Source organism: Mesorhizobium sp. WSM4983 (genome assembly GCF_029625765.1).
In the GTDB taxonomy this organism is placed as follows: domain Bacteria; phylum Pseudomonadota; class Alphaproteobacteria; order Rhizobiales; family Rhizobiaceae; genus Mesorhizobium.
In genome coordinates this window covers 168,896-224,363 of record NZ_JARTVM010000010.1, presented here as the reverse complement: position 1 = coordinate 224,363, position 55,468 = coordinate 168,896, and the positions used below count along the sequence as shown (strand labels likewise).

At 64.6% G+C, this 55,468-nt stretch carries 53 protein-coding genes and 5 pseudogenes (2 of these 58 cut by a window edge); 28 read left to right on the top strand and 30 right to left on the bottom strand.

Annotated elements, in window-relative coordinates:
* The 5 genes in view from tssE to tssA are tightly spaced (at most 59 nt apart) and all read right to left on the bottom strand, a layout consistent with a single transcriptional unit that may run on beyond the window.
* Window positions 1–411, bottom strand: the 5' portion of a protein-coding gene (tssE, locus tag P9254_RS23815) for a type VI secretion system baseplate subunit TssE (protein ID WP_095776299.1). It extends 342 nt beyond the left edge of the window; the window shows 411 of its 753 coding nt (coding positions 1–411); the start codon lies at window positions 409–411; its stop codon lies beyond the left edge, outside the window.
* Window positions 398–847: an Hcp family type VI secretion system effector gene (locus P9254_RS23810; protein ID WP_170950255.1), complete on the bottom strand. Its 450-nt coding sequence runs from the start codon at window positions 845–847 to the stop codon at window positions 398–400. Before P9254_RS23810 ends, tssE begins: the two co-directional genes overlap by 14 nt.
* Window positions 848–906: 59 nt before the next feature.
* A complete protein-coding gene (gene tssC / locus P9254_RS23805) occupies window positions 907–2,412 on the bottom strand; it encodes a type VI secretion system contractile sheath large subunit (RefSeq protein ID WP_066989059.1) in 1,506 nt (501 codons plus the stop codon).
* Window positions 2,413–2,415: 3 nt separating this feature from the next.
* Complete coding sequence (gene tssB / locus P9254_RS23800; protein WP_066989057.1) at window positions 2,416–2,952, bottom strand: type VI secretion system contractile sheath small subunit; 537 nt, start codon at window positions 2,950–2,952, stop codon at window positions 2,416–2,418.
* Between the two features lie 5 nt (window positions 2,953–2,957).
* The gene (gene tssA / locus P9254_RS23795; RefSeq protein ID WP_067327623.1) at window positions 2,958–4,157 is read right to left on the bottom strand and encodes a type VI secretion system protein TssA; all 1,200 of its coding nucleotides are present in this window, start codon (window positions 4,155–4,157) and stop codon (window positions 2,958–2,960) included.
* 331 nt (window positions 4,158–4,488) lie between these two features.
* Between tssA and tssH the strand changes: the two genes are divergently transcribed.
* The 9 genes from tssH (at window position 4,489) to P9254_RS23750 (ending at window position 14,195) form a co-directional block, all read left to right on the top strand.
* A complete protein-coding gene (gene tssH / locus P9254_RS23790) occupies window positions 4,489–7,284 on the top strand; it encodes a type VI secretion system ATPase TssH (RefSeq protein ID WP_278057214.1) in 2,796 nt (931 codons plus the stop codon).
* 96 nt (window positions 7,285–7,380) lie between these two features.
* Window positions 7,381–7,689: a hypothetical protein gene (locus P9254_RS23785; protein WP_278057023.1), complete on the top strand. Its 309-nt coding sequence runs from the start codon at window positions 7,381–7,383 to the stop codon at window positions 7,687–7,689.
* 282 nt (window positions 7,690–7,971) lie between these two features.
* Window positions 7,972–9,174, top strand: coding sequence for an ABC transporter substrate-binding protein (locus P9254_RS23780; RefSeq protein ID WP_066989051.1), 1,203 nt, complete (start codon window positions 7,972–7,974; stop codon window positions 9,172–9,174).
* 80 nt (window positions 9,175–9,254) lie between these two features.
* Window positions 9,255–10,121, top strand: coding sequence for a branched-chain amino acid ABC transporter permease (locus tag P9254_RS23775; protein ID WP_095800998.1), 867 nt, complete (start codon window positions 9,255–9,257; stop codon window positions 10,119–10,121).
* A gap of 7 nt (window positions 10,122–10,128) precedes the next feature.
* A complete protein-coding gene (locus P9254_RS23770; protein ID WP_095776296.1) occupies window positions 10,129–11,109 on the top strand; it encodes a branched-chain amino acid ABC transporter permease in 981 nt (326 codons plus the stop codon).
* Window positions 11,110–11,112: 3 nt separating this feature from the next.
* Window positions 11,113–11,892, top strand: coding sequence for an ABC transporter ATP-binding protein (locus P9254_RS23765; protein ID WP_095800997.1), 780 nt, complete (start codon window positions 11,113–11,115; stop codon window positions 11,890–11,892).
* Window positions 11,889–12,611 (top strand): ABC transporter ATP-binding protein, encoded by a 723-nt coding sequence (locus P9254_RS23760; RefSeq protein WP_066989044.1) that lies wholly within the window; start codon window positions 11,889–11,891, stop codon window positions 12,609–12,611. The genes P9254_RS23765 and P9254_RS23760 overlap by 4 nt, the downstream gene beginning before the upstream one ends.
* A gap of 11 nt (window positions 12,612–12,622) precedes the next feature.
* Window positions 12,623–13,369, top strand: a complete 747-nt coding sequence (locus tag P9254_RS23755) for an aspartate/glutamate racemase family protein (RefSeq protein ID WP_278057213.1) — start codon at window positions 12,623–12,625, stop codon at window positions 13,367–13,369.
* 118 nt (window positions 13,370–13,487) lie between these two features.
* Window positions 13,488–14,195, top strand: coding sequence for a GntR family transcriptional regulator (locus P9254_RS23750; RefSeq protein ID WP_066989406.1), 708 nt, complete (start codon window positions 13,488–13,490; stop codon window positions 14,193–14,195).
* Window positions 14,196–14,384: 189 nt separating this feature from the next.
* On the opposite strand, the gene P9254_RS23745 is transcribed toward P9254_RS23750, so the two are convergent.
* Window positions 14,385–15,341 (bottom strand): LysR family transcriptional regulator, encoded by a 957-nt coding sequence (locus P9254_RS23745; protein WP_278057212.1) that lies wholly within the window; start codon window positions 15,339–15,341, stop codon window positions 14,385–14,387.
* Window positions 15,342–15,562: 221 nt separating this feature from the next.
* Between P9254_RS23745 and P9254_RS23740 the strand changes: the two genes are divergently transcribed.
* A complete protein-coding gene (locus P9254_RS23740) occupies window positions 15,563–16,120 on the top strand; it encodes a hypothetical protein (RefSeq protein ID WP_245307625.1) in 558 nt (185 codons plus the stop codon).
* Here P9254_RS23740 and P9254_RS23735 read toward each other — a convergent pair.
* The 12 genes from P9254_RS23735 to P9254_RS23680 all read right to left on the bottom strand — a co-directional run bounded on the left by P9254_RS23735 (window position 16,086) and on the right by P9254_RS23680 (window position 27,690).
* Window positions 16,086–17,144, bottom strand: a complete 1,059-nt coding sequence (locus P9254_RS23735) for an ROK family protein (protein ID WP_067327648.1) — start codon at window positions 17,142–17,144, stop codon at window positions 16,086–16,088. The two genes, P9254_RS23740 and P9254_RS23735, sit on opposite strands and share 35 nt — an antisense overlap.
* Window positions 17,144–17,866, bottom strand: a complete 723-nt coding sequence (locus P9254_RS23730) for a ribulose-phosphate 3-epimerase (protein ID WP_067327651.1) — start codon at window positions 17,864–17,866, stop codon at window positions 17,144–17,146. The genes P9254_RS23735 and P9254_RS23730 overlap by 1 nt, the downstream gene beginning before the upstream one ends.
* Window positions 17,863–18,681, bottom strand: a complete 819-nt coding sequence (locus P9254_RS23725; RefSeq protein WP_278057211.1) for an alpha/beta fold hydrolase — start codon at window positions 18,679–18,681, stop codon at window positions 17,863–17,865. Before P9254_RS23725 ends, P9254_RS23730 begins: the two co-directional genes overlap by 4 nt.
* Window positions 18,681–19,499, bottom strand: coding sequence for a sugar phosphate isomerase/epimerase family protein (locus P9254_RS23720; protein WP_278057210.1), 819 nt, complete (start codon window positions 19,497–19,499; stop codon window positions 18,681–18,683). Before P9254_RS23720 ends, P9254_RS23725 begins: the two co-directional genes overlap by 1 nt.
* Window positions 19,499–20,575: a Gfo/Idh/MocA family protein gene (locus tag P9254_RS23715; RefSeq protein ID WP_278057209.1), complete on the bottom strand. Its 1,077-nt coding sequence runs from the start codon at window positions 20,573–20,575 to the stop codon at window positions 19,499–19,501. The genes P9254_RS23720 and P9254_RS23715 overlap by 1 nt, the downstream gene beginning before the upstream one ends.
* Before the next feature lie 4 nt (window positions 20,576–20,579).
* Complete coding sequence (locus P9254_RS23710) at window positions 20,580–21,401, bottom strand: sugar phosphate isomerase/epimerase family protein (RefSeq protein ID WP_278057230.1); 822 nt, start codon at window positions 21,399–21,401, stop codon at window positions 20,580–20,582.
* A gap of 63 nt (window positions 21,402–21,464) precedes the next feature.
* Window positions 21,465–22,307: a carbohydrate ABC transporter permease gene (locus P9254_RS23705; protein ID WP_278057208.1), complete on the bottom strand. Its 843-nt coding sequence runs from the start codon at window positions 22,305–22,307 to the stop codon at window positions 21,465–21,467.
* Between the two features lie 5 nt (window positions 22,308–22,312).
* Entirely contained in the window at window positions 22,313–23,209 is an 897-nt protein-coding gene (locus P9254_RS23700) for a carbohydrate ABC transporter permease (protein ID WP_278057207.1), read from the bottom strand.
* Between the two features lie 128 nt (window positions 23,210–23,337).
* Window positions 23,338–24,585 (bottom strand): ABC transporter substrate-binding protein, encoded by a 1,248-nt coding sequence (locus P9254_RS23695; RefSeq protein ID WP_278057206.1) that lies wholly within the window; start codon window positions 24,583–24,585, stop codon window positions 23,338–23,340.
* A gap of 120 nt (window positions 24,586–24,705) precedes the next feature.
* Window positions 24,706–25,851, bottom strand: a complete 1,146-nt coding sequence (locus P9254_RS23690; RefSeq protein ID WP_278057205.1) for an ABC transporter ATP-binding protein — start codon at window positions 25,849–25,851, stop codon at window positions 24,706–24,708.
* Between the two features lie 87 nt (window positions 25,852–25,938).
* Entirely contained in the window at window positions 25,939–26,886 is a 948-nt protein-coding gene (locus P9254_RS23685) for a PfkB family carbohydrate kinase (protein WP_278057204.1), read from the bottom strand.
* A gap of 3 nt (window positions 26,887–26,889) precedes the next feature.
* The gene (locus tag P9254_RS23680; protein ID WP_278057203.1) at window positions 26,890–27,690 is read right to left on the bottom strand and encodes a class I fructose-bisphosphate aldolase; all 801 of its coding nucleotides are present in this window, start codon (window positions 27,688–27,690) and stop codon (window positions 26,890–26,892) included.
* Window positions 27,691–27,874: 184 nt separating this feature from the next.
* Here P9254_RS23680 and P9254_RS23675 point away from each other — a divergent pair, with 184 nt between their 5' ends.
* The gene (locus P9254_RS23675; RefSeq protein ID WP_278057202.1) at window positions 27,875–29,023 is read left to right on the top strand and encodes a Gfo/Idh/MocA family protein; all 1,149 of its coding nucleotides are present in this window, start codon (window positions 27,875–27,877) and stop codon (window positions 29,021–29,023) included.
* Window positions 29,024–29,056: 33 nt separating this feature from the next.
* Here P9254_RS23675 and P9254_RS23670 read toward each other — a convergent pair whose 3' ends face one another.
* Window positions 29,057–30,079, bottom strand: coding sequence for a LacI family DNA-binding transcriptional regulator (locus tag P9254_RS23670; protein WP_278057201.1), 1,023 nt, complete (start codon window positions 30,077–30,079; stop codon window positions 29,057–29,059).
* A 218-nt stretch (window positions 30,080–30,297) separates the two neighbouring features.
* Here P9254_RS23670 and P9254_RS23665 point away from each other — a divergent pair, with 218 nt between their 5' ends.
* Entirely contained in the window at window positions 30,298–31,245 is a 948-nt protein-coding gene (locus P9254_RS23665) for a sugar kinase (protein ID WP_095776665.1), read from the top strand.
* Window positions 31,242–32,528, top strand: coding sequence for a D-tagatose-bisphosphate aldolase, class II, non-catalytic subunit (locus P9254_RS23660; RefSeq protein WP_278057200.1), 1,287 nt, complete (start codon window positions 31,242–31,244; stop codon window positions 32,526–32,528). The genes P9254_RS23665 and P9254_RS23660 overlap by 4 nt, the downstream gene beginning before the upstream one ends.
* 9 nt (window positions 32,529–32,537) lie before the next feature.
* Here P9254_RS23660 and P9254_RS23655 read toward each other — a convergent pair whose 3' ends face one another.
* Window positions 32,538–33,077 carry an Lrp/AsnC family transcriptional regulator gene (locus tag P9254_RS23655; RefSeq protein WP_095776664.1) on the bottom strand — a complete coding sequence of 180 codons (540 nt, stop codon included), beginning with the start codon at window positions 33,075–33,077 and terminating at the stop codon, window positions 32,538–32,540.
* A gap of 48 nt (window positions 33,078–33,125) precedes the next feature.
* Between P9254_RS23655 and P9254_RS23650 the strand changes: the two genes are divergently transcribed.
* Both P9254_RS23650 and P9254_RS23645 read left to right on the top strand, forming a co-directional pair.
* Window positions 33,126–34,307, top strand: coding sequence for an MFS transporter (locus P9254_RS23650; protein WP_278057199.1), 1,182 nt, complete (start codon window positions 33,126–33,128; stop codon window positions 34,305–34,307).
* Window positions 34,308–34,366: 59 nt separating this feature from the next.
* Window positions 34,367–34,789 carry a GNAT family N-acetyltransferase gene (locus P9254_RS23645; RefSeq protein WP_127246493.1) on the top strand — a complete coding sequence of 141 codons (423 nt, stop codon included), beginning with the start codon at window positions 34,367–34,369 and terminating at the stop codon, window positions 34,787–34,789.
* Here P9254_RS23645 and P9254_RS23640 read toward each other — a convergent pair.
* The gene (locus tag P9254_RS23640) at window positions 34,786–35,901 is read right to left on the bottom strand and encodes an anhydro-N-acetylmuramic acid kinase (RefSeq protein ID WP_278057198.1); all 1,116 of its coding nucleotides are present in this window, start codon (window positions 35,899–35,901) and stop codon (window positions 34,786–34,788) included. The two genes, P9254_RS23645 and P9254_RS23640, sit on opposite strands and share 4 nt — an antisense overlap.
* A 211-nt stretch (window positions 35,902–36,112) precedes the next feature.
* Between P9254_RS23640 and P9254_RS23635 the strand changes: the two genes are divergently transcribed.
* A complete protein-coding gene (locus P9254_RS23635; protein WP_095800977.1) occupies window positions 36,113–36,802 on the top strand; it encodes an SDR family NAD(P)-dependent oxidoreductase in 690 nt (229 codons plus the stop codon).
* Between the two features lie 33 nt (window positions 36,803–36,835).
* Window positions 36,836–36,943 (top strand): annotated as a pseudogene (locus P9254_RS23630) (ABC transporter permease); the annotation flags it as partial.
* Here P9254_RS23630 and P9254_RS23625 read toward each other — a convergent pair.
* Window positions 36,931–37,068: a hypothetical protein gene (locus P9254_RS23625; RefSeq protein ID WP_156751110.1), complete on the bottom strand. Its 138-nt coding sequence runs from the start codon at window positions 37,066–37,068 to the stop codon at window positions 36,931–36,933. The pseudogene P9254_RS23630 and the gene P9254_RS23625 sit on opposite strands and share 13 nt — an antisense overlap.
* Before the next feature lie 104 nt (window positions 37,069–37,172).
* Here P9254_RS23625 and P9254_RS23620 point away from each other — a divergent pair, with 104 nt between their 5' ends.
* Window positions 37,173–38,192, top strand: coding sequence for an isopenicillin N synthase family dioxygenase (locus P9254_RS23620; protein ID WP_278057197.1), 1,020 nt, complete (start codon window positions 37,173–37,175; stop codon window positions 38,190–38,192).
* Window positions 38,193–38,426: 234 nt separating this feature from the next.
* Here P9254_RS23620 and P9254_RS23615 read toward each other — a convergent pair.
* Both P9254_RS23615 and P9254_RS23610 read right to left on the bottom strand, forming a co-directional pair.
* Window positions 38,427–38,693, bottom strand: a pseudogene (locus P9254_RS23615) (2-oxo-hepta-3-ene-1,7-dioic acid hydratase); the annotation flags it as partial.
* A gap of 111 nt (window positions 38,694–38,804) precedes the next feature.
* Window positions 38,805–39,056, bottom strand: a pseudogene (locus P9254_RS23610) (5-carboxymethyl-2-hydroxymuconate isomerase); the annotation flags it as partial.
* A gap of 190 nt (window positions 39,057–39,246) precedes the next feature.
* Here P9254_RS23610 and hpaR point away from each other — a divergent pair.
* Window positions 39,247–39,651, top strand: a complete 405-nt coding sequence (hpaR, locus tag P9254_RS23605; RefSeq protein ID WP_095800975.1) for a homoprotocatechuate degradation operon regulator HpaR — start codon at window positions 39,247–39,249, stop codon at window positions 39,649–39,651.
* Here hpaR and P9254_RS23600 read toward each other — a convergent pair.
* Window positions 39,637–39,792, bottom strand: coding sequence for a hypothetical protein (locus tag P9254_RS23600; RefSeq protein WP_156751111.1), 156 nt, complete (start codon window positions 39,790–39,792; stop codon window positions 39,637–39,639). The genes hpaR and P9254_RS23600 overlap by 15 nt on opposite strands.
* Here P9254_RS23600 and P9254_RS23595 point away from each other — a divergent pair.
* The 7 genes and pseudogenes from P9254_RS23595 to P9254_RS23565 all read left to right on the top strand — a co-directional run.
* Window positions 39,776–40,045 (top strand): annotated as a pseudogene (locus P9254_RS23595) (aldehyde dehydrogenase family protein); the annotation flags it as partial. The gene P9254_RS23600 and the pseudogene P9254_RS23595 sit on opposite strands and share 17 nt — an antisense overlap.
* Window positions 40,046–40,097: 52 nt before the next feature.
* Window positions 40,098–40,592 (top strand): SMU1112c/YaeR family gloxylase I-like metalloprotein, encoded by a 495-nt coding sequence (gene gloA2, locus P9254_RS23590; RefSeq protein ID WP_245475301.1) that lies wholly within the window; start codon window positions 40,098–40,100, stop codon window positions 40,590–40,592.
* A gap of 493 nt (window positions 40,593–41,085) precedes the next feature.
* Window positions 41,086–42,474: an SWIM zinc finger family protein gene (locus P9254_RS23585; protein WP_278057196.1), complete on the top strand. Its 1,389-nt coding sequence runs from the start codon at window positions 41,086–41,088 to the stop codon at window positions 42,472–42,474.
* Complete coding sequence (locus tag P9254_RS23580; protein WP_278057195.1) at window positions 42,471–43,916, top strand: DUF5691 domain-containing protein; 1,446 nt, start codon at window positions 42,471–42,473, stop codon at window positions 43,914–43,916. Before P9254_RS23585 ends, P9254_RS23580 begins: the two co-directional genes overlap by 4 nt.
* Window positions 43,917–43,935: 19 nt before the next feature.
* Window positions 43,936–45,015 (top strand): ATP-binding protein, encoded by a 1,080-nt coding sequence (locus P9254_RS23575; RefSeq protein ID WP_278057194.1) that lies wholly within the window; start codon window positions 43,936–43,938, stop codon window positions 45,013–45,015.
* Between the two features lie 3 nt (window positions 45,016–45,018).
* A complete protein-coding gene (locus P9254_RS23570) occupies window positions 45,019–47,277 on the top strand; it encodes a DUF5682 family protein (protein ID WP_278057193.1) in 2,259 nt (752 codons plus the stop codon).
* Window positions 47,270–48,502 (top strand): VWA domain-containing protein, encoded by a 1,233-nt coding sequence (locus P9254_RS23565; RefSeq protein WP_278057192.1) that lies wholly within the window; start codon window positions 47,270–47,272, stop codon window positions 48,500–48,502. Before P9254_RS23570 ends, P9254_RS23565 begins: the two co-directional genes overlap by 8 nt.
* 23 nt (window positions 48,503–48,525) lie before the next feature.
* On the opposite strand, the gene P9254_RS23560 is transcribed toward P9254_RS23565, so the two are convergent.
* From P9254_RS23560 to mtnK, 5 genes and pseudogenes are all read right to left on the bottom strand, one after another.
* Window positions 48,526–49,251 carry an MgtC/SapB family protein gene (locus P9254_RS23560; RefSeq protein ID WP_127214204.1) on the bottom strand — a complete coding sequence of 242 codons (726 nt, stop codon included), beginning with the start codon at window positions 49,249–49,251 and terminating at the stop codon, window positions 48,526–48,528.
* 177 nt (window positions 49,252–49,428) lie between these two features.
* Entirely contained in the window at window positions 49,429–50,493 is a 1,065-nt protein-coding gene (gene fba, locus P9254_RS23555; protein WP_066988983.1) for a class II fructose-bisphosphate aldolase, read from the bottom strand.
* 159 nt (window positions 50,494–50,652) lie between these two features.
* A pseudogene (locus tag P9254_RS23550) lies at window positions 50,653–50,802 on the bottom strand (6,7-dimethyl-8-ribityllumazine synthase); the annotation flags it as partial.
* Window positions 50,803–50,809: 7 nt separating this feature from the next.
* Window positions 50,810–51,904 (bottom strand): S-methyl-5-thioribose-1-phosphate isomerase, encoded by a 1,095-nt coding sequence (mtnA, locus tag P9254_RS23545; protein ID WP_127214206.1) that lies wholly within the window; start codon window positions 51,902–51,904, stop codon window positions 50,810–50,812.
* Window positions 51,901–53,169, bottom strand: a complete 1,269-nt coding sequence (gene mtnK / locus P9254_RS23540) for an S-methyl-5-thioribose kinase (protein WP_095823874.1) — start codon at window positions 53,167–53,169, stop codon at window positions 51,901–51,903. Before mtnK ends, mtnA begins: the two co-directional genes overlap by 4 nt.
* A 137-nt stretch (window positions 53,170–53,306) precedes the next feature.
* Here mtnK and P9254_RS23535 point away from each other — a divergent pair, with 137 nt between their 5' ends.
* Entirely contained in the window at window positions 53,307–54,818 is a 1,512-nt protein-coding gene (locus tag P9254_RS23535) for a sugar ABC transporter ATP-binding protein (RefSeq protein ID WP_278057191.1), read from the top strand.
* A gap of 78 nt (window positions 54,819–54,896) precedes the next feature.
* Window positions 54,897–55,468: the 5' portion of an ABC transporter permease gene (locus P9254_RS23530; RefSeq protein WP_067327737.1), read on the top strand. Its footprint extends 424 nt past the window's final position; 572 of the gene's 996 nt are visible here — the first part of the coding sequence; it begins with the start codon at window positions 54,897–54,899; its stop codon lies off the right edge, out of view.

Below are 55,468 nucleotides of genomic sequence, written 5' to 3'. Positions count from 1 at the left end.
GGCATCGGAAAGCATCGGAACGGACTCGAAGCGCTCGGTGTTGAACAAGGCTTCGATGTCGCGCCGGACGGCTTCCCTGAGCACCCGCGCCGACACCACCACGCCGCGGCTTTCGATCTCGGCCCGATGTTCGGCCTGGAACACCAGACGGTGCAGGCGCCGCTTTTGGTCGGGGGTGAGTTCCACATCGGCATCGATGGTGCGTGCGCTGCCGGCAAGAAGAGCCTCGACGCGCTCGGCGCCGAGTTCTTCTTCCAGCAGGCGACGCAGCCCCTCGATCTCCGACGTCAGCCCGGGCAGGTCGTTGATGAGGCGGTCCCAGAGGGAGGGCTGGACCGCCTCGCGCTTTGCTCGCGAACTGCCGGCGAGCTGCGCCCTTGCGCCGGGCCTTTTGGCCTCACTTGCCGACATAGACATCCATTTCGATCTCGTCGTCCTTGTCGTAGACGAATTTGATCTTCTTGTAGGCGAAGCTCACTTCTTCCTCGATCAGGTCGGCCTCGTCATCGGCCTGCTTCATGTCGTATTCCATGATCGAAGCGTCGGTGAGCGTCACCACCAGATAATCGCTGGTCTCGCCGTCGATGGTGCGGCGCGCCGAAAAAACCACTTCGTCGAGCGCCTTGTTGTCGAACAGCGCCTTCTTCAGGTAAGGCGACGCCTTGTCGTAATGCTTGGTGAACTTGATCATCCCCAAGGATACGCGCCCGCGGCGCGAGAGCGAATTGGGATCGTAAGGCGCGATCATCTTGTAGTCGACGCCATGGACTTCGATCTCATCTTCGTGGCCGTCGCGCACGCTGGGACCCTTGATGTCCGGAACTTTCAGAAAACCATCGATCTTCATTGAAGGCATTGTCTTTCTCCACCGCTCTCAAACCAAACAAGATGACTATGCTTGCGATTTCACCCCTTCACTGACGGCAGTTCGGACACCAGCCGGAGCGAGGCATTGATGCCTTCCAGCTGGTAGTGCGGACGCAGATAGAAACGGGCGTTGTAGTAACCGGGCCGGCCTTCGACACTGTCGACCTGGACCTCGGCCGCGGCGAGCGGGCGCTTGGCGCGCGCCTTGTCGTCGGCAAAGGCTGGATTGGCCAGCACGTACCGGTTGATCCATTCGGTCAACCAGATCTGCATGTCGGTGCGTTCCTTGAACGAGCCGATCTTGTCGCGCGCGATCGCCTTGAGGTAGTGGGCGAAGCGCGAGACCGGGAACAGGTAGGGCAGGTTGGCGCTGAGCCGCTCGTTGGCCTGCGCGTCGGGATCGACCAGACGCCCGGCTCGGGTCTCGTCGTCCTGCAGCGAATGGGCGCCGATGAAGGCCGCAAGGTCAGTGTTCTTCCGGTGCAGGATCGGCATCAGGCCGAGTTTGGCGAGCTCCGCTTCGCGCCGGTCGTCGATAGCGACTTCCGTCGGGCATTTCATCGCGATCGATCCGTCGTCGGTCGGAAACGCGTGCACCGGCAGGTTGAGCACCGTGCCGCCGTTTTCGACGCCGCGGATCTGTGTGCCCCAGCCAAAAAGCTTGTGGCTGCGGTTGATGTTGACGCCCATCGGGAAGGCGGCGTTCATCCAGACATATTTGTTGTGGTCGCCTCCCACCTCTTCCTCGAAGGTGAAACCCTTCACCGGAACGGTTTCCGAGCCGTAAGGCAGGCGCGCCAGCACCCGCGGCATGGTGAGGCCGATATAGCGGGCGTCCTCGCTCTCGCGCAGCGACTGCCACGAGGCATAGGCCGGGTTGTTGACGATCATCTGCAGGTCCTGCGGGTTGGGCAGTTCCTGCCAGCTGTCCATGCGGAACAGGCGCGGCGAGGCGGCGGCGATGAAGGGCGTGTGCGCCGAGGCGCAGACGCCGGAGATGTTGCGCAGCAGGCCGACGTCGCGCGGATGGTTCGAGAATTCGTAGGCGCCGAGAATGCAGCCGATCGGCTCGCCGCCCAGCATCGAATACTCGTCCGTATAGACCTTCTTGAAGATCGGGCTCTGGTCCCACATCTGGCCTTCATAGTCTTCCAGCGTGTCGGCCAACTGTTCCTTGGAGATGTTCATCACCCGGATCTTGAGCTTTGTATCCGTCTCGGTGTTGTTGACGAGATACCAGAGGCCGCGCCAGGTGCCTTCCATCTCGCGCACTTCCGGCGCGTGCAGGATCTCGTTGACCTGCGTCGTCAGCATCTTGTCGATGCCGGCGATCAGCGACTTGATCGACTTGATCGCATTGGACGAGATGGTGGTGGTTTCGGAGCGCGACTGCGCCGCCAGCGCCAGGTTGCGCACCAGCTGCTGGAGCTTCTCGCTGTCGTCCTTCTTGACCTTGAAATCCTTTTCCAGGAGGCCGCTGAATTCGCCGAGGTCAATCGCTTCCGCCTCGGCGGTGGCGGCTGCGGTTTTTTGCTGTTCAGCCATGACTTACTCCTCGCCCTTGCCCTCAGAAATCGCCTGGCCGGCGATCTTGCTCAGCAGCGGTTCGTTGTTCAGAAGCTGCGCGATGCGCTTTTCGGCGTCGACGCGGCCGTCCATGAAGCCGAGCAGCTCTTCGAGCTGCCGGCGCATCTTGAGGATCTCGGCCAGTTGCGGGACCTGCTCAGCGATCTTGTCCGGCGCGAAATCGCCCATCTTGGAGAAGGTGAGATCGATCGCGAGCTCTTCGTCCCGCTCGGCGCCTTCGGCTTGCGGGAGTGTGTTCTTTACTCGTGCCTTCACCCGCGGCCCCATGGCCTCCATGAACTTCGGGAACCGATTGGCGTCGGTCTCGACGAAGTTGCGGTCGAGCACTGACTTCACCGCTTCCTTGGTCTGTGAAGCGCCGGAAAGATCGGCCATCACGGCCATGACGAACGGCAGTTCGATCGTTGTCGGGCTGCCGTAGGTCTCGACGTCATAGGCGATCTGCACGCGCGGGGCGCGGTTTCTTTCGATGACCTTCGCTTTGCTCTCTGCTGGCATGCTTGTTACCTTTCATCCTTCTGGGCCGGCTTCTTCGGATCGGGGACACCGGCAAGCAGCCGGAACTCCTTCAGCCCCGATGGGGCGAGATCTTCCATCAATTCCACGAAATCCATGTGCACCATGCGGCGCACGCGGCGGGCGAGATGCGGGATCGGGCTCGACGGCTCGGTGCGGTCATAAAAGGCGACGACGAGATCCAGGCATTTGACGACGTCGTCGCGCGAGGTGATCCGGTCGGGCAGCCCGGCGCCCGGTTCCGCATAGCTTGCGACACTTGCCATCGATTCGGCTCCCCTCGCTTCGGCGCCCATCCTTTCGGCGCCATGGCCGTTTGGGCCGGGCGCTGCCGGTTCCGCCGGCTGCGGGATTGGCTTTGCGGCCCCGTTCGCCCCGGCACCGGCGGCGGAATTCCGCTCCAGCGTCGTCAGCAATCGCTGCAGGAAACGTCTCAATTCCGGAATGGCGGGGCCATTGCCGTCGATGCGCTTGTTGAGGGCGGCGTCGACCTCGTCGAGAGCGGCGATCACCGCGCGGGCGTCGGCGAGCAGCGAGGTCATCGCCTCGCCGGCCTGATCGACTTGCGCCTTGCACCCGGTGCGCACCCGGTTCACCAGCTGGTTGTGGCCGCTCACCAGCGCCGCCTTTTCCGCCGCGCCCAGTCCCGAAGCAGCCTCCTGCAGCATGACGTGTTCGTCGAGGCTGCCCTTCTCCAGGTCCTCTCCCTTGATCGGGCCGACCGTGCGCGGCGCAAAGAAGACCATGCCGCGCAGATCCTTGAGCAGCCCGTCCTGGCTGTTTTGCAGGTCGATCAGCGCATTGATGCGCCGCAAGGCAGCCTCGCGCGGCGTGGCGCCAGAGCGCAGTGCCGGATGCATCGTTTCCCAATGCCTGTCGAAGGTTTGGGCGATCAGCGTCAGGCCTTCGGCGAGCCCGCCCAGCTGTTCTTCGTTGGCAAGGGCACGCACAACCAGGACGAGGAGGCGCAGGTCCCGCCCGTGCGACCGCAACTCCTCCGCCTTGGTGAGTACGACGGACCAGTCGACCGGAACATCGACTTCCGATTTGTTGTTTCCTTCGTATTCGACCTTTTTCTGCTGTTCGGTCAGGCGCTCCAGCTCATGAAAGGCCGGGTCGTTACGCAAGTCCTCTCCCGACGGATTTTCACCGTTCAGAGGATTCAGCCAGAGTGCGAGATCAATCACACTAACCCCCAGCCAGCGGCCCTGAGACCCTATGTGACGCAACGTTACCACCGGCCTCGCGTCACGACAATTGAGCAGCTGCTCAAAAACTAACGGATGCTAAACGCGACCGTTTCTTTCAGCAAAACCCATTGCGCGATTGCCGGGCCGGGTATGTGAAATGGCTCGCATAGCCCGGACCGCAATCCGGTATTTTTGCACGACATTGCAGAGCTTGTGTAACCGGGCAGTGCCGCCCGGATGGATCCAAACGCCTTATCCGTCACACGGCTTTGTCAAGCCGCCGCTTATATGGCAGGGTACGGTTGGCAGATTGCGGGAGCAGGTTCGAATGGAACAGCGCCGGTCATCGCAGAGCTTCAAGCGTAAGGAACTGGTCGCCAAGCTCAACGCCACGGGGGTGCGCGCCTTCAAGGCCGCGGCCGACACGGCCAAGCTGCGCGGCAATCCTTATGTGGAGCTCGTCCACTTCATCCAGCAACTGGTGCTGTCCGAGCGCTCGGACGTGCAGATGATCATCGCCGATGCCGGGTTGGACGTCAGCCGGCTGACGGCTGACATGACCCGGGCCATCGACAAGCTGCCTTACGGCGCGACCTCCGTCGAGGAATTCTCCGATCACATCTTCCACGCCATCCAGGAAGGCTGGAACCTGGCGACGCTGGAGTTCGGCGTCGAGGAGGTGCGCAGCGCCCATATCCTCCTGGCCTGCCTGAGGACGCCGGTACTGGAAGGCCTGGTGTCGAAAATCAGCGCCGAATTCGACAAAATCGATGCCGACGGCGTCGTTTCCCGTTTCGCCGATGTCACCGAAGGCTCGCTCGAAGCCGGCACACCTCCCGCCTCTGCCGCCGCCGAACAGCCGATGAAGCGCGGTCCGGGCGGAGATTCGGCGCTGGCCAAATACGCGACCGACCTCACGCTGCGCGCCCGCGACGGCAAGATCGACCCGGTCGTCGGCCGCGACCCGGAAATCCGGCAGATCGTCGACATCCTCATGCGTCGCCGCCAAAACAACCCGATCCTGACCGGCGAGGCCGGCGTCGGCAAGACGGCGGTGGTCGAAGGATTTGCCCTCCGCATCGCCCAGGGCGACGTGCCGCCGACGCTTGAGAATGTCAGCGTGCGCATGCTCGATGTCGGGCTGATGCAGGCGGGCGCCAGCGTCAAGGGCGAGTTCGAGAAGCGGCTGAAGGCGGTCATCGACGAGGTTCAGGCCTCCGAGGTGCCGGTCATCCTGTTCATCGACGAGGCGCATACGCTGATCGGCGCCGGCGGTGCCGCGGGCACCGGCGACGCCGCCAATCTTTTGAAGCCGGCGCTGGCGCGCGGCGAGCTGCGCACCATAGCCGCCACGACCTGGGCCGAATACAAGCAGCATATCGAGAAGGACCCGGCGCTGACGCGCCGCTTCCAGGTGGTCAAGATCGAGGAGCCGTCGGAAGCTGTGGCCGTGCTGATGCTGCGCGGCGTCGCCGGCGTCCTGGAGCAGCACCACAAGGTCCAGATACTGGACGAGGCGATCGAGGCGGCGGTCGCGCTCTCGCACCGCTACATTCCGGCCAGGCAACTGCCGGACAAGGCCGTCAGCCTGCTCGACACGGCTTGCGCGCGCGTTGCGGTCTCGCAGCATGCGACGCCGGCCGAGGTCGAGGACATTCTGCGCCGCCGCCAGGCGCTGGAGGTCGAGAGTGGCATCATCGGCCGCGAGGCGGCGATCGGCATCGAGGTCGCCGACCGTCAGGCTCGCGTCGATGCCGGGCTGGCGGAAACCGAGACCACCTTAGCCGCCGCCCAGGCGCGCTGGGATCGCGAGAAAGCACTGGTCGCCGAGATTCTTGACCTGCGCGCTAAACTGCGCGGTGAAGGTGTGCCGCTCGATGCGGCGGCGGGGGAGGCCGAAGCAAAGGCGCCCGAGAGCAAGGCGGCTGAAACCAAGCCCGCGAAATCCAAGGGCTCGAAAGCCAAGGCGGCGAAGGGCGAGGCGGTCGAACCCGAGGCGGTCGTCGGAGAGACGATCGCCGAGGGATCGGCCGGTTCGTCTGCCGATCTCGCGCGGCTGCGCGAGCTGATGGCGGAGCTTGCCGCGGCGCAGGGCGAGACGCCGCTGATCCTGCCTTCGGTCGATCGCAATGCGGTCGCCGCCGTGGTGCAGGACTGGACCGGCATCCCGACCGGTCGGATGCTGTCCAGCCAGACCGAGAAAGCGCTCAGGCTGGCCGCGACCCTTTCGGAACGCGTGGTCGGCCAGGATCACGCGATGGAGATGATCGCCAAACGTGTCCAGACCAGCCGCGCCGGCCTTGGCGCGCCGGAAAAGCCGGTCGGCGTATTCCTGCTCTGCGGCCCCTCCGGCGTCGGCAAGACCGAGACCGCGCTGGCGCTTGCCGAGACGCTTTATGGCGGCGAGCAGAACCTGATCTCGATCAACATGTCCGAGTTCCAGGAAGCGCATACCGTCTCGACGCTCAAGGGCGCGCCGCCCGGCTATGTCGGTTACGGCAAGGGCGGCATCCTGACCGAGGCGGTGCGGCGCAAACCCTATTCGGTGATCCTGCTCGACGAGGTCGAGAAGGCGCATCCGGACGTCCACGAGATCTTCTTCCAGGTCTTCGACAAGGGCATGATGGACGACAGCGAGGGCCGGCGCATCGATTTCAAGAACACGCTGATCCTGCTCACCTCGAATGTCGGCTCCGACGTCATCATGGACCGCACCAAGAGCGGCACCGTGCGGACCGGCATCGACGATCTCGACGCGGCCCTGCGCACGCCGCTGCTGAAAGTTTTCCCGGCCGCCTTCCTCGGTCGGGTGGTCACCATACCCTATTATCCACTGTCGGATTCGATGATCGAGGCGATCGCCCGCCATCAGTTCGGCAAGATCGCGCGGCGGCTTAAAGCGACCAACGATGCCGAACTGGTCATCGGCGACGGCGTCATGGACCTGGTCAAGGCGCGCTGCACCGAGATCGAGTCCGGCGGCCGCATGATCGACGCCATCCTCACCAACACGCTGCTGCCGGAGCTCAGCCGCGGCGTGCTCAACCGCTCGCTGGAGGGTGCGAAGATGACGAAGGTCACCGTCGGCGCGTCCAAGGAAGGTTTTACCTACTCCTTCGAGTAGCCGCAGCAACTCCGGGGAAGGAGTGTAGCGCCCAATCGGGCCAAGCTATTTTGAATGTGGAGTCGGGGAACTTTTGCTCCGCTGGCGATTTTGGATATGCTGCTGATCCGAATGGCCGGAAGGGTGCCGCCGATGACGAAAAACCTTGCGATCTCCGCTCTCGTTCTGGCCACGGCCATTGGCGTGTCCGGCGCGACGTTCGCCGGCGACCGGCAGCTCAAGCGCCCGGTCGAGCAGGAGCGCTACGTTCCGGCCCAAGGCGACCTCATCGACATCCTGTTCGGCGGACCGCGCTACTATGACGCCATGCTGGTCACTTCGGCGGCCGGCGCATGTTCGTACCACCGGAGGGGGCCGGACGCGAACGCGCTGAACAAAATCAACGACCATCACTGCGGAAAATAAGGTCTGCCCCGCGCCATTCGTACGGGCCAGCCGTCGGCAAGCCGCGACCGCCTCCATTGATCATGCCGCGAACTGATCGTTCGCCGAGGTGGCTGGCCGTTCGGACAGCCAGTCCTCAGCCTGGCCCGCGGTTGGGCCGCTCTGCCGTCGCACACATTCAGCCCAAACATTGTATACAATAACAAAGAAATCTGTTGACAATCTGTCCCAGGCGGCTTCCCATAGGCTATCCGCGCAGCCAATGAGCAAAAACAAAAGCGCGATAACCAGAAGGGAACCGATATGATCAACCGACGCTCGACTTTGAAATCGCTGGTGCTTGGCGCCGCCTCGACCCTGGCCATGGCCGCCATAGGCATCCCGTCCGCGCAGGCTGAAAACAAGGAACTGAAGATCGGCTTTGTTGGTGTCACCAGCGGTCCCGCCGCCGCCTGGGGCACGTCCAATGTGCGCTCGATGCAGACGCGCGCCGCCTGGCTCAACGAAAAAGGCGGCGTCAAGATCGGCGACGACACCTACAACATCAACATCGTCACCTTCGACGACCAGAAAGATCCCAAGCGCGCCATCGCCGGCATGGAGAAGATGGCGCAGGAGGGCATCCACTATGTCGTCGGACCCAATGTCGATGACGGCGCTGCTGCGGTGCGCCCTGTCGCCGAGGCCAACGGCATCATCTATTTCCCCTACGCCTTCCCGAAGGCGCTCTACCAGAAGCCGGCCTCGAACGCCGTGCTCGGCATGATCGCCAACTACCAGTCGGGCCCGGCGATCTATAAATACCTCAAGGAAAACAAGGGCGTGAAGACGATCGCCTTTGTCGCCGCGAACGAATCCGACCCGCTCAGCCAGCGTGACAGCGGCGTCGAGGCGGCCAAGGCGCTCGGGCTCGACGTCGTCGCGCAGAACGACACGTACCAGAACGACACCCGCGACTTCACGCCGGTGCTGACCCCGATCGTCGCGCTGAAGCCCGATCTGCTGGTGCTGTCGGGCGTGGCGCCGGCCAACGCGCCGCTGCTCATCCGCGCCGCCCGCGAGCTCGGCTTCGAGGGCTTGATCTCGACCGAGACGGCGCAGGACGCCAAGGTTCTGGAGGAGGGCGCCGGCGAATACGCCAACGGCTTCATCTCCGTCGGCGGTGCCTCGACGCCGGAGATCGCGTCCGACGAGATGAAGGAGTTCGTCGCCCGCTACACCAAGATGTTCGGCGAGTATAACGACGAGTCCAACACCAAGGTTTACGCGTTGGAGTACATCATCGAGACGATGAAGGCCAATCCGGCCGCCATCAACAATGTCGACGAATTCAAGAAGACCATGGACACCTTCTCGGCGCCCAACCCCTTCCTCAAGGGCGACGCCAAGCTGAGCTATGTCGGCGCGACCTCCTTCGGCCAGAAGCGTCAGCTAGCCGTGCCGATGGTGGTCAACGAATACAAGGACGGCGCTTTCCAGACCCTGTTCGTCGGCTCCGTCGACTAGGTTTGGGTTCCTAAGGTTACTTCCTCCCGAATGCCGGGGGTCCGGGTGATGCTCGGACCCCGCGGAAGATCGAAGGATCCATGGAACAGGTCATCGCCAACGGATTGTATCTCGGCGCCCAGTACGCGCTGATCGCGCTCGGGCTAACCCTGATCTTCGCCCTGATGAACGTGCTGAATTTCGCCCACGGGCAGATGTACGTTCTGGGCGGGTTCATCACCTATACCGTCTACGGCCAACTCGGCCTGCCTTTCGTGGTGGCGCTGCTGGCCTCCGGTGTGACGCTTGCCGTCATCGGCGCGCTGATGGAGAAGTTCCTCTTTCGAACGGTCATCCGCCGCAGTCACCGCGAGGAGAGCACCATGCTGCTCGCCGCGGCCACGGCCTTCTTCTTCGACGCCGTCATCCTGCTCATGTTCGGTGAGAAGCAGCGCGGCGTTCCCAAGATCGTCAAGGGCGTCTTCAACGAAGCCGGCATCATCATGCCTTATGACCGCCTGGTTGTCGGGGCTCTGGCCATCGTCTTCATCGCCGCCTTTGTCCTTTACATGCAGTACAGCCGGGTCGGCCGCGCCATGCGCGCGCTCGCCCAGGACCGGGTCGCGGCCCAGCTGATGGGTGTCAGGGTCGACCGCTATTCCATGATCGGCTTCGCGCTCGGTGCCATGCTGGCGGGCGTTGTCGGCGGCCTGCTGGTCACCATCACCGGCGTCAATTCCGGCATTGGCGGCCCGATCTCGATCAAGGCCTTCCTGATGGTGATGATCGGCGGCGCCGGCGTCGTCGGCGGCGCGATCGCCGGCGGCTTCATCCTCGGCATGATGGAATCGGTCGGCCTGACCGCGCTGCGCGAATATGGCGACGTCACCTACCTCGTCATCTTCGCCGCCCTGATGGTGTTTCTGTCGATCCGCCCCAACGGGCTGATGGGCAAGCCGTGGGGTTGATCGCGCCATGACCCGCAATCGCAACATGAAGATCGCTTCGGTCGCAGCCTTCCTGGCGATCGTCTTCATCGCCGTGCCGGCCGCGATCTCGGCCAGCGGCCGCATCGACCTCTACTACACGCTGACTTCGGTGGCGCTGCTCAGCATCGCCAGCGCCGGCGTGTGGCTCACCTTCTACATCGGTCGCATCAATATCGGCCAGGGCGCCTATGCGCTGATGGGCGGCTATGTCTCGGCCATACTGGTGATGAACCACGGCTGGTCGTTCTGGCTGACGCTGCCTGTCGCGGGTCTCTTCTGCGCCGGCGCGAGCGTGTTGATCGGTCTGCCGATCCTGCGGTTGCGCGGCGTCTATTTCGCCATGGTGACGCTGGTTCTGACCGAGGTCGTGCGGCTCTTGGCGCTGGCGCTGCCGATCACCAACGGCGCCAAGGGCATCGTCAGCATCCCGCTGCCCGGCGCGCTCTCGGTCTTCGGGCTGACCATCATCCCGGACTTCGCCACGCTGCAGAATTCGCGGCTCGCGTTCTACCTGCTGGCGGTCACGCTGATGGTGGGCTGCTTCGCGGTGATGTATCGGCTGGTCAACTCGCGCATCGGCAAGCTCTGCCAGTCGCTGCAGCAGAACGAGGAACTCGCCTCCTCGATCGGCGTCAACATCGCCTATCTGCGCGTCATCGCCTATGCGGTGTCCTCCTTCTTCGGCGGTCTCGCCGGCGCCATCTTCGCCGCCATCTCGCAGTCGATCTATCCGTCGAGCTTCACGGTCACCGATTCCGTCAACTTCATGCTGAACTGCTTCCTCGGCGGCCTCGGCTACGTGTTCGGTCCGATGCTCGGCACGCTGGTGCTCTATTTCGGCTGGGACCTCTTGTTCCAGACCGGCCAATTCCAGCTCCTGATCTATTCCGGCCTGATGATCGTTTTGATGCTGGTGCTGCCAAACGGCCTGCTCAGCCTCACGGTTCCGACCCGGAAGAAGGCTTGAGCCATGGCCGAAATGCTCGAAGTTTCCGGCATCACCAAGCGCTTCGGCGGTCTCGTCGCGGTTAACAACGTCTCCTTCTCGGTGCGCGAGAAGGAGATTCTCTCGGTCATTGGTCCGAACGGCGCCGGCAAATCGACGCTGTTCAAGCTGATCTCGTCGTTCCTCAGGCCAACGTCCGGCGAGGTCCGCCTGAAGGGTGAACGCATCTCCGGCATGGCGCCGCATATCGCCGCGCGCAAGGGCGTCGTGCGCACCTTCCAGGAAACGACGATCTTCAAGAACATGAGCGTGCGCGACAACGTCATCATCGCGCATCATCTGCGCTCGAAGGCGAGCCTCGTCGGCTTCTTTCTCGGCACCGGCACGGCCAAGGCCGACGAAGCGGCTTTCGGCCAGTCCGCCGACGAGATCCTGGCGCTGCTCGGCCTGGCTTCGCTTGCCAGCGAGATCGCCCGCAACCTGCCACATGGCCATTTGCGGGCGCTGGGCATCGCTATCGGCCTTGCCACCGATCCCTCGATCCTGCTGCTCGACGAGCCCTTTGCCGGCATGAATCACGACGAGACGATGCGCATGGTGGCGATGGTGCGGCGCCTGCGCGATCTCGGCCTCACCATCCTGCTCGTCGAGCACGACATGCCGGCCGTGATGAAGATCTCGGACCGTATCGTGGTGCTCAATTTCGGGCAGAAGATCGCCGAGGGAACACCGTCGGAAATCCAGGCCAACGAGAAGGTCATCGAAGCCTATCTCGGCAGCGAAGACGAGGCGATCGGGCTATGAACCAGATCCTGAACTTCGCCGGCGTCGAACTCTATTACGATCACGTATATGCGCTGAAGGGCGTCTCGCTCGAGGTCAATGAGGGCGAGACCGTCGCGCTGATCGGCGCCAACGGCGCCGGCAAGTCGTCGATCCTGCGCGCCATTACCGGGCTCAACCGGATAAGGTCCGGAGAGATCCACTACAGCGGCAAGCGCATCGACGGTGCCGCTCCAGACGAGATCGTCAAGATGGGCATCGCCATGGTGCCGGAAGGGCGCCGCGTCTTTCCCTATATGACGGTCAGGGACAACCTTTTGATGGGTGCCTTCACGCGCTCGAGCAAGGCCGAGATCGCGGCGACGTTGGAGATGGTGCTGGGGCGCTTTCCCCGGCTGAAGGAGCGCTTCTCCCAAGCTGCCGGCACGATGAGCGGCGGCGAACAGCAAATGCTGGTCATCGGCCGCGCGCTGATGGCCAAGCCGAAGCTTTTGCTGCTCGACGAGCCGTCGCTCGGAGTCGCGCCAAAACTTGTCCAGGACATCGCCCGCTCGATTGTCGCCATCAACCGCGACGAGAAGGTCAGCGTTCTGTTGGTCGAGCAGAATTCCCGCATGGCGCTTCGCATTTCGCAGCGCGCCTATGCGCTGACCACCGGCAGCGTCGCCCTGAGCGGCAACTCCGCCGAATTGCTGAGCGACGACCGGGTCAAACGTCTTTATCTCGGCGGCGAGATCTGAGGCTGATTTTAATGCGCATACTCGTCATCAACCCCAACACGACCGCCTCGATGACCGGCAAGATCGGCAAGGCGGCGACAAGCGTCGCCTCATCAGGAACCGAAATCGTCGCTGTCAATCCGGCCGATGGTCCGCCGAGCATCGAGGGCTATTTCGACGAGGTGTTCGCCGTACCGGGCATCATTGCCGAGATGAGGAAGGCCCCGGCGGCGGATGCCTATGTGATCGCCTGCTTCGACGATACCGGGCTCGACGCCGCGCGCTGCGCGACCGAAGCGCCGGTCATCGGCATCGGCGAGGCGGCCTTCCATCTCGCCAGCCTTGTCGCCGGCAAGTTCAGCGTCGTCACCACGCTTGCCCGCTCAGTCCCCGCCATCGAGCACAACCTTGCGAAATACGGTCTTTCCTCGCGCTGCGCCAAAGTGCGCTCGTCGGAAGTCGCCGTGCTCGAGCTTGAACGGCCAGGCTCGAACGCCAGGCATCGGATCTCGGACGAGATCGCGCGCGCCATTCGCGAGGATCACGCCGAGGCGATCGTGCTGGGCTGCGCCGGCATGGCCGACCTTGCGCACAGCCTGTCGGAAGAGCATGGCGTTCCGGTGCTTGACGGCGTCGTCTGCGCCGTCACCCTGGCCGAGAGCCTGTTCAAGGTCGGCTTGAAGACATCGAAGATCGGCGGCTATGCCGCCCCGCGAGGCAAGCGTTTCGCGGGCATCTTCGCTTCGGCGTCTCCCCCGGGCGCCGGTTCGCCTGGGTAAACGCGGCCCCGGGAGATCGGTCCCGCGGGATTGACCGGGGCGCGAGCGCCATTAGATTGGACCGGCCGCTGGCGATTTGGGGGCAGAGCGGGCCGTATCGGGCCTGCGCATTGAAAGCATGTTGACGGTACTCAGAGAAGACGATCGCGACGACAAGCCGGCAGCGCGCTGGTCGCCGATCTACTATGGGCTGAGAGACGCCATCGTCAGCCATCGTCTTGCGCCGGGCACCAAGCTGCCGGAGGACGAGCTGGCGTCGATCTATTCGGTGAGTCGCACCGTCGTCCGCGCCGCCTTGCAAGCCCTTGCGCATGACCGGCTGGCGCGGCTGGAGCCCAACCGCGGCGCCTTCGTCGCACAGCCCTCGAAGATCGAGGCGCGCGAAGTGTTCGAGGCGAGGGCACTGATCGAACCCAAGGTGGCGGCGCTCGCCGCAAAGGCTGCGGTGCCCTCCGACATCGCGCAATTGCGAATGCACCTGGAGAAGGAGCATGAGGCGCTGCATGCCGGTCGCGACAGCGACGCCATCATGCTGTCGGCGCGCTTCCATGTCGGCATCGCCGAGATCGCGGCGCATTCGGTATTCACCAACTTCGTGCGCGACCTCGTCTCGCATTCCTCGCTGATCATCGCGCTCTACTGGAAACGCCGCGACGCGACCTGCGAGAAACATGCCCATCACGCGTTGGTCGACGCCATTGAAGCCGGCGACAGCGCCGACGCCGCGGCGCTGATGAACAGCCATCTGGTCGATCTGCTCTCGGGGCTCGATCTTACCGACAAGGTCGAGAAGTCCGACAGCCTCGCTGATCTGCTCCGCGCCTGAAGGAAGCGAGCCCGGTTAGGCCAAGATAGGCTGACACCCCTGGCGCGAGGTCAGCGCGACCCGCGGCGTGATCAGGCCTTGCTTCACCGTGTCATGCACCTGCGGAAGCCGCACCACCGATACTTTGAAGCCGGCCTGCGCTATCGCCGCCCCATCCAGTCGCTGATCGCTGCCAGGTCGGCTGATGCGTTAGGCCTGAGTCTGCCGTTCCCGCGGCCGTTTTCGGGAGGTCTCGGCGCCGCCTCGATGCCTGATGTGATCGATGAATGCGCGCAGTTTGGGCAGGACCTGATGTTTTTCCGGGTAGTAGAGGAAGACACCCGGCGATGTCGCGGCGAAGGCCGAAAGCAGCGTTTCGAGGCGCCCGTCCGCGAGCGCCGCGGCGGCAATCGGGCTTGGCACCTGGGCAAGCCCGGCGCCCTGGATCGCAGCGCCAAGCAGCGTGGGATAGTCGTGTGCAATGAACGGCCCGGAAACGATTGCCTCGACCGCCTTGTTGCCTTTGGCGAAGCGCCACGGCGCGACCGAACCGTTCGATCGGCGCAGGCGCAGGCAGGCATGGTGGCGCAGATCCTCGATGCGCTCCGGCGTTGTTCGCTGGCGTAGATAGTCGGGACTGCCGACGACCACCATCGGGAAGGACGGCGTCAGTCGAACCGCGACCATGTCGGCCGCGATGAGGTCGCCGAGCCGGATACCGGCGTCGAATCCCTCGGCTGCGAGGTCCGCCAGCTCGCCGCTAGCGACGATCTCCAGCTCGATCTCGGGATAGGCCTGGCAGAAGGACGCGATCATCGGCTCCAGCAGCGTCGGCACCACCGCAGGCGGTACCGACAGGCGCAAAAGCCCAGCCGGCCGCTGGCCGACTTCGCGCGCGACCTCGCTTGCTGCTACCAATTCCTCGAAGGCTGGCCGGACACGCGAGAAAAAACGCTCGCCGGCTTCGGTCAGGCCGACGCTGCGTGTCGTGCGGACGAACAGCGCGGCGCCGATGCGAGCTTCCAATGTCCGCACCGCCTGGCTGATCGCCGATGGCGTGACGCCGAGCTCCGCCGCCGCCTTGCGGAAATTGCGATGCCTGGCGACGCTCAGGAACGCCTCGACGCCGTCGAGGGCGCCATGCCGGACTGTGAAGTTTTGCTTCATGACCCATTGAGATTATCGCGGATAGTTCCCGGCACAAAGCGGTCGTATCTGTGTTGTCGATTGGAAGGCTGGAGGGAAGTGGCAATGACGGACGATTTGGATCGCGTGCGGTTGCGGGCGTCGGGGCCGCCGCCTTCGCTAAATCTCTGTTGGAAGGCCGTCTCGGTATCCTGAAGGCGGTATTCGAAGCCGTTCCAGCCAATCTCTAACGGGAGGCAAGTATGACGCCGGCGACGATCTTCAACATCCATCTCGTCCTGGGCTACGTCCCGTGGCTGCTCTGCTTCGGCGCCTATATCTGGCCGAGGCTCAGGCTCATGGACCGCGTCGAGGCGCAGCGCGCTATCGCGACGCTGCACAGCTTCCGCTTCTTCGGGCTGGTCTTCCTGGTTCCGGGCGTGGTTGGCCCGAACCTCCCGGCGGACTTCGCGGTCTTTGCCGCCTATGGCGATTTCGCGACCGGGCTGCTGGCCATGCTGGCGCTGCTTGGCGTGAAGCGGTCCTCGATCTTCTGGCCGTCCGTCGCGGCCTTCAATCTGGTGGGAATAGTCGACCTCGTCGGCGACTACTATCACGGCACCGTGCTTCATCTGCCCGAGCAGGCCGGGCAGCTGGGCGCCGCATACGCGATCCCGATCATCTATGTGCCCCTGCTGATGATTACGCACGTGGCCGCCCTTTATCTTCTGGCGCGACCTCAGCCCAAGACCGAGCCGGGCGCGGACAATAGGAAGGCGGGCGGTCTCAGTTCCCTTCGCTCTCCTTCATCCGTTCGATGATCGATCGGGCCGAAGCGCCGGTCGTTTCGCCGAGCTTCGTTTGCTCATTCTGCACCATCGCCAGCGCCGTTCCCGGCTCGCCCTCCCACAGGATCAGGCTTGCCGCGCCGACCAGCCCGGCGCGATCGCCGAGCTCGGCCGGCACGATCGGCACGTCGCGATAGGCTTGCATGGCGCGTTCCTCGACCGTCGCCCTGATGCCCGGCGCCAGCAGATCGAACCCGTTTGCGAGGCCGCCCCCCATGACGATCAGGTCCGGCGAATAGAGATGCAGGAGATTGGTGAAGCCGATGCCCAGCCATTTCGCCTCGGTCTCGACCAGTTCGCGGGCGGCCGCGTCGCCGGCGCGCGCGGCATCCACGACATGCCGGGCCGAGACGTCGCCGTCGTCGGAAAGACGTCTGAGCACCGAGCCGTCGCCTGGCTTGGTGAGGCGGGTCGCCCGGCGCCCGAGCGCGGTGCCGGAAGCAACGGCCTCGAAGCAGCCGACGTTGCCGCAGAAACAGCGGTCGCCTTCGCCGGTGATGGTCATGTGGCCGATCTCGGCTGCGAGCCCGCGCCTTCCATGGTAGATGTGGCCATCAGCGACCACGCCGCCGCCGATACCGGTCGAGACGGTGACGAAGACCAGCGAGCCCGCGCCGCGGCCGGCGCCGAAACGCCACTCGCCGAGCGCCGCGGCATTGGCGTCGTTCTCCAGCCGTACCGGCAAGCCGAACTGGCGGCTGAGGATGTCGATCAGCGGCACGTTGTGCCAGCCGGCGAGCGTCGGCGGCCCGATGACGATGCCTGCCTTGGGGTCGAGCGGCCCCGGCGCGCACATGCCGATGCCGCTGACCTTTGCCTGCGGGTGTTCTTTAAGCAGCCTGTCCGCCAGCGCGATGATCTGGCCGATCACCGCTTCCGATCCGGCGCCGGCAAGCGTCGGCGCCGAGACGCGCTCGACGACTTCGCCACTGCGCTCGACCAGCGCGCCGCGCAGTTCCGTGCCGCCGAGATCGAAGGCAAGGGCGATCGTGCTCATCAGGCGGCGGCCTTCAGTCCATGCAGCCAGGCCATGCGCTGGGCGAGATTGGGATCGCCGAAAGCGAGCGAGCCCAGCACCACCGTGTCGGCGCCGGCGGCGCGCAGCAGCGGCACCGTCTCATGGCGGATGCCGCCATCGGCGGCGAGCCGGATGTCGCCCTCGCGGCCGGCCTTCCTCATCAGGGCGCGCGCCTCGACCAGCCTTGGGCAGGCTTCCTCGGACAGGCTCTGTCCCTTGACCCCGATCGAGGTGCCGAGCAGCGTCACGAAGGCCACGCGTGGCAGGAACGGCTCGATCGCTTCAAGGGGCGTCTCCAGCCGCAGCACCACTCCGGCCTCTGCGTCGAGCTCACGCGCCAGCTTCACGGCGCGCAAGCCTGCCGCGCCATTCTCGGCATGGATGGTGACGAGATCGGCACCAGCCTCGATGAACTGGCGCGTCTGAGCCTCGACGATCTCGGCCTCGACCATCAGATGGACGTGGATCGGCTTCGCCGTCAGCTTGGCGATGCGCGCCACCATGTCGGGAAAGAACAAGAAGCCGGGGGTGAAGCGGGCGTCCGCCACGTCGATGTGGTGCAGATCGGCATGGGCTTCGATGCGCTTCAGGTCGCGCTCCATATTGGCGAGATCCGCCGACCACAGCGAGAATTCGCCGATAAGCCGGTTGCGCGGCAGTGCGGCTATTGCCGCGGGTCCGGAGACGGGTTTGGCGGTCATGACGGAATGAGGCTCCGGGCATTCGAGTTGGACTGGAGGAAGGAACTGATCTGCTCGTGCAGTTCGATGAAATGTCTGGCGCTGTTGCGCGCCTTCGGCGTGATTTCGGCGAAGACCGCGTGGGGCATCGCGGCGGCAAGCGTGTAGGCGCTCGACAGCGGATGCACCGCGTCCATCGCATTGCCGACGACCAGCGCAGGAATGTCGAGCGCCGCGACGTCGCGGTCGCAAACGCCTGGACCGTCGCTGGCGATGTCGGCGAGCACTTGCGCGAACCCCTTGGCGTCGGGCCGGTCGAAATAGCCGAGCAGCGAGGACAGATTGTCGGGCGCCTCGCGGTAGAGCCGCGTGGCCGTGTCCGATCGTGCGAAGATCGTCCGCCCTTTGTCGGCCCCGTGTTCCAGGATGAGCTCGGCGGCCTCGGTGATCGGCTGCATGTTCTGCGGTGCCGGCGAAAACGTCCATGCCGGCCGCACCAGGACCAGGGCGGCGACGCGCCGCGGATGACGGCAGGCGAGGCGAAGCGCGATCGCGGCGCCCATCGAGACGCCGCCGGCAACGAAGCGGTCGAGGCCGGCACGATCGGCGGCGGCAAGCACATCGTCAGCAAAGATTTCGAACGAGAACGGCCGCCGCTTGCCAAGCCCAGAGCCGCCATGCCCGCGGCATTCCAGCGTGATGCGCCGGAAGCCTGCGGGGAAAGTCTGCGCGACCTGCGCCTCGCCGCCGCCGAGCCCATGCTGAAAGACGACCGCCAGGCCTTCGCCGGTGTCGGTCATATGCAGCGTGGCACCGTCGCGCAGCAGCGTGCCCATCACACGAGCCCCTTGAGGAAGCGGGCGACGCCCGGCGCTTCCTCGGCCGAAAGCCCGTGCGTCACCAGCGGCCCGTCGAAGCCTGTGGCCCTCAGGCGAGCGACGAAGTCGTCGAAGTCGACCACGCCTCGTCCGGCCGTGGCGAAGCGCCCGTCGGCGAAACGGTCCTTGGCGTGCGCAAGCGCGACATGACCCGCCGTGCGCTCGACCGCTTCGGCAACGATGCCGCGTGCCTCGTCGGCATTCGCTCGCTCGAACAGATTGGCGGGGTCGAGCACGATGCGCAGCCGGTTCGAACCCATTTCGGAAATCAGCCGCGCGGCGTCATCGGCGGAGGTGACGATGTTGGCTTGCTCCGGCTCGATGCCGAGATCGACGCCGTGGTGCTCGGCGAGCTGAAGCGCCTTCTCCATTTCCTGCGCCATGTCGGCCCAAGCCGAGGGATCGGCATTGTCGGGGTGGTGCGCCCATTGGTCCTCGGCGTTGCGCGTTCCGGTGCACAGTGTCACCAGCGGGATCGAAAGCCTGGCGGCTGCCTCAATGACCACCCCGAGCCGCCGCAGCCCGTCATCGCGCACCCGGCTGTCCGGATGCGCCATGTTGTAGGTTCCCGACAGCGCGACGAGACCGACGCCGCTAGCCTTAGCGGCGGCATCGATCGTACGGATCGCTTCGTCGGGAACATCGTCCGGCATCGACGGCAGGCCGGCGCAGGCAAGGTTGAACTGGGTGACTGCGAAGCCCGCTTCGCGAACGGCGGCGAGCACGCCGGCCGGCTCGCCGCCTGGAAAAGTCTTGGCGAACACCCCGACCTGCATCAGACCGCTCCGGTGACGTCGGCGAGCTCAACGCGCTGGCCGCTTTCGACCGAGCGGGCGATCGCCACCATGGCGCGGATCGAAGCGAGCCCGTCCTCCACGGTAGCGCCGCGCTGCGGCGCGCCGTTGAGCACCGTGTCGGCGAGGCCTTCCAGTTGGCGGCGGAAGAAGTGGCCGTCGGCGCCGAGCGGCTTGCGCGACGTCGCGTCCTTCTCATGAAAAATGTCGACCTCGCTGGCGCGGAAATACCAGGGATTGAAGGTCTTCGCGATCACCGAGCCGTTCTCGCCATAGAGCTGGAAGCCCTCGTGCCAGTCCATGCGCACCGCAACGGTTAGGTCGAGATGGCCGAGCGCCCCATTGGCGAACTCCGTCTCGACGAACCAGCAATAAGCGCCGAAGCGTTGGTTGAGCCGCGCGCGCACGGCCGTGATGTCGCCGCACAGGAAGCGCGCCGTGTCGACCAGATGCGAGCCATGCGCCAGCATGAAATACTGTCTCAGGTCCGCCTTCGGCTTGCCGGCCGGCTTCCTCGCCAGCTTGCTGGTGACGGGCAGCGGCTGCACGGCGTCGGTATTGGTGTAGCGATGGGTGGAATCGCAATACCAGGCCTTCAGCGCCAGGATCTCGCCCATCTCGTCGCGCACGAAATCGCGCGCCGCCTCCAGCGCCGGGTCGAAGCGCTTCATATGCCCGACCTGAAGCACCTTGCCGGAGCGCTTGACCGCTTCCGCCAGCCTCTCGCCTTCTTCGACGGAAATGCCGATCGGCTTTTCGCAAAGCACGTGCTTGCCTGCTTCGAGCGCCCTGATCGACATCGGCACGTGGTAGGCGTCGGACGTCGCGACGATCACCGCCTCCAACTTGGGGTCGGCGAGCATCTCGTCATAGTCGCCATACATTTTTTGCGGCTCGTAGGTGGCGCTCATGCGCGCAAGCAGGTCGGGCGCCGCGTCGCAGATCGCGTAGAGGTCGGCATTGGCCGCCTTCACGCAGGATTCCAGATGCGCGAACTGCGCGATCGGCCCGCAGCCGAGCACACCGACACGAAGACGACGGTCTTGTTTGCGGATCATCGCCTCAAGCCCCGTAGCCGCGCATGGTCTGGCGATTGGTCTTCACCGCGCCAGCCGGATCGGCGGCGGCGGTTTCGGATTCCTCCTCCAGCACCAGCCAGCCGTTGAAGTTGGGCGCGGCGCTTGCGATCTCGATCACCTTAGCCGTGTCGCAGACACCCTGGCCGAGCATCGCCCAACTGCCGTTGGCATCGACGTCTTTCAGATGCACATAGCGAATGCGGTCGCGATAGGTGGTGAGCGTATCGGCCATGTCCTGACGGCCGCGCAAGATGTGTCCGGTGTCCGGCACCCAGCCGACCAGCGATGGGTCAAGCAGGGAGAAGATGCGGTCATAATCGGCGCGGTCGAAGAGCAGCGTGTTGTGATGCGAGCTCGGATGCACAGCCACCTGCACGCCGGCCTTGCGCCCAAGTTCGCCGGCCTTGTTGTAGACCTCGGCGGCGATGGCGAATTTGTCGTCGCGCGGGCCGTCGGAGACGACGGTTGCCGAGCCCATCGACACCAGCGCTCCCGGAAAGGCGGCGGCGAAGTCGATCCAGCGACCGGCGGTTTCGAGGTCCTCGCCGATTTTCTCGTTGAGCGTGAAGCCGCTCTTCGAGCCGAAGGCGAACGAGACCAGCATGAGGCCGGATGCCTTCAACGCGGCAGCGAACTCCGCAGGCTTGCCGGCATAGCGACCGATCATCGTGTCGGTGATCTCGATGCCGGCATAGCCGCCGTCGGAAATCGCTTTGATGAGATCGTCCGGGCCTCCGCCGAAACGGTCGCCGAGCATCTCCCAGGTAAAAGTCTGGCAGCCGACTTTGAGGTCTTTCACGTTCATTCTTTCATTCCTTGATACCGCCCATTCCTTGGTGTCGCTCTGCGTCTTCATGGGAGGGACATCCTACTTGACCGAGCCCGCGGTCATGCCTGCGAGGAAGAATCTCTGGGCAACGAGGTAGATGAGCAAAAGCGGTAACGAGCCGAGCACGCTCATCGCCATCATCTGGTTCCATTCGAAGGCGTGCTGCCCCATCAACAGCTGGATGCCGATCGGCACGGTGCGCATGGAGGTCGACTTGGTCAGCGTCAGCGCAAAGAGAAATTCGTTCCAGCATAACAGGAAGGTGTAGACCGACGTCGCCACGATACCAGGCAGCGAGATCGGGACGATCACCCGCCAAAGCGCTGTCCAACTGGTGCCGCCGTCGACAGCCACCGCTTCATCGAGATCGCGGGGCAAGGTGTTGAGATATCCCGTCATCAGCAGGATCGCGTAGGGCAGCGTAAACACCAGGTAAGTCAGGATCAGCGCGATATAGGTGTCAAAGATGCCATATGAGACGACAAGCCCGAAGAAGGGGATGAGAAGCGTGATCGGCGGAATCGTCTGCGTGCTGATGATGAGTGTGTTCAGGCTGCCCTTGCCGCGAAAGTTGAAGCGGCTGAACCCGTAGGCCGCCAGCAAGGCGATCAGCACCGTCAGCACGGTCACCGCTGCCGCCACGAAGTAGCTATTGAAGAAGAAGCGCAGCTTCACCGGGTCGCCGAGGATGGCTGCATAGGCTTCCATCGTGAAGGCCTTCGGCAGGATGGTTGGCGGCAGGGCAAAGATCTCGGTATTCGACTTGAACGAGCTGCTGAGCATCCAGTAGATCGGGAAGGCCGCGAAGAACAGCCCCGCGGCAAGCGCTACATGCAGCGCGACGGTGATCAGCCTGTCTTTCGGCGTGTGCCTTTTCCTCATGGTGACTACCGAGCCTTTTGATAACGGATGTAGAACAGCGTCAGGCCAAGCGAGATCAGCAGAATGACCACAGCGCTCGCCGACGCCTGAGACAGGTTGTAGCTCGAAAACGCCAGCTTGTAGGTGTAGGTGCTGAGGACCTCGGTCGAGTAGATCGGACCACCGCCCGTCGTTATCCAGATCAATGGGAAGACCTGCATGGTCCAGATGAAGTCGAGCAGCGAGATGCTGATGATGATCGGCATCAACTGCGGGATGGTGATGAAGATCAGCTTCTGGTAGGCCTTGGCGCCGTCGATATCGGCGGCCTCGTAGAAATCCTTGGGAATGCCCTGCAGGCCTGCGAGCAGGCTGACCATGAAAAGCGGGTACCCCGCCCAGATATTGGCGAAGGTGACGGCGTGCAGCGCGGTCTCGGGCGAGGAAAACCACTCGACCTTGGAGCCGATGATGCCCATCTGCATGAGAATGCTGTTCACGACCCCGTTCGGCTCAAGCAGGAGGCGCCAGATCACAGCGATAATCACCGCAGTGAACAGCCAAGGCAGTATGTAGAGCACGCGCAGAATATTGCGCAGCGTCGGATTGATGCGGTCGCTGTTCAGCATGAGTGCGAAGACCATGCCGACGGTCATGTGAAAAACGACACTCATGCAAGTGAAGTAGAGCGTGTGCCACAGCGAAGCCCAAAACACCGGATCGGCAAAGATCGCCTGGTAGTGTTTCAGTCCGGCAAAGGATGGGTCACGGCGCAGCACCGCGCTGTTCTGGAACGAATAGGCAATCACCGTCACCATCGGCAGCAGCATCAGAAGACCGACTATGAGGAGCGAGGGCGACAGATAGAGATAGGGTGCGACCGCTCGTTTCAGTCTGTGATGGGAGCGCTTCTGCGGGGTCATGTGCCAACCTTGAATACGCCTTCAAGAGAAGGTGAGCTTCGGAACACGGGTCCACCGATCCGTTGTGGCCGGGTGGCCTGCCCGAAGTCAGGCCACCCGGTCGAGAAAGTGAACGGGGAACAGGCCGATCAGAATTTCGCCATCCAGCCCTTTTGAGCGTTGGCTGCGGCTTGTTCCGGAGACTGCTCGCCGGCAAGCATCTTCTGGGCTTCCACGTCGAACTGGGTCATCAGGTCTTCCGCCACCGGCAGACCCGTGAACTCGTTGGCGAGATAACCGGTCTTGAAGATTTCGAAAGCCTTTGCGAATGCCTTGTCGGACGTCACGAAATCGGGCTTGGCGTTGACGTTGCCCGGGAAGGCGTTTGCAAGCGACACGAGCTTGGCGTTCACCTTTTCACTCATCAGATATTGGACGAGCTTCCAGGCCTCCTCCTGGTGCTTCGAGCCGGCAGAGATACCGATGCCCCAGGAGGCATAGGGAAGGCCGCGCTTGCCGTTGTAGTTCTCCACGACCGGGACCGGGATGAGGTCGAAGTTCAGCTTGGGATTGCGTTTGCGGATGAGGTTCACATGCGCGAGCGAGTCGATCATCATCCCGACCCGGTCGTTGACGAATTCCTCGACCTTTTCCTGTTCGGTCTTGGTGGCGATGCCGGGCGAGATGGTGCCGGCGTCGTTGAGCGATTTCACGAAGCTGAGCATATCCACCACCGGTTTGCCCTCGAGGTCGGGCTTGCCATTCGCCATCATCGACTGGCCCGAAGCCCAAACCCACGACATCATGTCGTTCTGAACGCCGGACGGCGTCTGCAGCGACAGCGGCAGCACCCAGCCATACTGGTTCTTGTCGGCATGGGTCATCTTCTTGGCGGCTTCGAGGAACTCCGCGCGGGTCGACGGCAGCTTGGTCACGCCTGCCTGGGCGGCGAGGTCCAGATTGACGAACACCGGATAGACGAACGAAGCGACCGGGAACATCACGGCCTTGCCGTCCACCTTGATGATGTCCGCGACCTGGGCTTTGTCGAACTTGCTCGCATCCATCATCGGGTTCATGTCGGCCAGCGCATTTTGTGCGTTCAGATTGTTCACCCAAGCGCCATCGAGACCGACAACGTCGCTAAGCGTTCCGGTCGCAGCACCGACCGAGATCTGGTCTCGCGTGGTCGCATAGGGGCCGCTGACCAGCGTCACCTTGATCCCGGGGTTTGCAGCCTCGAACTCGTCCATGATTTTGCGCAAGGAGCCTGCGGGCAGCTCTGGCTCCCACCACTGCGTGAATTCCAGCGTCGTGTCTGCCATGGCGCCGGTTGCGCCGAGCAGCCATGCGGCCGCGGCCATTTTCAGCATCGCGGGTCGTATCCGAAACGTCATTTTCTCCTCCTTCTTAAGATCGACCGCACAATGCGGACGATCGTCTGCTTCATTCAGAAGTCTTCTTACGAGTACTTTCGCAGGCGCATCGCTCCCGCCTGCGGGCTCTGCAGCAAATCTTCAGATCGCCAGATGCGTCTCGGGATCGAAGAAATGGAGCTTGGCGTCGTCTACGGCCAAGCGGATCTCCGAGCCGGGGCGGACTGTGCTGACCGGTTCGAATTTCGCCACCGCGTTCGAGGTCATGCCGAAATCCTGCACCGCGTCCGGATCGCCGGAGTCCACCCGCACCGCGTCGATGCTGAGATGAACGATGTGTTCGGACCCGAGTTCTTCGATCGAGGTCACCTTTGCCGGGATCGTCTGATACTTGCGGCCGGATTCGAGACTGCTGTCATAGAGATCCTCCGGTCGGATCCCGAACACGACCTTGCGCCCCGCATACGACCTCAAGGACGGCCTGCGCACGAAGGCTGCGTCCTGCAGCCGGATGGCGAAGGTGCCGGACATCAGTTCGTCGCCCGTCAGCGTCGCCTCGAACAGGTTCATCGAAGGAGAACCGATGAAGCCGGCAACGAAGGCGTTTACCGGCGATTCATAGAGTCTCTTGGGAGTGTCGACCTGCTGCAGCACGCCGCCTTTCAACACCGCGACCCTGTCCCCCATCGTCATCGCCTCGGTTTGGTCGTGGGTCACGTATATGGTCGTGACGCCGAGTTGCTTTTGCAGGCTGGTGATTTCGGCGCGCATTTGAACACGCAGCTTCGCGTCCAGATTGGAAAGGGGTTCGTCCATGAGGAAGGCGGCCGGCTCGCGCACCATGGCGCGGCCCATGGCAACCCGTTGACGCTGTCCGCCTGAAAGGTTCGCGGGTTTGCTGTCGAGCAGAGATGTCAGCTGAAGGGTTTTGGCAATCTCGTCCACCCGCTTCTTGCGCTCGGCCTTCGGCTTGCCTGCCAGCCGCATCGAAAAAGCGATGTTTTCGAACACCGTCATATGCGGGTAGAGCGCGTAGCTCTGGAAGACCATCGCGATGTCGCGGTCCTTGGGCGGCATGTCGACGACGTCGACTCCGCCGATCCGAAGGCTGCCGCTTGTCACGTCCTCCAGCCCCGCGATCATTCGCAAGGCGGTGGATTTGCCGCAGCCGGACGGCCCGACGAGAATCAAGAACTCGCCATCCTCGACCGACAGGTTCAATTGGTCGATTGCGTGAAAGTTGTTCCCATAGGTCTTGCAGATATTCTCAAGAATGACTTCTGCCATCTTCCTCCCTCCACAAGGCTAAGCCGCTCGTTATTAAGATCATTATCGGCCTATGTTCGCCTGCGAATGTTCCTCGGATAGTTTCAACTATGTTCCGGTATCGAGCTGCGATTTCAGTTCGACTGCCGACGGGGCGTTCGTCGATGCCAAGAGTTCCGTGACCTGGCCCTCGGTCGGCAGCGCCTCGCGCCCGCCACGCCCCGTTATCGACAGGGCCGCGGCCGCGGCCGCGAATGCGACCCGGCCTGCGGTCTCGGCTCCGCGCGTCAATGCATGGGCATAGGCACCGTGAAAGCAATCACCGGCGCCAGTCGAGTCAACGACGGCAACCCGGTGCGGAGGCAGGTGCCAGAGCCCTGCCTCGTCGCGTCCGCGATAATAGACGCCCCTGCCGCCGTCAGTCAGAACCACGGTGGACCGCGACGGCATCCACAATGCGTCGAGCACCTCGGCAGGCGATCGGCCGCCCGTGGCAGCCCGCGCGAAGCCGAGGGGAAGAATGAGATGGTCGCAGAGCCCGATCAGCCTCTCGGTGGCTGGGCCGCTGCTCCATTCGATATCGCCGAGGATTGCAAGGCCGAGATCGCGAGCCCGAGCCACGACATCCATCGACCGGATCGCGTAACTATCGACGATCAGGACGGCCGCGCGGCTGAGGACCTCGTCCGGAAAGTCTGGCGCGGTGCCCAGCATCGCTTCGTCGTCATACGCGATGAACCTCTCCCCATCCGAGCCGACGGTGATCCGCGAGCGCACCGGGCGTGCGTGCGGGTGGCGCGGCGCGAATGCGGTTTCAACTCCGCTCGCAACGAGATCGCACAGCACGGCGTCGTCAGCGGCACTGGCCAGCCATCCGACGAACCCGGCGGTTCCGCCGAGCCGCGCGACGGCGGCAAGGGCCGTCGCGACATTTCCGCCGAAAGTTCGGGCAGTTTGCAGAACCTTCCCCTTGCCCGCCGACAACGGCTGATCGACATAGACGATGTCGTCGATCGCAATAGCGCCGAAGCCGAGGATTGAAGGGACGGTGGGCATCGTTCAGGCACCCGCCTTCGCCAGGGCGTCTTCTGCCGAAAGGCCGTCATGGATGACGCTCCGAAAGGCAAATGCCGCCTTCTCCGGATCGCCGTGCCCCCAGAGATTGCGACCGACCACGGCACCGCGCGCGCCGGCACGTATGGCGTCCGCCGTCTGCTGAAGGGCGCCGAGCAGCGTCTCGGTCTTCGGACCACCCGCGATCACAACCGGCACCGGGCAGGTCCGGACGGTCTCTCGGAACGACTCGAAATCGCCCGTGTAGCCTATCTTGATCACGTCGACGCCGGACTCGTAGCCGATGCGCGCCGCATAGGCGATCTCGTCGGGGGTGAAGACGATTTTTGCTCCGTCGGTGAAATCGCGCGGGTAGATATGCGCCACCACCGGCATGCCGTAGCGTGCCGCCGCATTCACCGAGTCGGTCAGCCAGCGTATGTACTTACCCTCGGTCGCGCCGCGCACCGGAATGGCAACGGCCAACGCATCGGCCCCGGCGCGCACCGCATCCTCCGGCGTTGCAATCAGCTCGCTGATGCGATCGTCTGGGGTGAAGCAGCCCGCCTGGATCACCAGAGACGCTTTGCCCGCATATTGCGGCCACAGATGGCGCGCGGTGCCGGGCTGGATGCTGACGTAGTCGGGTTTGCCCATCATGACGCGCGCGAGCGCACCGGGCAGATCGGCAAGCCCGCCTTTGCGCACGTCGCCATAGCCGACAAAGTGGTCGACCGCGCCGCCAAAAAGCTTCCCGGACGGATGCGAGAAGAGGCGCGCAAGGCGCACCTTGGTTCCTAGGCTCATGAGTGCAAAATTCCTCAATCGTTTGAGCTGGCGGCCTCCGATGTCGAGCCAGCATTTTCACATGCTCTATAAAAATTTTACGCGCGTCAAGATTTAAAATGCGCTATAGCGAGTCACGAACATGGTCCGCCGCCGTTGCAACGGGTTGTCTGCGGCGGTGCCGTCATGGGAGGTCGGAAGGAAAATGCAAGCAAAATCAGGAGCGAAGCTCGGTATCGGCGTTATCGGTTGCGGCAACATATCGATGACCTATTTGCGCAACGCAGCACTTTTCGCCGGCGTGGAACTGCGCGCCTGCGCCGATATTTCCGCCGACATGGCCGCGCTACGGGCCAGGGAATACGGTATCCGCGCGCTGCCGGTCGATGCGCTGCTGGCCGATCCCGAGGTCGATCTCGTCCTCAACCTCACCGTTCCGTCGGCGCATTTCGACATCACCCATTCGGCGCTTTCCGCGGGCAAGCACGTCTTCACGGAAAAGCCTCTGGCGACCTCGGCCGGCGAGGGCCGCCGGCTGGTCGCGGAGGCGGCGAAGCGCGATCTGCTGCTGGGCTCGGCTCCAGACACCTTCCTCGGCGCAGCCGGGCGGCGTGCCCGCCACCTAATGGACGAGGGCGCGATCGGCCGCGCCGTGACCGGCACCGCCTTCATGATGGGGCGCGGCATGGAGCATTGGCATCCCAATCCGCAATTCTACTATCAGCCGGGCGGCGGTCCGGTGTTCGACATGGGGCCATACTACCTGACGATGCTGGTCAACCTGCTCGGCCCGGTCGCCCGCGTCATGGCGATGACGACGCGCGGTCAGGACGAGCGCCTGATCACCGCCGAAGGCCCTTACAAAAACACCAGCTTCAGGGTCGGCACGCCGACCAACATCCTGTCGCTGCTCGAATTCCACTGCGGCGCCACCGTCACCTTCGGCGCCTCTTGGGACGTCTTCAAGCATTCCAACCATCCGATCGAGCTGCACGGGACGGAAGGCTCGCTCAGGCTACCCGATCCCGACACGTTTGGCGGCACGGTCTCGTTGTCGGCGCACGGCGCCGACTGGAAGGATTTCGAGAGCGAAGGCGAGCTCTACGGCGGGCGCAACTGGCCCTATGCCGCACCGGACCGCGCCAACTATCGCATGCTCGGCGTCGCCGACCTGGCGCGGTCGCTGTCGGAAGGGCGCAGACCCCGCGCATCCGGCGAACTGGCGCTGCACGTGCTCGAGATCATGGAAGCGATCCTCGCATCCGGCGAGGGCCGGAACTCCGTCGCCGTCGTCGGCTCGGTCGACCAGCCGCCACTGCTCGGCGAAGACGAGGCGGCGAGCCTGCTTGCCTGAGGCGCCGTGATAGCCAGCGGGAGTTCGGTATCCCTAGGCCGACTGGCGCATCACCAGCGTCGCGTCGAGATTGACCTGCGCCGCGACGGGCGCGCCGTCCTCGTCGAGCAGGGTAAGCAGCGTCTCGACGCTGCTTCCGGCCATCGCCGCGAAATCCTGCGCCATGGTGGTGAGCGCCGGGCAAGTGTAGCGGCTGAGCGGATGGTCGTCATGCGCAGCCACCCGCAGGTCGCAATCCGCCTTGCGGCCCACCTTCAGCCCTTTCGAGAAGGCGGCCGCCATCACGCCGAAGGCGAGACGATCGTTGGCGCACAATATGGTCTTGCCCGGCAGGCCGCCATTGCCGAGCAGCTTTTCCGTCTGTTCGTAGCCGATCCGTTCGAACTCCCATGTGTAGTCGTCGGTATTGCCGAAGACGAGCGGCTCCTGCCCGAGCCGCTTCATGGCATCGACATAACTCTCCACCCGCTCGCGCGAATTGTGATTGACATGCGGAATATCGAAATAGATCGGGGCGTCGCCCGAGCGGCAGAGATAGTCGACGATGGTCGACATGCTCTGCACATTGTTGTTGCCGACGAAAGGCGTGCCGCCTTCGAGATAGGTGTCGAAATAGACAATCGGGATCGCCTGCGTCAGCTTCTCGATCGCCCGCTGGTCCGAGCGCCGGCCGAGCGGTGCTATCAGCGCGCCGGAGACCTTCAACGACAGGATCGTCCGCGTCGCCTCGGCTTCCAGTTCGCTCGATCCATGCGAGGAAATGACGATCGGCCAATAGCCTTCGTCGCGTAGCCTGAGTTCGATGCGGCTGACCATCTCGGAATAGAACGGGTCGGTCACCGTCGGCACGACGATGCCGATGCTGCGGGTGCGCTTGCGGTTGAGGTTTCGCGCGAACAGATTGGGCTGATAGTCGGACGAGCGCAGCGCATCCTCGATGCGTTTTCGCGTCGCCGGCTTGACGCTGGTCGGATCGTCGAAGAATTTCGACAAGGTCGGCCTGGAGACGCCGCAGGAACGGGCGAACTCCTCCATCGTCTTGTGAGTCATCGGCATCCAAACCCTCGCGGCATGGAACCTCGCTCCCATGGCGCTGCTCCGGCGCTCATACGGCGCATCGGCGTGCGCCTGCAAGTTGAAACTTTACAGGAAGCTCCGCAAGTTTCAACGCGGCCGGAGAAATTATTCCATGCGTAAATTTATTAATTGACGCGAAAAAGAGAGGGCCGTATTCCAAGCCCTAAGCCATGCATGGCGAATGCCGGGAGGACGTGATGAAGAAGCTGGTCTCAGCCGGCGAGATCCTCGTCGAGATCATGGCGGAATCAATCGGCCAGAGCTTCCTCGAGCCCGGTCCGCTGGCCGGCCCCTTTCCGTCCGGCGCCCCGGCGATCTTCATCGGCCAAGCGGCGGCGCTCGGCCAGCCTGCGGGTCTCATCGGCGCCGTCGGCGGGGACGATTTCGGCCAGTTGAATATCGACCGGCTCAGCGCGCTCGGCGCCGACGTTTCGGCAATCGCCGTCCGTGAAGGCCATGCAACCGGCACCGCCTTCGTCGCCTACCGGACCGATGCATCCAGGCATTTTGTTTTCAATATCCGGAACAGCGCCGCCGGCCTTTTGGAAATGGACGATGCCGCCAAGCGGCTCTTGGCCGGAGCCGATCATGTCCATGTCATGGGCTCTTCGCTTTTTTCCGATCGCGCCACCGACGTCGCACTCGCCGCGATCGCGGCCGTGAAGGCCAAGAGCGGCACGGTGTCCTTCGATCCGAACATCCGTCGCGAGATCATGCAGGCGTCCGGCACGCGTCAGGCGCTCGATCATGTGCTCGCGCAGACAGATGTCTTCCTGCCGAGCGGCAACGAACTGTTCCTTTTCTCCTCCGCCAGCGACGAACAGGCCGCGGTCCGCGAATTGCTGGGGCGAGGCATCTCCTGCATCGTGCTGAAGAAAGGCGCCGATGGCGCCACTTATCACGACCGCAAGGGCACGCTCGCCATGCCCGGCTTTGTGGTCGAGGAAGTCGATCCGACCGGCGCCGGCGATTGCTTCGGCGCCGCCTTCGTTTCCTTCTGGCTGCGCGGTGCCTCGCCCGCCGATGCACTGCGCATCGCCAATGCCTGCGGCGCGCTCGCCGTTACCCGCAAGGGGCCGATGGAAGGCATTCACCGGCTCGCCGACGTCGAGGCCTTCATCGCAAAAGCGACCGCACGCGCATGACCGGCGCCACGGCAAGATTTGCTGGCATCGCCGCTCGCCGCGCGGCAGGCGCGAAGGGCGGCATCGCCTCGATCTGTTCGGCGCACCCGCTGGTGATCGAAGCGACGCTCCGCCACGGCGCGAGGAATGGCGCCGATGTGCTGATCGAGGCGACCTGCAACCAGGTCAATCACGAGGGCGGCTATACCGGCATGACCCCGGCCGCCTTTCGAGCCTTCGTCGAGACGCAAGCAGGCAGGACCGGCTTTCCGTTCGACCGGCTGATCCTCGGCGGCGATCACCTCGGCCCGAATCCTTGGAAGCATCTGCCCGCGGCGGAAGCGATGAACAAGGCGGCGGCGATGATCGACGCCTATGCCTCCGCCGGCTTCACCAAGCTGCATCTCGACACCAGCATGGCTTGTGCCGACGATTCCGTGGCACTCGCCGACGAGACGATTGCCGTGCGCGCGGCCGAGCTTGCGGCGGTTGCCGAGGCGGCGGTCGCCCGCTCGGGCGGTGAAAAACCCGTCTACATCATCGGCACCGAAGTGCCGGTTCCGGGCGGCGCGCTGGAAGCGCTCGACCATATGCATGTGACCGAGCCGGCCGATGCGCTCCGCACGGTCGAGCTCCATCGCCAGGCCTTCTGCCGTCTCGGCCTCGATGCCGCTTTTGCCCGGGCTGTCGGCGTCGTCGTTCAGCCCGGCGTCGAATTCGGCAATGCCGACATCATCGCGTATGCGCCCGAGAGGGCGACGAAGCTGGTCGCGGCCCTGGAAAGCCAGCCGCAATTCGTCTTCGAGGCGCATTCGACCGACTATCAGCCCGCGGAAGCTTTGGCCGCGCTCGTGCGCGACGGCTTCGCCATCCTCAAGGTCGGCCCCTGGCTCACCTTCGCGTTGCGCGAGGCGCTCTATGGCCTGAGCCACATCGCCGACGCGCTCGCGCCCGATCCCTCGCGCGAAAGCTTGCTGGCCGCGATGGAACGCATCATGCTGGCCTCGCCCGGCAATTGGCAGAAATATTATCCGGGATCGCCTGACGAGCAGCGCCTGCAGCGGCATTTCTCCTTCAGCGACCGCATCCGCTACTACTGGCCATTGCCCGACGCACAGCATGCGACCGAAGCGCTGCTGGCGGCACTCGGCAAGCGTGAAATTCCACGCCCCCTGATTAGCCAGTATCTCGGCCATCTCGATGCCGAGGTCGGCGCCGGTCGGATCACGCCGACCGCGCATGAGCTTCTGATTGCCAGCGTCACGCGCGTCCTCGATACCTATCGCAGCGCCACGATCCCGTAAGCCGGCGGATTAGTAGACAGGCGTCGCCATATGTTTGGGTGCCGGCCATTCGGCCGTGATCTCTGGCTGGACCGGCCGTTCGAGATAGGTTGAAAGCACCACATAGCTGCGCGTCGAGACCACGCCCGGCGTCTCGTAGATACGAGACAGCAGGCCTTCCAGCGCCCTTGTGTCCTCGGTGCGTACCTTGAGCAGCATGCAGGTGTCGCCGGCGACCGAATGGATCTCTTCCACTTCCGGGCATTCCGAGATCGCCATCAATTCCGGCGTCTTGCCCCAGCCCCTAGTATCGATGTGCACGAAGGCGAGCAGCGGCTTCTTCACCGCCTTCGGATCGATGATCGCCGAGGTGGCGCGGATGGCGCCGCTGCGCCTGAGCCGCTTCACCCGCTCATGCGCCGCCGGTGGCGACAGGCCGACGCGATCGCCGAGCTCGGCATAACTGATGGTCGCATCGTCGACCAGAACGCCTAATATTTTTCGGTCGATCGGGTCGACCTCACGGGTTGGCTGCTTGTTCCGCTGAACGTCATCTGTTTCTGAGTCCATTTGGAAATTCTCCATTGATGCTGAATTCAATTCGGCCATTATGGAGATATGTCGAACAGTGATCAATCAGCGATTCTGACTGCGGCGTCCCGTGCACCGATCCCGGCCGCAGCCTACCTGCTCACCGGGTGCATCGCCGTCATCGGCTCCAACTCACTGGTTCTCGGGCCAATAGCGCCCGCCGTCGCGGCGCCCTTCGCGGCAAGCGTGCCGGCGGTGATGACGGCCGCCGCTGCCTTCGGCCTCGGCACCTCGGCCAGCGCGCTTTTTCTTGCCCGCTATATCGACCGGATCGGCGCCCGCCGCATGCTGCAGGGCGCATTGCTGTTGCTTGCGCTGGCGCTGGTGGGCAGCGCGCTCGCGCCGACGGTGGCGGCGCTGGTCGCGGCCCAGCTCGTTGCCGGCATCGCTGCTGGCGTCGCCATGCCGGCGATCTACGCCAGCTCCGCAGCGATCGCGCCGCCCGGCCGCGAGAGCGGAACGATCGGCGTCGTGCTGACCGGCTGGACGCTGTCCATGGTCGCCGGAGTGTCGCTGTCGGCGGTGCTTGCCGATCTGATCCATTGGCGGGCCGTCTTCGCCGCTGTCGCGCTTCTCGCCGCAACCGCTGTTGCCGGCCTGTCGGTCAGCTCGCTGCGCGACACCAGGAAAAGCGGTCCGGCACCGTCGCCGCTCGGCGCGCTGGCTGTGCCCGGAATCCTGCCGCTGCTGATCGCCTGCGGCGCCTTCATGACCGCCTTCTATGGCGTCTACGGCTATCTCGGCGATCATCTCCATGAAGGTCTCGGCGAGCCGGTCAGCGCCAACGGGCTGGCGGCGATCGCTTACGGGCTCGGCTTCGGCGCGGCGGCGCTGCTCGACGGCGTCATCGACTGTCTCGGCGCCCGTCGGGTCATGCCCTTCGCCTATCTGCTGGTCGCCGCCGTCTATGTGGCGATCGCCTCGGCCAGCGGCACCTTCGGCCTGCTGATGGCGACGATCGCCGTCTGGGGCCTTGCCAACCATTTCGGGCTGAACGTTCTGGTGATGCGGCTCACCGCGCTCGACGCCGCGCGGCGCGGCACGATCATGGGCCTGAACAGCGCAGTCACCTATTTCGCCGTAACCGTCGGCACCGCCGGTTTCGGCCCGCTCTACACCGCCCTCGGCTTCGCCAACTGCGCCCTGGTCGCCGCCTTGCTGATGCTGGTGGCGGCATCGGCCGCGGCGTGGCGCTCTGCCCGGCAATAGGCTTACGTGTCACTTCGCTCCTTGGCTAAGGCTGGCTTCCGAACCGCACCGGAGCCACCATGAAGATGACGCTCGAGATCACCGCCGAGCCCTTGCCGCAGGATCTCGCCCGTGTCGGCGAGGGCTTGACCGCCTTCAACGACAGCGATGTCGGTGCCTCGGGCCGGAAGACGCTCGCCGTCTTCGTTCGCGACGACGCCGGCGCGATCGTCGCCGGCATTTCCGGTTACACCGCCTGGGGCTGGCTCTATGTGCAATGGCTCTGGGTCGACGAAACCTGGCGTGGCCGGCACATCGCCGCGAGCATGCTGGACGCAGCCGAACGGGAAGCGCTGGCGCGCGGCTGCCAGGCCGCGTGGATCGACACTTTCAATCCGGCCGCGGCCAAGGTCTATCAGCGCCAGGGCTACCAGCCGTTCGGCACGCTCGCCGATTTTCCGGTCGGCCGCAGCCGCATCTTCCTGCAGAAGAAGTTGTCTTAGCCCGCGAGCTTTCCACCGCGCATCGGCTGCGGCACCCCGGTGGTGCTCGGAAAGCTGATCGGCAGGCCGCGCAGCACGCGCACCGCGAGGAACGCGAAGCATTCCGCTTCGACCGCGTCGCCCTTCCAGCCGAGCGTCTCGGCTTGCACCACTTCGACGCCGGCACGCTGGCCGAGCATCGCCATCATGGTCGGGTTGCGGCGGCCGCCGCCGCTGACCGCCAGTCGTCTTGGCCGGCGCGGCAACAGATCGAGCGCCTTGCCGACCGCCGAGACGGTGAAAGCCGTCAGCGTCGCCGCGCCGTCCTCCGCGCCGAGCCCGTCGGCCATGGCCGCGGTGAAGTCGAAGCGGTCAAGCGATTTTGGGTAAGGCTTCGTCAGATACGGATGCTGCAGCAGCCGCTCTAGCCTTGCCTTGTCGACCGTACCCGCGGCAGCCAGTCTGCCGTCGCGATCCATCTCGCCGAGGCCCTTCGCCTTGATGAAATCGTTGACCGGCGCATTGGCCGGCCCGGTGTCGAAGGCGACGATGTTGTCTTTGCCGTCCCACCAGGTGATGTTGCCGACGCCGCCCAGATTGAGCACCGCGGTGTCGCCGCTGGCGTCGGCCTCTTTGAGCAGCGCCGCATGATACGCGGCAGCGAGCGGCGCGCCTTGTCCGCCGGCCGCCACATCGGCCGTGCGGAAGTCATAGGCGACTTTGGTGCCAAGCAGGGCGGCCATCAGCTCGCCGTCGCCGAGCTGGCGCGTGCGGCCGATTCGTCGCGGCTGCGGGGCGCGATGCAGCACCGTCTGGCCGTGGAAGCCGACGACGCCGATATCGGCCATCGTCATGCCCTGGCTTTCGACCAAATCCCTGACCGCCGCCGACTGCGCGCGCGTCAGCGCCTCCTCCGCCTCGCGAAAAATCGTCGGCTCCGGCCCCTCGAAATTCCAGACGCGTGCTTGGCGCAGGGTCTCTTCGAGCAGGGTGCGGATCGATTGCGGGTAGGGGGCCAGTGTGTATGTGCCGGTGTCGGCGATGCGCTCGCCGTCGGTTTTAATCAGCGCCACGTCGATATTGCCGTCAAGCACCGTACCGGTCATCAGGCCGACGGCCCAGATTGGTTCCATGGTCGTTCCTCGAATCGCCGCTGGACCACGTGTCGGACGGATCGGCGCGACAGGCAAGTCTTTCGGATGCGCCGGGACCTCTCACCGTGCACCGCCTTTGTGTCGCACTGCCAAAACGGAGCAACCTAGTCCTTGCCTCTTGCCGCCGAAGGAGCGAGCTTGTGCGATTATCGATCTCAACTGAAAAACGCGTACTCGCAGGAGGAACGACATGGCCGCCAATGTCGCAGTGATCGCCGGCGCTGGAGCTGGCCTCAGCGCTTCGCTGGCGCGGCTCCTCGGCAAGCAAGGTTTTCGCGTCGTGCTGGCCGCCCGCAATGTCGACAAGCTCTCCGCGCTGGTTCAGGAGACGGGTGCGCAGGCGGTGGAGACGGACGTGTCGGATGCCGCCACAGTCGCGCGGCTGTTCGAGGCGGCCGACAAGGCCGGCTCCCTCGAAATTGCCGTCTTCAACGCCAGCGGCCGCACGCGCGGCCCGATCGCCGAGCTCGATCCGGAGGCGGTCAAGCAGGCCCTGCTCGTCGGCGCCTATGGCGGCTTCCTCGTCGGCCAGCAGGCGGCGCGCCGGCTTGTTGCGCGCGGCTCCGGCTCGATCCTGTTCACCGGCGCCACTGCGAGTCTCAAGGGCTTCTCCGGCTCGGCCGGCTTCGCCATGCCGAAATTCGGGCTGCGCGGGCTGGCGCAGTCGATGGCGCGCGAGCTAGGTCCGAAGAACATCCATGTCGCGCATTTCATCATCGACGGCCAGATCGAGCCGCCCGGGCAGGCGGCCGAGCCAGACCGGCCGGATCGCCGCCTCTCGCCGGACGCGATCGCCGAGACCTATCTCGCAGTCCACCGCCAGCATCGCAGCGCCTGGAGCTTCGAGGTCGAGCTGAGGCCCTGGGTCGAGACGTTCTGACGATCCATTCCACGAACGTGCAATAACGCGCCCCGACGCGAGACCGGCGTCATGGTTGCGGCGGTGGTGGTGCTGATCGTGCTGGTCTGCGGCATCCAGTGGTGTGACCGGCTGGTCGCGTGGTTGGATCATCGCGGATAGGCGAAACGCGAGAAGCGGAAGTCGAATGAACGCAATTTGCCGCGAAAACCCGGGAATTGAGCGGCGGCTTGCTCCATTTGCAACGAGATTGGTTGGCGCGTTTCTTCACCTGCAATGACGCGCATGTCATCGTGCGGCGGGGTTGCTCGAGCAATTCCAGGAAAGTGCGCATCGGTTTTCCGTCCGGACTTGCGAAAAACAGAGAGTTGCCGCCAAGAGGAAGCTGTCCATGGCCAGAATAATCCCGGTGCTCGATCTCGACCGACTGGAGCAGGGCGAGTCGGAACTGCGGACCTTCTTGTTTGATCTGCGCACCGCCGCTCGCGATGTCGGCTTCTTCTATCTCAGCAGCCACGGCATAACGCAGCCGGACATCGACGCGGTGCTTGATGCCGCGCGGCGCTTCTTTGCCTTGTCGGAGGCCGACAAGCTGGCCATCGAGATGGTGAAGTCGCCGCAGTTTCGCGGCTACACGCGTGCCGGCGGCGAGCTGACCAGGGGCAAGGCCGACTGGCGCGAGCAGCTCGACATCGGCGTCGAGCGCGCGACCATTTCGCAAGGGCCGAGCGTGCCGGCCTGGACCCGGCTGCAAGGTCCGAACCAGTGGCCGGCTGCGTTGCCCGAACTGAAGCCGGCGCTGCTTGCCTGGCAGACCAAGGCGACGGAGGTAGCCATCCGGCTGCTCAAGGCCTTCGCGCTGTCACTCGATCAGCCGGAGGACGCCTTCGACCCGATCTATGGCAGCGAGCCCAACCACCGCATGAAGATCGTGCGCTACCCAGGCCGCGACGCCACCGGTGACGACCAGGGCGTCGGCGCGCATAAGGATGGCGGTTTCCTCACCCTTCTGCTGCAGGACGAGAACAAGGGGCTGCAGGTCGAATATGATGGCAGCTGGGTGAATGTGGATCCGCTTCCGCAAACGCTCGTGGTCAACATCGGCGAACTGCTCGAACTCGCTTCGAACGGGTATCTGAGAGCAACCGTGCACCGCGTCGTCACACCGCCGCCAGGCGTCGAGCGGATTTCGGTGCCGTTCTTCTTCAGCGCCCGGCTCGACGCGACCATCCCGCTGCTCGACCTTCCGCAGGAACTGGCGGCTGAGGCGCGCGGGCCGGCCAGCGATCCCGACAATCCGCTCTTCCGCAACGTCGGAACCAATGTGCTGAAGAGCCGTCTGAGGTCGCATCCGGACGTGGCCCGGCAGCACTATGCCGATCTTCTGGAAAAGGCAGCGGCGGCCGGCTGAGCTTTGCCGCTGCCCGCGCGATATTTTTTCGCCTTCCGGCCAGTTTTTGGAATTCAGTTCGTGGAAAATATACCGCAACCGCCCCAAATAGAGGCCATCGCTCGGTGTTTTCCTCCCATTGCGCCGGGTGATGTTCCCCTCTGAAGGTTATGACCTTCATTTCTTGGCCGGGCCGCTTTCGCGCCCGGCCTTTTTCTTTGGGGCAGCGCGCAGCTTGCAAATTCGCGCGGCCGGTCAGGCGAAAGCGATGCGGATCGCACCAAAGGGCCCGAAATCCGAGACGATCCGATCGCCATGCCGGCATTCGACCGGCCGGATGAAGGAGCCCGACAGCACCACCTGTCCGGCCTCGATTTGCATGCCGTACTGATGCAGCCGGTCGGCGAGCCACACAATGCCCTTGGCCGGATGATCGAGCACGCCGGCACCGAGCCCCGTCTCCTCCACCTCGCCGTTGCGCGACACGATGGCGCCGATCCAGCGCAGGTCTGCCTCGCGCGGGCTGGGGTGGCCGCGCTCCTCCAGCGCGCGCAGATAGATCGCGTCGCTGGTCTCGTCGCTCACCTGCAGGCCGAGCGTGTCGACATAGAACGCGCGCGATAACCCCTTGATGATCGCCTCGCCGGTCCGCTTCTTCTCCTCCGCGCTGCGGCCCCTGCCGATGCGGAAATTCATGTCGATGAAGCCGTTCTCGGGGAGCCGGTCCGCGACCGCATAGGCATCTGCACGGAGGGCGCGCACCCGCTCGGCGCCGGGCTCGAACAGGCCGGTCTCGAGGATGATGCGTGAAACGAGCGCGCAAAGCTCGCTCATCTCGACCTTCGCGTCGAGATTCGCCGAATATTCGATCCCCATGTGGGGCAAGGGCTTGGCGACCGAATGTCAAGTGCTTGGTCTCCATGTCGACGGGGTCGTCGGGGACGGGATTGCCGCTCTCGGAGAAATCGCGGATATAGCTGCGATCCAAGCGTTAATTTCTGTTGCGAGTCGTACTGGACTGGAACTTTTCGGAGAGTTGACTCTGCTGCCGCCCAGCACCCGCCCTTCCCTGCCCATGGCTCTGCTTCGCGCCCGCGAAGTGATCATGGCGCATTTTCGTCCGATGCTTGCTCGCCACGACATCACCGAGCAGCAATGGCGCGTGCTGCGCGTGCTTGCCGAGACCGGTCCGCTGGAAGCGACCGAGCTCGCTAACCGCGCCTCGATCCTGCCGCCCAGTCTCACCCGCATGATCAAAGCACTGGACGAGCGCGAATTCATCACCCGCAACAAGGTCAAGGATGACGGCCGCCGCGCTCTGCTCGCCATCAGCCCGGCCGGCGTGGCGCTGATCGAGGAGCTGGCGCCCGAGCGCACCGCCATCTACGACGCCATCGAGAAGCGTTACGGCGCCGAGCAGTACGAGCGCCTGCTGGACATGCTGGAAAGCCTGATCGAGTCGGAGTCAGCGCCAGACTGACCGACTAGCCACCGAAACTCCCAGTGCGCTGGGCTGCATGTAGTTGCGCCCGACATAGAGCAGCGCCGCCTCGTCGCTGCCATGGCGGATGTCGACGACGCGGCCGAACATCACATTGTGCATGCCGGTGCTCGGCGTCATGCGCTTCGAAAGCGAGGAAGAGGCGGTGCGCCTTGCCAACGCCACCGTCTATGGTCTTGCTTGTGCCGTGTGGACCTCGAAGCTCTCGACCGCGCATCGCATGGTGCACGCCATCAATGCCGGCGTCGTCCACGTCAACACCTATGGCGGCGCCGACATCACGGTACCGCTCGGCGGCTTCAAGCAGTCCCGCTTCGGCAAAGACAAGTCGCTGCACGCGATCGAGAAGTACACCGACCTCAAGACGGCGTGAATAGCGCTCGGATAAGCTCCCCTCGAGGGGAGGGTGGCCGGACCTTGTGGAGATGCTCGCCCAAGCCGGCACGGCCGGTGTCGGCGCCTGGTTGCGCCAAGGTATACCCGATGCGACTGTGCTGGGTCGCCGTTATCGACGCTTACGCGAGGCCAATCTGATGCTCCTGGCTGTCCATCATGTCGCAATCATCTCCAGTGACTATGAGACCTCCAAGCAGTTCTACACGAACAAGCTCGGTTTCGTCGTTCTGGCCGAAAACTGGCGCCCCGAAAGGCAGTCTTGGAAGTGCGATTTGCGTCACGGTACCATCCAGATCGAACTGTTCAGTTTCCCTGATCCGCCAAGCCGGCCCAGCAGGCCCGAGGCGTGTGGATTAAGGCATATTGCATTCTCGGTCGCCTCGGTCGAGGCAACAGCCGAGCTGCTTCGGTCGCGAGACGTCGAGGTGGAGCCCATCCGAACAGATCCATACACGGGACGATTGTTTACCTTCATCGCCGATCCCGATGGACTGCCGATCGAATTTTACCAGGACGCTGTTTGACGGTGAGGAATTCGGCCGCGAAATCCGCCGGTTGCGGAACGCGAAGCGACTGGTGGAGGAGGCAGATGATGAAGTCAGGCTTGGAGAAGCTGGGGCACGACGCCAGCTGCCATCGGGACGGCGTCGGCAGCACCTAACCATCTTCGCCGCAACGGGGAAGATGAGTCATGCCTCGCCGGTCAGCCGCGCCGAGATGAGCCTCGCCGCCCTGATCGCCGCCTCGCCGGGGGGCCGCCACCGCATCGTCTACGCGCGAGACAGGGGAGGCGATGGATAGCGTGCCGATCGGCTGGCCGTCAGCGCCGAGGATCGCCGCGCCTATGCTGTGCACGCCATCCTGGTGGGTGCGCGCCTGACGATGAACAGGGCAACGCAACGTTAGACAAGACACCAACTTTTCAGCGGCTGGAGCTACACCAGCGCGCCGCAAACAGGTATCTATCGTCGCGACATCATGCTTCGGGGGTCATGAGGGAGCGGCTTGCAGCTGGATTTGAAAACAATCGAGGCGCTCGCGCCCGACCAGGCTTCGCTGGGCGCCGCCGCCAAGCTGACCAAGCGGTCCAACTGGCCCCGTCTCGAGACAAACGAACAGCTGGGCCTCATCTGGGGCGAATGCCAGGGCTCGGGAGCGAATCCCTACCGCGTCGCATTCGATGCCCGCGACCACGGCTACAATTGCACCTGTCCATCGCGAAAATTTCCGTGCAAGCACATACTGGGGCTGATGTGGATCGGCGCCACCGCGCCCGCCAGCTTCGATCGGGTCGACCAGACGCCGGAATGGGTCAATGACTGGCTCGGGCGGCGCCGCAAGCCGGGCCAGCCGCCGACGCCGGCGCCGGCAAGCGCGGAAAGCAAAAGCATCGACGAGGCGTTGCGGCCCGAGCAAAGCGCTGCCGTAGAAGACGCCGCGGCCGCCGAGCGCCGCGAGGCGGCGCAGCGCAAGCGCGCCGAGGACACGCGAAGTGCCGTGTCGGCAGCGCTCGACGAATTGGATCAGTGGGTTGCCGACCAGCTTCGGCTCGGCCTTGCCGGTTTTGTCGACGCCAGCAGCGAGCGCTGCCGCCGCATCGCGGCGCGGCTTGTAGACCTCAAGGCGACCGCTTTGGCCGGGCGTATCGACGAGCTGCCCGCGAAACTGATGGCGCTGCGCAGCGAAGAGCGGCCGGACGCCGCTATCCGAGAGCTGGGTAAGCTGGTGCTGCTCGCCAAGGTCCGGCGTGCCGCGCCCGACGATGCCGAGCTGAAGCGCCTGGTCTCGACATCCGAAACACGCGACCAGATCCTTGCCAATCCGGATGCCGTCAAGGTCGAGAGCGACTGGGAGGTGCTGGGTGAGAAGATCGAGGCCCGTCGCGACGGCCTGGTCAGCCACGCGACCTGGCTGCTCGATCTGAAAAGCCCAATCCCACGATTTGCCGTCCTCCTGGACTTCTTCCCGGCCTCGGCCGGGCGCCGCTCCGGCGCCTTCGCGCCGGGGGATCGCTTCAAGGCGAGGCTGGTGTTCTATCCATCCCGAATTCCGCTTCGCGCACTGGTCGCAGAACGCCTGGGCGATGCGTCGCCCGGCAATTGGCCCGATTTTGCTCCGAACGCTGCCGGCGATCCGCTGGCCGCCTATGCAGCTTTCCAGGACGGCGCGCCGTGGCTGTCCGACTGTCCGATCCTCCTGCCGGCGGGCGCGATCGCGCTGGACGAGAAGGATGGCGCCTGGTGGCAGGCGGCGAACGATTCGCATGGCATCGCCCTGCCAGTCGCCGGCTCCGTCAACCAGACCTTGCTTGGCCTCGATCTGACAGTCACGGCAGCACTGTGGAACGGCGCCAGGCTCGAGCTTCTGGCCTCACAAAGCAGCATCGGGAGGCTCAATCTCTCATGAACGAGCTCGAGCAGGCAGGGCTGGCGAGGCTTCGCGACAACTGGATTTCGGGCGGCGCCGCTTTCGAATTGGCGCCCGCCGAATGGAAGGAGTTCGCGGCTGCCTCCAGCTCGGACGAGCAGGAACGTCGGCTCTTGGCGATCGCCGCGCAGGCGCTGGATGTCGCGCTTCGGCCGGCGGCGCCCAAAACCCTGAAACGCCGTCCGCCGCTGCCGATGCTCGCGCTGCCGATGCTTCCTCATCGGCTGCGACCGTTGCTGCGTGCCGCATTGAAATACGCCGCTGATGCGAGGCTCAAGACCCGCGTGGCCACACTCGTCGCCAGCCGAGGCTTCGTGCTGCATCCGATGGATTGGATGCCTGCTGCCTCGGATCAGGAAAGCCCAGATATCTATGCTCCCTGGGTCGACTGGCAAGCAGGCGCGGATAGCGACAGGCAGTCTCGACGAGGACAACTCACCGCTGAAACCTGGGATGATTTTTATCCTGCCGCGCGCCGTACAGCTTTGGTCGAATTACGGCGCACCATGCCTGTCTTGGCGCGGACGTTGATTGAGACCAAGGGAGCGAGCGAGCCGGCGGAGGTCAGGCTTGCGCTCGTGGAGCTGATGCGCTTCGGCTTGAGTGCCGATGACATTCCATTTCTAAAGAGCCTGTCCGCCGATCGCTCAGGCAAGGTGCGCGAAACGGCCGGCCGGCTCCTGGCAAGGTTGGGTGAACGTAGCGATCCAGCGGATGGCGCGTCGAAAGATCCGATAGCCGAGCTCGCCGCTTTCATTGAGGAAGGCAAATCCGGCTTCATCCGCCGCCGCACCACCTACACGCCGATAAAACCCAAGTCGCCTGCGCAACAGTCGCGTCGCGCCGACCTGTTCGCGTCCTGTTACTTCGGCGATCTCGTCGCCCAATTCGGCAAGACTGAGCCCGATTTCATTGGCGCATGGCAGTTCGGCGTCGATGAGGGTGCCGATCTCTTTCTCGTTCGAATGACCGCGGTGTCCGGCAGCGATGCGGCGGTCGCCTGTTTGGCGGATTTGCTTGTCGCCGCCGGCGGCAGGCTGGCGCTTCTCGTCCTCCAGCTCATGTCGCGTTTGGACAACGACAGGAAGCGTGTCCTGATCAGGCAGATCCTCGATGATGGGCAAAATCTGGCCGCGCTCAACCTGGTCGAAGGCGCGGAAGCGGGCTGGCTGGCATGGAGCGACCTCGCAAGGAGCAAGACGCTTCCAGCGCTGCGTTCCACCGTCTCGGGTGACAACGACGTCATGAAACGAAGCGCCGAGCAGTATCTCGAGACCCTGGGCTTTCTGGCCAATCCGGAGACGGCGGAAAAATTGATCGACGAGGTGGTCGCCGCCGGCCTGCCGGCCGCTTCCCCCTCGCTCGGTCTGCTGCGGCTCAATGCGGCGCTGGCCGGAAACCCTTCGCAATCCGACAGATGATAAACCCGGAGAAGATCGCATGAACGCAGCCATCCGCCTTCCGGCCGAGCAGGTCTATGCCTCCGAACTGCAGGCGCTCGCGCGCGACGACGACCGCCAGAAGCCTGCCGGCTGGAGCCTGTCGCCCAAGGCCGTCCTCACTTACCTGATGGGTGGCAAGGCAAGCGACGGCACGCTTATCACCCCGAAATATGTAGGACGTCGGCAATTGATGGAAACCGCGGTGGCGACGCTCGCGACCGACCGGGCGCTGCTCCTGCTCGGCGTGCCGGGAACGGCGAAATCCTGGGTCTCCGAACATCTCGCCGGCGCCATCATGGGAAACTCGACATTGATCGTGCAATGCACGGCCGGCACCGACGAGAATCAGATCCGCTACGGCTGGAACTATGCGCAGCTCTTGGCGAAGGGGCCGAGCCAGGAGGCGCTGGTGCCGACGCCGCTCTACCGCGCCATGCAGGAAGGCAAGCTCTGCCGCTTGGAAGAGCTGACGCGCATGGGCTCCGACGTGCAGGACACGCTGATCACCGTGCTGTCCGAAAAGATGATGCCGGTGCCGGAGCTGAACACCTCGATCTACGCGCAGCGCGGCTTCAACATCATCGCCACCGCGAACAATCGCGACAAGGGCGTCAATGAACTCTCCTCGGCGCTGAAGCGCCGTTTCAATGTCGTGGTGCTGCCTCTGCCGGAGGACATGGCGGAAGAGGTCTCGATCGTGTCTCGGCGCGTCGGCGAGATGGCCGGCGGACTGGACCTGCCGGTGCCGAAAAATGTCGGCGAGGAGATCGCGCGCGTGCTGACCATCTTCCGCGAGCTGCGCTCCGGCGCGACCTCGGACGGCAAGGTGACGCTGAAGACGCCGTCGGGCTCGCTCTCCACCGCCGAGGCGATCGCCACGATGATCAGCGGCCTCAGCCAGGCGGCCTGGTTCGACGGCGGCAAGCTCCACGCCGAAGGCCTGGCGCCAAGCCTGGTCGGCGCTATCGTCAAGGACCCGGTCCAGGACAAGGTCGTGCTGGAGGAATATCTGGAGACGGTGCTGAAGAAGCGGCCGGACTACGCCGGTTATTACGCGGCGCTCAACGCGGCCATCTGAGCCATGACGCAAGGCGGCATCAGCTATTTCGGCATTCGCCATCATGGGCCGGGCTCCGCCGCGAGCCTGCTTAGAGCGTTGCAGGAATTGCAGCCGGCCGCCGTGCTGATCGAGGGGCCGGTGGATGCCTCGCCCTTGCTGCCCCTGCTTGCCAGCCCGGACATGAAGCCGCCGGTGGCACTGCTTTGCTACCCCGAGGACGATCCCGCCGCGACGCGCTTCTGGCCCTTCCCCGAATTCTCTCCCGAATATCAGGCGGCGCTGTGGGCTGTCGCCAACAAGGCGGCGCTGCGTTTCATCGACTTGCCGTCCGCCGCGCGGCTTGCCGAGCACGGACCCGAGGGTTCGACCGACGCCGATGCGGACGAACCGGAGGCCACCGAAAAGCAGAGCGAAGCAAGCTCACGGATCCTTGATCCGATCGGCACTTTGGCGCGCGCCGCCGGCTATGAGGACGGCGAAAGCTGGTGGTCCGATATCATTGAGCAGAATCCCGCACCCGGGCCGATCTTTGCTGCCATCGCCGACGCGATGACGACGCTGCGCGACGGCGAGACGTCCATTGGCAAGTTCGAGGCCATGCGCGAGGCGCATATGCGGCTGGAGATCGCCGCTGCGCGCAAAGAAATCGACGGGCCGCTGGCCGTCGTTTGCGGCGCGTGGCATGTGCCCGCCCTGCAAGCTGCGCATCCGCAAAAGAGCGACCAGGCACTGCTCAAAGGCATCGGCCGGCGCAAGACCGCCATGACCTTCGCGCCATGGACCGGACCGCGGCTGGCGCTGGGCTATGGCTACGGCGCCGGTGTCGTCGCGCCGGGCTGGAGCAAGCACCTGTGGCAGACGCGCGGGCAGGATGACGCTTCGGTGCTGTGGCTCGCGCGGATCGCTTCGGTTCTCAGGGCCAAGGGCCATATAATTTCGACCGCCTCGCTGATCGAGGCGGAGCGTCTGGCGCGGGCGCTTGCCGCCATACGCGAGCGCCCGAAACCGGGTTTCGAGGAACTGCGTGAGGCCTCGATCGCGGCGCTCTTCAACGGCGAGGCCTTGCTGTGGAAGATGGTCGAGGCCGAGCTGCTGCTCGGCGCCGATGTCGGCGAGATTCCAGCCGACACGCCGCTCGCGCCGCTGATCGATGATTTGCAGCGCAACCAGAAGGCCGCGCGGCTCAAGCCTGAAGCACTGGAGCGCGAGCTCTCCATCGACCTGCGCAGCGAGAGCGGTCTCTTTCGGTCGACGCTTCTGCACCGGCTGAACGTGCTCGGCGTGAACTGGGGCAGGCTGACGGATGTCGGCCGCAGCCGCGGCACGTTCCGCGAGCGCTGGCTGCTGGCCTGGCAGCCGGAATACGCCGTGCGCCTGGTCGAAAACCTGATTTACGGACCGACCATCGAGAAGGCCGCCAACGGCCGGCTTGTCCAGATGATCGGCGCCGCTTCGACGCTCGATGCTCTGGCCACGCTGGTGCAAAGCGCGATCACCGCCGCCTTGAGCGAGGCGTCCGCGGCCGGCCTCGCCGCGCTCGAGGAGAAGGCGGCGCATAGCAGCGAATGCCTGGAGCTCCTTGCGTCGGTGCCCCCACTTGCCGACATCATCCGCTATGGCGAAGCGCGCAAAACCGAGACGCAGCGGCTTGCCGGCCTCTTGGAGCGGTTGGTCATCGAAGGCGCGATCGCGCTGCCTTACGCCGCGCGCGATCTCGACGCGCAGGCCGCCGCAGCGCTGATGGCGGCGCTGCGCAAGGCCGACGAGGCGATCAGGCTGGTCGAACCGGACGAGCATGTCCTGGATGCCTGGCGGAACGGCCTTGCGGCCGTGCTCGATTCATCGCGCTCGACGGCGCTCGTTGCTGGCTGCGCCGCACATCTGCTCTACGAGGCCGGGCACCTCTCGGTCGAGGCCACGGCCGGCCTTTTGGCAAAGCGGCTGTCGCCCGGAACGCCGGTCATCGATGCCGCCGCCTTTTTCGAAGGCTTCTTCAGCGGCGCCGGCCAGAGGCTGATCTATGACGAGGGGCTGCGCGGCGCTGTCGATTCCTGGCTGGCATCGCTCGACGAGGACGCCTTCGTTGCGCATCTGCCTTTGCTGCGCCGCGTATTTTCCAATCTCGACAGCATGGAGCGCCGCCGCCTGATCGAGGCCGTGCTCGGCCGCAGGGCGAGCCTGCCCGCCGGACTGACGCCGGCACCCGATGGCGGCGAGGCCTGGCGCCGGCATTTTGGTCTCCTCGGCAAGCTGCTTACGGGGGAGCTCAACCATGGATGATGAAACGGTCGGACCCGATCTTCACCCGATCGAAGGGACGCGGGAGCGCCGTTGGCGCCTGGCGATCGGCGCCGACGATGAGTCCTCCTCGGCGCTGTCGCAGGAGGACCGGCGGCTTTCGGCAGCCCTCGATGCGCTCTACGGCGACGGCAGCGGCGACGCCGGCGATCTGCGCAAGCGGCTCGGCGGGCTTGGCCGTTCGGCGCCGCGCGTCGCGCAATGGATGGGCGATATCCGCTCCTTCTTCCCCGAGCAGGTGGTCCAGGTCGTGCAGAAGGACGCCTTCGAGCGCCTGAACCTGAAGCAGATGCTGATGGAGCCGGAATTCCTCAAGGCGATCGAGGCCGACGTCAATCTCGTTGCCGATCTGGTCTCGTTGCGCTCGGCGATGCCGGAAAAGACCAAGGACGTTGCCCGCTCGATCATTTCCGACATCGTCGCCAAGCTGATGCAGCGTCTCGAGCAGAAGACCGCCGAGGCAATCCGCGGCGCGCTCGACCGTTCCAGGCGCACCAACCGGCCGCGGCAGCGCGACATCGACTGGCCGCGCACGATCGCGGCGAACCTTCGCCATTACCAGCCAGACCACAAGACCGTGGTGCCGGAAAAGCTCATCGGCTTCATGCGCCGCCAGCGTCGGCTGGTCGACCTCGACGAAGTGACGCTCTGCGTCGATCAGTCCGGCTCGATGGCAAGTTCGGTCATCTACGCCTCGATCTTCGCGGCCGTGATGGCCTCCTTGCCGGTCGTGCGCACCAAGCTGGTCTGCTTTGACACCGCGATCGTCGATCTGACCGACGAGCTCAGCGATCCGGTCGAGGTGCTGTTCGGCGTCCAGCTCGGCGGCGGAACCGACATCAACCAGGCGGTCGCTTATTGCGCCGAGCGCATCGAGCGGCCGACCAAGGCGCATTTCGTCCTCATCACAGACCTCTACGAAGGCGGCAATGGTCAGGAACTGCTTCGTCGGCTGGCTGCGCTGGTGCGGTCGGGCGTCAATGTCGTTGTGCTCCTGGCGCTCACCGACCAGGGCCGTCCCGGCTACGACTCCTCCATGGCCGGCTCGGTCGCGGCGTTGGGCGTCCCGGTCTTCGCCTGCACGCCGGACCACTTTCCCGACATGATGGCGGCGGCGCTGCGCCGGGAGGACATCGGCGCCTGGGCGGCGGGAGCGGACATCAAGCTTGTTCGCCCGGATTCGGAAACGCCAAGCGCAGCCGAATAGGTTCGCCACCCTTCTGACGCAGATCAGGGCGCTTTCTCGCTGATCAATTCAAACCGCTCGATCTCGCAGTGTAGGCCGACCAGCGCCAGCACCTCAGTTGACGGCTCGACTGCATCTGGCTGCCGCCATTTGACTTGGAAGGAAAACACAAAGCGGTCGCGGTCGGCGTCGTGCTCCATGCCAACGAAGCGGGCATCGTATCCGAGCGGCCGTACGATCTCCTGGAGGTCGGGCGGGGCTGTCTTCGGCCATGCGACCGCAAGGATCGCCTTATGGTCGCGCGGGATCTTGAGGTCGACCCATTTCAGGGCCTGCAGCGTCACCAGCGTCAATACTGTAGCAATCGCGCCGAGGCCGAACTGGCCGCCGCCGAAGGCCAGCCCGATCATCGTCATGATCCACATGGTGGCGGCGGTGGTCACCCCGGTGACGAGATCGCCGCGCCTGAGGATGGCGCCGCCGCCGATGAAGCCGACGCCGGTGAGCACGCCGAGCGCAAAGCGCAGCACATCCATGCGCACGAATGAGTCCGGTCCCTTGCCGGCAACGTCGAGCAGCATGTTGGCCTGGACCATGGCGACGCAAGCCGCGAGGCCGACCAGGATGGTCGTCCGCAGGCCGGCGGAATGGCCGCGTGCCTCGCGATTCAAGCCGATGAGGAAGCCCGCGACCAGCGTCAGTAACAGCCGTGCAACGAGATCCGGCCATGTCGGATGAAGCGGCATGTCGCAGCAGAGCGGCTCGAGCATTTCCCGTCGGCGACGCCGGTCGGCGCACCCTCCATTGCGTCAGGACAGTTCAACTAAGCTCGGCCATGGATGGTTCCTTGGCCAATGCCGATGACGTGAGGTTCCGCGGGACTGGTGCCGTGGGAGGGCGGGCGTGCTCCCGCGACCGGCTGGAACCCGGTCGCGGGAGGAGGTGGCTCAGCCGAACTTCGGGTCGAGGCTGCCGGACTTGTAACGCTTGGCCATTTCCGACAACGGGATCGGCTTGATCTTCGGCGCGTTGCCGGCTGTGCCGAACTGCTCGAAGCGTTCCTTGCAGAGCTTCTTCATCGCCGCCATGGCCGGCGTCAGATATTTGCGCGGATCGAACTCGGAAGGGTTCTCGGTCAGCACCTTGCGGATCGCGCCGGTCAGCGCCATGCGGTTGTCGGTGTCGATGTTGATCTTGCGCACGCCGTGCTTGATGCCGCGCTGGATCTCTTCCACCGGCACGCCCCAGGTCGGCTTCATCTGGCCGCCATATTTGTTGATGATCTCCTGCAGCTCCTCCGGCACCGATGACGAGCCGTGCATGACCAGATGCATGTTGGGCAGGCGGCGATGGATCTCCTCGATCACGTTCATCGCCAGCACCGCGCCATCCGGCTTGCGCGAGAATTTGTAGGCGCCGTGGCTGGTGCCCATGGCCACCGCCAGCGCATCGACATGGGTGTCGCGCACGAACTGCTCGGCCTGCACCGGGTCTGTAAGCAACTGATCGTGGCTGATGGCGCCTTCGACGCCGTGGCCGTCCTCCTGCTCGCCGCCGCCGCTCTCCAGCGAGCCGAGCACGCCGATCTCGCCTTCCACCGAGACACCGCCCCAATGCGCCATATCGACGACGCGGCGCGTGATGCCGGAATTATAGGCGTAGTCGGCCGGCGACTTGCCGTCTTCCTTCAGCGAGCCGTCCATCATCACCGAGGTGAAGCCGTACTGGATCGCGGTGACGCAGGTCGCTTCGTTGTTGCCGTGGTCGAGATGCATGCAGACCGGAATGTCGGGGTGGATCTCGACCAGCGCGTCGATCAGCTTGGCCAGCACCACATCATTGGCGTAGGCGCGCGCCCCGCGGCTCGCCTGGAGGATGACCGGCGACTTGGTCTCCTCGGCCGCCTCCATGATGGCGAGGCCCTGTTCCATGTTGTTCATGTTGAAGGCAGGCACGCCATAGCCTTGTTCGGCGGCATGGTCGAGCAATTGTCTCAGTGTGATGCGAGCCAACGAATAGTCTCCCGTATCTGGTTCGAGCCCGTGTTTGAAAAGGCCGGCCCGGGCGGGCGGCCCCGTTGCTTCTGGCCGGATTTCTGACCTACCGCAACCTTTTGAAGCCCTTTCGGCCGCAATTCTTGTTGCAGGGCTGAAATCCGGCCCGAGTCGAGTCTAAGCGGCGATCCGCTCGCGCGCGGCAAGGATTTCGACGCAGGCCTTCGCCGCTTCCTTGCCCTTCACCAAAAAATGCTCGTGGGAGAAGCGGCGGTGCTCGGCGCTCTCATGATAGTTGTGCGGCGTGAGCACGGCCGAGAGCACCGGGCGAAGATTAGCTGCGCTCGGGAAACATTGCCTTCAGCGCCTCGCGCGAAGCCTTCGCCACGCCGCGCTCGGTGATCAGCCCTGTCACCAGCCGAGCCGGCGTCACATCGAAGGCGGGGTTTGCCGCCGGCGTTGCGTCGGGCGAGACGCGCACCTGCGCGACCTTGCCGTCGGCCGTCCTACCCCACACCAGCGAAACCTCGTCACTCGCGCGCTCCTCGATCGGGATTTCCGCAAGCCCGTCGGCGACCGTCCAGTCGATGGTGGGCGAGGGGAGCGCGACATAGAAAGGGACGTCGTTGTCGGCGGCGGCTAAAGCCTTGAGATAGGTGCCGATCTTGTTGCAGACGTCGCCATTGGCCGTCGTGCGGTCGGTGCCGACGATCACCATGTCGATGTCGCCATGCTGCATCAGATGCCCGCCGGCGTTATCGACGATCAGCGTGTGCGGCACGCCGTGGCCGGCCATTTCCCAGGCGGTCAGCTGGGCGCCCTGGTTGCGCGGCCTGGTCTCGTCGACATAGACGTGGACCGGAATGCCGGCTTCCGTCGCCAGATAGATTGGCGCCGTGGCGGTGCCGTAGTCGACCGTCGCCAGCCAACCGGCATTGCAATGGGTGAGAATGTTGACCGCCTCGCCAGGCTTCTTTTTCGCCGCGATCTCCTTGATGATGGCAAGCCCGTTCTCGCCGATGGCGCGATTGAGCCCGACATCCTCGTCTGCGATCTCGGCGGCGCGCCGGTAGGCGGCCTCGGCGCGCTCTCCCGGCGCCAGCGGCTTCAGAAAACGCCGCATCTCGTCCAGCGCCCAGCGCAGGTTGATCGCCGTCGGTCGCGTTTTGTGCAGCGTCTCCCACGCCGCGTCGAGCGCTTCGTCCGAGGGATCGTCGGTCATCTGGATGGCGACGCCGTAGGCGGCGGTGACGCCGATCAGCGGCGCGCCGCGCACCCACATGTCGCGGATCGCGGTGGCGATGCCGGGAACGGTTCCGATCGTCTCGACGCGAAACTCATGCGGCAGCCAGCGCTGGTCGATGATCTCGACCGAGCGTTTGTCGTCGCTGAGCCAAATTGTACGATAGTGGCGTTCGCCGACGTTCAAAGGCTCTTCTCCTGTTCGACCAGCGCGGCCAATGCGTTGACCTCGTCGATGCTGTGGATCTGACGCCGGTTCACGGCGATGTGGCGGCCGAAGCGCAGCGCCTTTGCTTCACATTTGGCGCGAAGGTCTGCGTCGGCAATGGTCTCGAAATCGGCATTGTGGGCGAGACCGAGGATACGTCGGTGCACCTCGATGCCGGCGAAGCCGAGCAGGTCGGTCCAGATGCCGGAAAGCATGTGGTCGAGCGCCTGTTCGGAACCGAGCAGGTCGCCCTGATCCTCGAACAGGCTCTTCTGGTAGAGGATGCCGGTGCGCTCGGTTCGCCACAAATGCGAAAACTCGGCGCGGAACACCGCCCAGCTCTCGGCCGTGACCTTAAGCAGGTAGGCGCGCATCGAATCCCGGCTACCTTTCTGCTCATGGCCCCGCTGCGAGAAGAAGGCCATCCAGAAATTGGCGAGCAGCATGCCGACGTCGAAGGCGATCGGGCCGTAGAAGGCGAATTCCGGATCGATCATCCGGGTCTCGGTGTCGGTCACCATGATCGAACCGGAATGCAGGTCGCCATGCAGCAGTGTTTCGGCATTGGCGGCGAATAGGTGCTTCAGCCGCTGCGCCTCGACCTTGAGGTCGCGGTCGGCGCGCAATTCGGCCACCAGGCGGTCGAGCTGCGGGCTGGTGTGCCGGTTCATCTCGGCGTCGAAATAGGGATCGGAGAACACCAGGTTCTCGGTGATGTCGCAGAGCTCGACATTGTCGGCGAACAGCGCGAGATCGGCCTTGCGCTCTTTTGTCGGCATTGAGAGGTCCGAGCCGCGGAACAGCGTGCGGGCCATGAACAGGCCGATGTCGCGCGCAATGTTCGGCAGCTCGCGGCCGTCGATCAGCGCGCGACGCAGGATAATGTAGGGCGGCGCCAGATACTCCATGACAATAAGCGCCTGGTCCTCGTCGAAATAATAGATCGCCGGCACCGAGCCTGGCGCTCGGCGCTGTTGCCTCGTCAGCGCGTGATACTCGAAGAAAGCGCGCTTCAAAGGCAGCGGCCAGCTGTCGCCGACCAGGCGCACATAGGGCAGCGCCTGCTTGACCACCGCCGCGCCCTGGTCGCCCTCGACGATGAAAACGAGGTTCAGATTGCCGTCGCCGACCTCGCGTACTTTCCAGTGGCCGGCGTCCTTGCCAATGCGCTCGGTAAGCGCCGTGGTCTCGCCGAGCCGCTGCGGCAGCGTCTCCACCGACAATGCTTCGAACTTCCCGGTCATCCTCTCCCTCCTGCGCGTGGTGTCCCACGATAACGGAGCCACGGCGGCCGGGCCAAGCTAGGGAGCGCTCTGGCAATTGTCAATCGTGTTGACAATTGCCGAGTGAGCCCATAGCGTCATGGATCAGGGAGGAACGAATGGGCGCAGATGCCGTGTTCCGTGTGGACGGCCTGAGGAAATCCTTCGGCCAGAACGAGGTGCTTGGCGGCATCGCGCTGGATCTCTACGCGGGCGAGGTCACCGTGCTGATGGGCGCCAACGGCGCCGGCAAATCCACCCTGGTCAAGATCGTTAGCGGCGTCTGCGCGCGCGGCGGCGGCACGATGCGGCTCGCCGGCCAGGCCTTCGATCCCGGCTCGCCGGCAGAAGCGATCCGCGCCGGCGTCGTCACCGTTCATCAGAACATCAATGACGGCGTTGTCGCCGATCTCGACGTCGCCACCAACCTGACCCTCGACCGGCTGAGCGGCAAGGGTGCATCGCTGCTGTTCAAGCCCGCCAATGTCCGCGTCGAAGCCAGGGCCGTAGCCGACCGCATGGGGCTTACGCTCGATCTTAAGGCACGAGTCGCGGACCTCTCGCTCGCCGATCGTCAGATGGTCGCAATTGCCCGCGCCATGGCGCACCAGCCGAAAGTGCTGATCCTCGACGAGCCGACCTCCTCGCTGTCGAGCGCCGAGGCCGACCGGCTGTTTGCGCTGATCGACAGGCTGCGCGGGCAGGGTGTCGCGATCCTCTATATCTCGCATCGCATGTCCGACATCAGGCGCTTGGCAGACCGCATCGTCTCGATCCGTGACGGCGTCGTCTCCGGCGTGTTCGACCGGAAGCCGCTCGACTATGAGGGCGCGGTCAATGCCATGCTCGGCCGCAAGATCCTGCTCGACCGGGTCATTGCCAGAAGCTCGGCGCGCGCGGTCTTCACCGCCCAAGGCCTGCAGCTGGCGCCCGGCGCCAGACCGATTTCGATGACGCTCGGCGCCGGGGAGGTGGTGGCGATCACCGGCCTGGTCGGCGTCGGCAAGACGGCGCTCGCCGAAACTTTGTTCGGCGTGCGCAGGCCGCTCGCCGGCACCATGCATATGGACGGCAAGCCCTACGCACCGGGATCCGCGCGCGAGGCGATCGCTGCCGGCGTCTTCCTTGTGGCCAAGGACCGCGCGATGAGCGGCATCGTCGGCGGCTTCAACATCGAACGCAACATCAGCCTGCCGTTTCTCAAGCGCATGTCCGGCTTCGGCGTCATGAAGAAGCGGGCAGAGCGGGCAGCCGCACGCCGCCAGATCGGCGAGCTCGGCATCGTCTGCCGCTCCGAGAAGGACGAGCTTTCCGCGCTTTCGGGCGGCAACCAGCAGAAGGTGATGGTGGCGCGCTGGATGTCGCAGGCCTCGCGCCTGTTCATCCTCGACGAGCCGTTCCAGGGCGTCGATATTTCGGCTCGGCGCGACATCGCAACCAAGCTCAGGGCGAGCGCCGACGGCCGCGCCACACTGCTCTTCGTCACAGAGATCGACGAGGCCCTGGAGACCGCCGACCGCATCCTGGTGATGTCGGAGCACGCGATCGTCGGCGAGCACAGGAACGATGACATCGATCTCGATCGGCTGCTGGCTGAGGTGGCCGGCGGGCCGCTCACCAGCGCGGCGTGAGATCGCATGGATGACGAGCCTTGGAGTGCAGGCATGAGTTCCAGTTTGGCGGAGAGGGCAGCAGCGCGGGGGCGTTCGATGACATTGCGCGACTATGCCATCCGCTATGGTTTCATCATCTTGCTGGTCGGGCTGATCGCCTATTTCGCGATCGCCGCCGACGGCTTCGCCTCGCCGCAAAGCGCCGTCTTCATCTTCCAGTCGGTCGCGATCACCGGCGTGCTGGCACTCGGCGTCACCGCGACACTTGTCGTCGGCGGCTTCGATCTGTCGATCGGCTCGGTCGCCACCAGCGCCATGATGGCGGCTTCCTATGCCATGGTTGTGCTGGAGCAGAACGCCGTCGTCGCCGTCATCGCCTGCCTCGTGATCGGCGCGGTCGTCGGCCTCATCAATGGCTGGCTCATCGTCTACATGCGCGTGCCGGATCTGCTCGCGACGCTCGGCATGATGTTCCTGCTGCTCGGCCTGCAACGCATTCCAACCGAAGGCCGCTCGATCGCCACCGGCATGACGATGCCCGACGGCTCGGTCGCCAACGGCAAGTTCTCGGAAGCCTTCCTGGCGCTCGGCCGCCACCGCATCGACTTCTTCATTCCGAACCTGATCCCGGTCTCGGTGGTGGTGCTCATCGTGCTCGCCGCGCTCAT

Excerpts from the sequence above, each read along its gene's own strand:
- P9254_RS23810 (WP_170950255.1), bottom strand. The coding sequence starts at position 847 with ATGAAGATCGATGGTTTTCTGAAAGTTCCGGACATCAAGGGTCCCAGC.
- tssC (WP_066989059.1), bottom strand. The coding sequence starts at position 2,412 with ATGGCTGAACAGCAAAAAACCGCAGCCGCCACCGCCGAGGCGGAAGCG.
- tssB (WP_066989057.1), bottom strand. The coding sequence starts at position 2,952 with ATGCCAGCAGAGAGCAAAGCGAAGGTCATCGAAAGAAACCGCGCCCCG.
- tssH (WP_278057214.1), top strand. The coding sequence starts at position 4,489 with ATGGAACAGCGCCGGTCATCGCAGAGCTTCAAGCGTAAGGAACTGGTC.
- P9254_RS23785 (WP_278057023.1), top strand. The coding sequence starts at position 7,381 with ATGCTGCTGATCCGAATGGCCGGAAGGGTGCCGCCGATGACGAAAAAC.
- P9254_RS23780 (WP_066989051.1), top strand. The coding sequence starts at position 7,972 with ATGATCAACCGACGCTCGACTTTGAAATCGCTGGTGCTTGGCGCCGCC.
- P9254_RS23775 (WP_095800998.1), top strand. The coding sequence starts at position 9,255 with ATGGAACAGGTCATCGCCAACGGATTGTATCTCGGCGCCCAGTACGCG.
- P9254_RS23770 (WP_095776296.1), top strand. The coding sequence starts at position 10,129 with ATGACCCGCAATCGCAACATGAAGATCGCTTCGGTCGCAGCCTTCCTG.
- P9254_RS23765 (WP_095800997.1), top strand. The coding sequence starts at position 11,113 with ATGGCCGAAATGCTCGAAGTTTCCGGCATCACCAAGCGCTTCGGCGGT.
- P9254_RS23760 (WP_066989044.1), top strand. The coding sequence starts at position 11,889 with ATGAACCAGATCCTGAACTTCGCCGGCGTCGAACTCTATTACGATCAC.
- P9254_RS23755 (WP_278057213.1), top strand. The coding sequence starts at position 12,623 with ATGCGCATACTCGTCATCAACCCCAACACGACCGCCTCGATGACCGGC.
- P9254_RS23750 (WP_066989406.1), top strand. The coding sequence starts at position 13,488 with ATGTTGACGGTACTCAGAGAAGACGATCGCGACGACAAGCCGGCAGCG.
- P9254_RS23745 (WP_278057212.1), bottom strand. The coding sequence starts at position 15,341 with ATGAAGCAAAACTTCACAGTCCGGCATGGCGCCCTCGACGGCGTCGAG.
- P9254_RS23740 (WP_245307625.1), top strand. The coding sequence starts at position 15,563 with ATGACGCCGGCGACGATCTTCAACATCCATCTCGTCCTGGGCTACGTC.
- P9254_RS23735 (WP_067327648.1), bottom strand. The coding sequence starts at position 17,144 with ATGAGCACGATCGCCCTTGCCTTCGATCTCGGCGGCACGGAACTGCGC.
- P9254_RS23730 (WP_067327651.1), bottom strand. The coding sequence starts at position 17,866 with ATGACCGCCAAACCCGTCTCCGGACCCGCGGCAATAGCCGCACTGCCG.
- P9254_RS23725 (WP_278057211.1), bottom strand. The coding sequence starts at position 18,681 with ATGGGCACGCTGCTGCGCGACGGTGCCACGCTGCATATGACCGACACC.
- P9254_RS23720 (WP_278057210.1), bottom strand. The coding sequence starts at position 19,499 with ATGCAGGTCGGGGTGTTCGCCAAGACTTTTCCAGGCGGCGAGCCGGCC.
- P9254_RS23715 (WP_278057209.1), bottom strand. The coding sequence starts at position 20,575 with ATGATCCGCAAACAAGACCGTCGTCTTCGTGTCGGTGTGCTCGGCTGC.
- P9254_RS23710 (WP_278057230.1), bottom strand. The coding sequence starts at position 21,401 with ATGAACGTGAAAGACCTCAAAGTCGGCTGCCAGACTTTTACCTGGGAG.
- P9254_RS23705 (WP_278057208.1), bottom strand. The coding sequence starts at position 22,307 with ATGAGGAAAAGGCACACGCCGAAAGACAGGCTGATCACCGTCGCGCTG.
- P9254_RS23700 (WP_278057207.1), bottom strand. The coding sequence starts at position 23,209 with ATGACCCCGCAGAAGCGCTCCCATCACAGACTGAAACGAGCGGTCGCA.
- P9254_RS23695 (WP_278057206.1), bottom strand. The coding sequence starts at position 24,585 with ATGACGTTTCGGATACGACCCGCGATGCTGAAAATGGCCGCGGCCGCA.
- P9254_RS23690 (WP_278057205.1), bottom strand. The coding sequence starts at position 25,851 with ATGGCAGAAGTCATTCTTGAGAATATCTGCAAGACCTATGGGAACAAC.
- P9254_RS23685 (WP_278057204.1), bottom strand. The coding sequence starts at position 26,886 with ATGCCCACCGTCCCTTCAATCCTCGGCTTCGGCGCTATTGCGATCGAC.
- P9254_RS23680 (WP_278057203.1), bottom strand. The coding sequence starts at position 27,690 with ATGAGCCTAGGAACCAAGGTGCGCCTTGCGCGCCTCTTCTCGCATCCG.
- P9254_RS23675 (WP_278057202.1), top strand. The coding sequence starts at position 27,875 with ATGCAAGCAAAATCAGGAGCGAAGCTCGGTATCGGCGTTATCGGTTGC.
- P9254_RS23670 (WP_278057201.1), bottom strand. The coding sequence starts at position 30,079 with ATGCCGATGACTCACAAGACGATGGAGGAGTTCGCCCGTTCCTGCGGC.
- P9254_RS23665 (WP_095776665.1), top strand. The coding sequence starts at position 30,298 with ATGAAGAAGCTGGTCTCAGCCGGCGAGATCCTCGTCGAGATCATGGCG.
- P9254_RS23660 (WP_278057200.1), top strand. The coding sequence starts at position 31,242 with ATGACCGGCGCCACGGCAAGATTTGCTGGCATCGCCGCTCGCCGCGCG.
- P9254_RS23655 (WP_095776664.1), bottom strand. The coding sequence starts at position 33,077 with ATGGACTCAGAAACAGATGACGTTCAGCGGAACAAGCAGCCAACCCGT.
- P9254_RS23650 (WP_278057199.1), top strand. The coding sequence starts at position 33,126 with ATGTCGAACAGTGATCAATCAGCGATTCTGACTGCGGCGTCCCGTGCA.
- P9254_RS23645 (WP_127246493.1), top strand. The coding sequence starts at position 34,367 with ATGAAGATGACGCTCGAGATCACCGCCGAGCCCTTGCCGCAGGATCTC.
- P9254_RS23640 (WP_278057198.1), bottom strand. The coding sequence starts at position 35,901 with ATGGAACCAATCTGGGCCGTCGGCCTGATGACCGGTACGGTGCTTGAC.
- P9254_RS23635 (WP_095800977.1), top strand. The coding sequence starts at position 36,113 with ATGGCCGCCAATGTCGCAGTGATCGCCGGCGCTGGAGCTGGCCTCAGC.
- P9254_RS23625 (WP_156751110.1), bottom strand. The coding sequence starts at position 37,068 with ATGCGCGTCATTGCAGGTGAAGAAACGCGCCAACCAATCTCGTTGCAA.
- P9254_RS23620 (WP_278057197.1), top strand. The coding sequence starts at position 37,173 with ATGGCCAGAATAATCCCGGTGCTCGATCTCGACCGACTGGAGCAGGGC.
- hpaR (WP_095800975.1), top strand. The coding sequence starts at position 39,247 with ATGGCTCTGCTTCGCGCCCGCGAAGTGATCATGGCGCATTTTCGTCCG.
- P9254_RS23600 (WP_156751111.1), bottom strand. The coding sequence starts at position 39,792 with ATGACGCCGAGCACCGGCATGCACAATGTGATGTTCGGCCGCGTCGTC.
- gloA2 (WP_245475301.1), top strand. The coding sequence starts at position 40,098 with ATGCTCGCCCAAGCCGGCACGGCCGGTGTCGGCGCCTGGTTGCGCCAA.
- P9254_RS23580 (WP_278057195.1), top strand. The coding sequence starts at position 42,471 with ATGAACGAGCTCGAGCAGGCAGGGCTGGCGAGGCTTCGCGACAACTGG.
- P9254_RS23575 (WP_278057194.1), top strand. The coding sequence starts at position 43,936 with ATGAACGCAGCCATCCGCCTTCCGGCCGAGCAGGTCTATGCCTCCGAA.
- P9254_RS23570 (WP_278057193.1), top strand. The coding sequence starts at position 45,019 with ATGACGCAAGGCGGCATCAGCTATTTCGGCATTCGCCATCATGGGCCG.
- P9254_RS23565 (WP_278057192.1), top strand. The coding sequence starts at position 47,270 with ATGGATGATGAAACGGTCGGACCCGATCTTCACCCGATCGAAGGGACG.
- P9254_RS23560 (WP_127214204.1), bottom strand. The coding sequence starts at position 49,251 with ATGCTCGAGCCGCTCTGCTGCGACATGCCGCTTCATCCGACATGGCCG.
- mtnK (WP_095823874.1), bottom strand. The coding sequence starts at position 53,169 with ATGACCGGGAAGTTCGAAGCATTGTCGGTGGAGACGCTGCCGCAGCGG.
- P9254_RS23535 (WP_278057191.1), top strand. The coding sequence starts at position 53,307 with ATGGGCGCAGATGCCGTGTTCCGTGTGGACGGCCTGAGGAAATCCTTC.